Genomic DNA, 57671 nt, shown 5'->3' on the forward strand with positions numbered 1-57671 from the left:
TTTTTTTTACCTATTTTCTATCCATTTTCTGGCGTTTACAAAGGCTTCCATCCATGGAGAAACTTCGTCTTTTCTGCCTTTTGGGTAGTTTGCCCAGTGCCATTGGAACAATGAACGTTCGATGTGTGGCATCATCACTAAGTGGCGACCAGTTTCATCGCACATCATTGCAGTGTTGTAATCAGAACCGTTCGGACTTGCAGGATACTGCTCGTAAGCATATTTAGATACAATCTGATATTTATCTTCGCTATATGGTAAGCTGAATTTTCCTTCGCCATGCGATACCCAAACGCCTAAAGTTGCGCCTTCTAATGTAGAAAGCATTACCGATCTGTTTTTTGCAATTGTTAATGAAGTGAAAATACTTTCGTGTTTATGGCTATCGTTATGTAGCATTTTCGGTTTATCAGCATGGTCTTTATTAATCAAGCCAAGCTCAACAAACAGCTGACAACCATTACAAATACCAACAGATAATGTATCAGCCCTGCTGAAGAATTTTTCTAAAGCAATTCTGGCTTTATCGTTATACATGAATGCACCAGCCCAACCTTTTGCCGAACCTAAAACATCAGAGTTTGAAAAACCGCCAACAGCACCGATAAACTGAATATCTTCCAGGGTTTCACGTCCGGTAATTAAATCGGTCATGTGTACGTCCTTAACATCAAATCCGGCTAAATACATCGCGTTAGCTAATTCACGTTCAGAATTACTGCCTTTCTCACGGATAATAGCGGCTTTTGGTCGTGGTTTGGTATTGTCAATCTGAGGTTTTTTACCATCAAACTGTATAGGGAAATTATATTTTAATGGCTGATTTTTATAGTTTTCAAAACGTTCTTTTGCCTTAACATCGCCACTTTGCTTTTTATCTAAAAGATATGACGTTTTAAACCAGGTGTCGCGTAATTCGCTGATGTTAAAATTATAAGCAGTATCATCGTGGTTAATTTGTAAGGTATTTCCGCTCGTTACCGCTCCGATATTGTAAAACTCAACGCCATTAGCATTTAAAGTTTCTTCAACTGATGCGTCAGCCTGGAAAACAATACCAATATTCTCTGCAAATAAAAGTTTAACTAAGTCATTTTCATTTAGAGCAGATAGATTTATGTTTGCCGCTAAATCGTTATCAGCAAAACACATTTCTAACAAGGTCGTGATTAAACCACCGCTACCAATATCATGTCCGGCTTGTATTTTACCTGCTTTTATTAATGCCTGAATCGTATTAAAGGCCGTTTTAAATTTTGCAGCATCCTTTACATCAGGTGTTTCTGTTCCAACTTTATTTAAAATCTGAGCGAAAGATGAACCGCCCAATTTGTATTCATCATTAGAAAGGTTGATGTAGTAAATCGAACCGCCATCTTTTTGTAAAACGGGCTCAACAACTTTGGTAATGTCATCGCAATTACCGCCTGCCGAAATAATCACCGTACCAGGGGCAATTACATCACCATCTTTATATTTTTGTTTCATCGATAAAGAATCTTTTCCCGTTGGGATGTTGATTCCTAAATCAATAGCGAAATCAGAACAAGCTTTTACTGCATTATACAAACGGGCATCTTCACCTTCGTTCTTACAAGCCCACATCCAGTTTGCAGAAAGCGATACACTTTTTAAGCCATCCTTTAATGGTGCCCAAACAATGTTTGAAAGTGATTCTGCAATTGCATTTCTGCTTCCGGCGGCCGGGTCAATTAATGCAGAAATTGGTGCGTGACCAACTGAAGTCGCAATACCTTCTTTTCCAAGAAAATCTAAAGCCATTACGCCACAGTTATTTAAAGGCAATTGCAATGGTCCGGCTGTTTGCTGTTTAGCTACACGTCCACCAACGCAACGGTCTACCTTATTGGTTAACCAATCCTTAGAAGCTACTGCTTCTAGCTGAAGGACCTGACTTAAATAATCATTCAGTTTATCCGTTTGGTAACTTAATTCCTCGTATTTTCTATCGATGGTTTTATCTTCCATCACAACCTTCGGCGAGCTGCCAAACATATCCTTCAATTCAAAATCCATTGGTTTTGCACCAGTAGTTTCAGATTTGAAAGTAAAACGGTGGTCGCCTGTAACTTTACCAACCGTGTACATTGGAGAACGCTCTCTATCTGCAATTTTTTGCAAAGTTTCGATGTGCTCATTTCCAATAACCAATCCCATACGTTCCTGAGATTCGTTACCGATAATTTCCTTAGCAGAAAGGGTAGGGTCGCCAACCGGAAGTTTATCTAAATTAATTAAGCCGCCAGTTTCTTCTACCAATTCTGATAAACAGTTTAAGTGTCCACCAGCACCATGATCGTGAATGGAAACAATGGTATTGTGATCGCTTTCTACCATTCCGCGAACGGCATTTGCGGCTCTTTTTTGCATTTCAGGGTTGGAGCGTTGAATCGCATTTAATTCAATGCCACTACCAAAAGCACCGGTATCGGCAGATGAAACGGCAGCACCACCCATCCCAATTCTATAATTTTCACCACCTAAAACAACGATGTTATCGCCTTCTTGCGGTTTTTGTTTTTTAGCCTGACTCGCTTTTCCGTAGCCAACACCACCAGCAAGCATTATCACTTTGTCGAAACCTAACTTTCTACTTGTCATACTGAGCTTGTCGAAGTGTTCATGTTCGAAAGTTAAAACTGATCCTGTAATAAGTGGCTGTCCGAATTTATTGCCAAAATCAGTTGCACCGTTAGAAGCTTTAATTAAAATATCCATTGGTGTTTGATAGAGCCATGCCCTTTCTTCAACACCTTTTTCCCACTCGCGATTTTCTTCTAGACGAGAAAGAGCAGTCATGTAAACCGCTGTTCCAGCTAAAGGTAAAGAACCTTGTCCGCCCGCTAATCTATCTCTGATTTCACCACCAGAACCAGTAGCTGCACCATTAAATGGTTCTACGGTAGTTGGGAAATTATGCGTTTCTGCCTTTATTGAAATTACCGATTCAAAATCACTTGTTGTGTAATAATCAGGCTCATCAGCACGTTTTGGGGCAAATTGCTGTACAACCGGACCTTTAATAAAAGCTACGTTATCTTTGTATGCCGAAACAATATCGTTCGGGTTTTCTTCTGAAGTTTTACGGATAAGTTTAAAAAGCGATGTTGGTTTTTCTTCACCGTCAATAACGAAAGTGCCGTTAAATATTTTGTGACGGCAATGCTCTGAATTTACTTGCGAAAAGCCAAAAACTTCCGAATCCGTTAAAGGTCTTTCTAATCTATCAGCAAGCTTAATTAAGTAATCTACCTCGTCATCACTTAAAGATAAACCTTCCTGTTTGTTGAAGGCTGCAATATCTGCGATGTTTAAAATAGGTTCAGGTTGAATATTTATGGTGTAAACCTCTTGATTAAGGGCGTCATATTTTTGCGAAAGCATCGGGTCGAAGTCAGAAAAATCTGCAGCAACTTTTTTAAATTCTTCAATTCTTATAATCCCCTGTATATCCATGTTTTGGGTAATTTCTACCGCATTTGTGCTCCAAGGTGTTATCATTGCTGCCCGTGGACCAACAAAAAAACCGCTTAGCGCAGTCTCATTTTGTAGTTTGGCACCGCCAAATAACCATTCAAGTTTAGTAACATCAGTTGAAGATATGGGATGGTCTGTCTGTAAAACAAAAACCGTATCGGATTGATTTAAGAAGAAATGAATCATGCTTTTTTTTTGAAGATGCAAATTTAGCCTTTTTTAAGTGAAAAAGGTAGAGGTTTTTGGTTTATTTGTAGTGCTTTTTAGCTGTTGAAAATTGAGCGGTTGGAATGTTGGAAAGTTAGTGGATATTTGGGGCGTCTAATCGTAATTCGTAAACCAAGAATCGTAATTTAAAAGATGTTTAACAAAATTCACCATATCGCCATTATCTGTTCCAATTATGAAAAATCGAAGGATTTTTATGTAAATAAATTAGGGTTTAAGGTTTTGGGTGAGGTTTACAGGGCTGAGCGTAAATCTTATAAATTGGATTTAGCGATAAATGATAATTACCAGATTGAATTGTTTTCGTTTGAAAATCCTCCTGCAAGGCCATCTCGACCAGAAGCTTTAGGTTTAAGGCACCTGGCTTTTGAGGTAGATGATATTGAACTTGAAATCGAAAGATTGAACAAGTTTGATGTTACAACTGAAGCGATTAGGATTGATGAATTTACCAGCAAGCGGTTTACATTCTTTACCGATCCGGATGGATTGCCCTTAGAGCTTTATGAAAAGTAATTAATGCAAAATAGCCAACAATTTCGTTGTTGGCTACTTAGATACCGATCGAGTATTCTGTTGTTTTAACAACTCAAAGCCCGGTCGAAACTCGGTTCATTCAAATTGCTATTACAAACTTATGTGTTGCAAACCAACAAGTAAAACAAACGTTTGATATAGTTATTAACAGTTTAAGTGAATGCCGATTAAATGCTTTCTTTTAGTTGTTAAGCATCAGATTAATAGGTTTTTATTGGTTTGTTGCGTGTTGATAAAGTATAGCGTTGTTTTTGAAATAAAATTATTTTGAGCAGACAGAAATCACAAGTTTTTAAGTTTAAGGAGTTTGAAGTTGATCAAACAAATTGTGCCATGAAAATTAATACAGATGGTGTGTTAATTGCGGCGATGGTTCAGTTTGATAATCCTGGAAATATATTAGATATCGGAACCGGAACGGGAGTGATGTCTTTAATGTTAGCACAACGCTTTACGGAAGCGCAGGTCCATGCCCTAGAAATTGATGAACAGGCGGCACTTACGGCCAGGAAGAATTTTAATCATTCGAGGTTTAGCGACCGATTAACTTGTACGCATGTATCGATTGAAGATTTTGAAACGAGCGATAAATTTGATTTGATTGTTTCCAACCCTCCATTTTTTATTAACGATTTAAAAAACGAAGAGCAGCGAAAAGGCATAGCCAGGCATGCTAGTGTCGATTTTTTTGAAGCGCTTGTTCGGCAGTCAGCATTTTGTTTAAACCCAAAGGGGAAAATGTGTTTTGTTTTGCCTGTTAAACAAGCCAGCTTAGTCGAAGATTTGGCCAAGAAGCATGGGTTGAAAGTTTGTGAAAGAATCAATCTTCATTCTGATGAGACTAAAGAAACTTTCAGGGTAATCATTTGTCTTGCTTTCGAAGCGGAGAATTTCAGCACATCTGAATTTTATATTTACAAAGGATTAAACGAACATACCAATGAATACAAGGATTTATTGAAGCCATTTTTTCTGGCCTTTTAAATCATTTTGCCTGTATTTACTGATAAATCTATTCGGATTAAAAATAAATAATGAAAAAAATAGGACTAATTTCTGATACCCACGGCTATCTGGATGATGCGGTTTTTAAGCACTTTGATTCGGTGGATGAAATCTGGCATGCAGGTGATTTCGGGCCGAACGTTGCAGCACCACTCGAAGCATTTAAACCACTAAGGGGGGTGTTCGGAAATATTGATGATGCAGCAATCAGATCGCTGTATCCGGAGCAAAATCGATTTAGTTGCGAAGGAATAAACGTCCTAATGACGCATATTGGAGGTTACCCCGGTCGGTATTCATCTTATATAAAAGAAGAAATATACACTAACCCTCCTAAATTATTTATTGCCGGTCATTCGCATATTTTAAAAGTAATGTATGATGAAAAGCTGAAATGTTTGCATATAAACCCCGGTGCGGCGGGAAAACATGGCTGGCATAAAGTGCGAACTTTAATTCGTTTTTGCATTACTGATGAAAATATTCATACCTTAGAGGTTATAGAATTATCGGGTAGATAATGTAAAAAATACACTAAGTATGGTTTGTGGCGTTAAAACACTGGGGCAATTTATCATTGAAAAACAATCAGATTTTCCCTATGCCAAGGGCGAATTGTCGCGATTATTAAGAGACATTGGCATCGCGGCCAAAATCGTAAATCGGGAAGTTAATAAGGCTGGTCTTGTAGATATTTTAGGTGATATTGGAACCACAAATATTCAAGGTGAAGAGCAAAAGAAACTGGATGTTTACGCAAATGATCAATTTATTGCGGCCTTAACCAGTGGCGGTGAATGTTGTATCGTGGCTACCGAAGAGGAAGATGAAATTATACATATTGAATCGCCTGTTTCTCAAAATGCCAAGTACATTGTATGTATCGACCCCTTAGATGGTTCTTCAAACACTGATGTAAATGTTGCCGTTGGTACCATCTTTTCCATCTATCGCCGTAAAACGACCGATGGCAGAGCGGTTTTGGAAGATGTTTTACAGAAAGGAACTGAACAGGTAGCAGCGGGCTATATTATTTATGGTTCATCAACCATGTTGGTTTACACAACAGGCAAGGGCGTTAACGGCTTTACATTAGATCCTTCAATCGGTGAGTTTTGTTTATCGCATCCAAATATGCGTATTCCAGAATGTGGTTACATGTATTCTGTCAATGAAGGCAATTATGTTCACTTTCCGGATGGTGTGAAAAAATACATCAAGTATTGCCAGGTAGAAGATGATAGTACAAAAAGACCCTATACTTCCAGGTATATTGGCTCGATGGTGGGCGATATTCACAGAAATTTAATCAAAGGCGGAATATATATTTACCCCACAACTTCCCGCTCGCCTAATGGTAAGCTTAGGTTGCTTTACGAGTGCAATCCGATGGCATTTATCATTGAACAGGCAGGAGGGAAGGCAACCACAGGTTTTGATAGGATTCTTGATATCGTACCGACAGAACTGCACCAACGTGTACCTATCTTTATCGGCTCCAAAAACATGGTTGAAAAAGCCGAAGAAATGATGTTAATGTACACAGATACGCCTATTGAGAAGGATACAATAGAGGCGACATTAGAAAACTTAGGTGTTGTTGGTGGTATTGATTAATTCAATTTCAATACTCCTAAATCTAAAGTTATAATTTAAACCGTCCAAGGTATTGGCTGTCTGACTGCATGCTGCGGTCAGCAGCCACAAAACCTATATAAATATCCACTTCCATATTCAGAAGCCTCGGGTTAGGTGTCACTTTGATTTGACCATCCTTTCTGTAGGCGCCATTGAATATTCTGTGTGTAAAAATTTTCTGTTCTGAATTATAGACCAGCAGCAGGAGTTGATCGCTTTCATCAAAGCGATTAACGGTTGTGGTGTTCCACTGAATGCTAATCTCGCCATTGCCAGCAATTTCAACCAACGGATCGATGGCTGGTGTAAGGGCACCTCCACTGATTTTTACCAGATGCTGGTCGATGTAAAAACCATTTTCACCCTTTTTTAAAGCTTCCTTTCTGGTGTAAGATACTGCAGCTCTGAAACCGCCGGTTTTGGTGTAGTAATTATTGAAGCCTACTTTAAGCAAATCAATAAAAGGTGATAGATAGTTTTGTACCAATCTAAATTTATGCTGATTTTCGAGTTCCTTGGCCGTAAAGGGTTTGGTTCGTCGCGGCAGTGCCCGCATGACGTAGGTATCACCAAGCTGCAGGCCAACAACCGGACCAACCTTGCCGAAAAAACCACCCAGAATACCATTTTTAAAAGTTCCCATAAAAATTGTTATTTATCTAAATTTAACAACTTTTAGGAATAAATGCAAATCACTTAGTCGCTTTAAGCTGATTACACATTTTTTATTCGCTTAATACCTAGTATTTAGCTTGTGATTACCCTGTTTACACCGAGTTATCACCTTGTTAATTCAAATAATAAAACCTTTAAATTAGCCGGCTCTTGTAGTTGGTTAATCGCAATAAATTAGAAAAGAAATATTAGGCCATGCGGGCTTTTTCAGCTTCAAAGAAAGTGTCTATAGCCAAATTTGCTTTGTCTTGTGAGGCAAATACAGCCAAACGGTCGCAACGCTCATTTTCCGGATGGTCGTTGTGACCCTTTATCCAGATGAATTTTACTTTGTGTAGTTTATAAAGCTCGAGAAAGCGCAGCCAAAGGTCTTTATTTTTTTTATCCTTAAAATTCTTCGTTACCCAGCCAAATACCCATTTTTTCTCAACAGCATCTACCACATATTTAGAATCTGAATAGACGGTTACCTGTTGGTTCAGGCTTTTTAGTGCTTCTAATCCTTTTATAACAGCAAGTAATTCCATGCGGTTGTTAGTGGTCATTCGGAAACCACCACTTAGCTCCTTATAATGTTGCCCTGCCCTTAAAATGGTGCCCCAACCGCCAGGTCCGGGGTTTCCGCTTGCTGCTCCGTCTGTATAAATTTCAATCATAAACAGTATAAAGGTAGGTTTTTAGCTTTAAATATGCCGTTTAAACTATTGCTTTGCCCAATATTAAAATTAAATTAATTGATTATTAGTTATTTAATTGAAGCTTTGAAATCTTTCGAAAAAAATATTTGCAAAAATTATTTAAAGTCGTACTTTTGTGACACTAAAAAATACGGTGGCTGTAGCTCAGTTGGTTAGAGTATTGGTTTGTGGTGCCGAGGGTCGTGGGTTCGAGCCCCATCAGCCACCCCTGTTGGTCCAAGGTCTTTTTCGAAGACTTTGGACCATTTTTTTTGGCTTCTAATTCCTTGTTTTTCAGATAGATATGGCTTGCTAGTTCGTTCACAAATGTGGTTCGATGTCGGTCTCCATCGTATACTATTTTTTCTGGAAAAATGCAGCTAATAAGATATCTTTTGCCTTCAACATCAGCGTTGTCGAAAAATATATCCAAGCTTTTTAAATTAGTTAAGGCTTGCTCCGCAATGGACCTTATATCTAAAATGTCATTATTTTTGTTGTTTATCTCTCCCAATCTAGATTCTAATCTCACTATTTTCTCATTTGCTTCGATTTTTATAGTTCTAAAATCTACAGCATCTATTTCACTATTTAAAAGGAGTTCCCTCGCTTTATCAATTTTTTTATTTTGATCATTTATTTGATTAATATATAATTTCTTTTCATCCAGAATATTACCCACTTGATTGTGGTATGCATCCGCAATTGTTTGAACAAAAACTTCTTGGAATCCACTTTTAGGGAGATATTCCAAAAGATCCTGCATAAAGGCATCGTTTGCTTTGTCTGCTCTAAATCTTGTTCCGCATGATGACGTGCAATGGTAATAAGTTACCCGGCTGGACCTACCCTTTGAGGAGCTACCAGTCAATGCTCTATCACAGTTTGGACACTTTAAAAATCCCCTTAATAATAGTTCATCAGGCGTTGATAATGGAATCCCATATTTCTTTTTTCTACCATCAAGAATATCCTGGACATCAAAGAATAGTTTTTCACTGATTATTCCTTCATGCAAACCTTGGGCAAGGTAGGCGTCTTCATTTTTATATTTGGGAACAATTACTTTTCCGCAATAAATTGGATTTCTAACAATGTTATAAAAATTATTTTTGCTGCAATCGAAACCTTTTAGCCGTGCTGACTTTAAAATTTCTTCCCCAGAATACGTACCCTGAGCAAGCTGATTGAAAATCCATTTTATAATCTCACTCTCTTCTTCCTTGATCGAAATATATTTTTTGCCGGTTTCTGCAGTTCTATTTTGATAACCTTTTGGAGCAAGGGTTGTCCATCGACCTTCTTTTTTAGCTTGTCTAATTCCAGCTTTAGTATTTAATCCCCTTCTATCATTTTCAATTTCAGGAGTAGTTAAGTAGACTGCGAGCATCATCTTATTCTCTGGGACACTTAAATCTAATGGTTGCTCTATAGCTTGTGCTTCAATGCCAAGTTTTGAAAGTTGTGCTATTGTCTGGTAAGCATCACTTGTATTTCTGCTGAATCTATCCCATTTTGTAAAGAGTAAAAGATCACACTTTCCTTTTGTCTTTTTTGCATGAATAATAAGTTTTTTCCATTCAGGTCTGTTGAACGTTTTAGCTGAATAATCCTCAATGTATATATTCCTAATTTTGATAAGATTGAGCTCGCAATACTTTTCTAAAGTTCCTTGCTGACTCCTTAGTGAGTATCCTTTTTCAGCTTGTTCATCCGTGCTAACTCTAACATATATGTCTGCAATTTTCATGAATCCTCTAATATGTGTTTTGGAATTTGGTTCTTCTTAAGCAATAATTTTTGCCTGACGTGAGCGTTTCTAATTGTCTCTCCAACAGACAAATTACTTAATTTATAGACTAATTCCAAGACAATTCCAGCTTTTTCTTTACTAATAATTGTTCCATGTTTTCCAAGGATTTCAACCATCTTCTCTGGTGTCATTGTTCGTTTTTCCCGAAGTTTATAATAATCCATTTTAATTGGCTTAGATGTATGATATTAGGTATAACAGGTCTGTTGACCGCTGAGGTTAATAGATATTTACGATTTTAGCCAGCTTTATCCCTCAGATTGCATAAGGTATGCAGACTCGTGAATCAATGATATGTAATATGAAAAATCCGATTTCAGTAGATTTAGGTACTGACGAGATTTATTTAAAACTATTTTGGTGGACTAAATTTTAAAACCCGATAATTTTTTGGAAAGTAAATCCTTTTTAATGAATCACGAAGGCTGAAATCTATACAAGACTTAATACAAAATCTTACTCCTCTTCCCTAGAGTCAATCCGCGAAAAATCGAACTTTTATGAACATTGTGAAGCCATAGTAAATTTTGAGAAAGTGGTGAAGAACAAAATTGAGGGACAGTATAGGAAAAAGAAGTTTTCGTGAGTGTTTTTTAGTATCGGGTTGATGACAAGCTACAGTAGGACTTTACAAATTGAAAAGTAAGGTTTATTTTTTAACAAGCAAACGACATGCAAGCCCGATTGAATTCATGCTGTCGCAAAAGTGTCTGATACAGCACACTAACCATTCCCCTCACTTTGTGAACTGTGGTTTGCACCCATACAAGAGCATTGAGATTCGTGACCTTGTGCATTCCAACATGCAGGCGCAAATTTTTCTTGTTCTCTATATGGCTGTATAATGTACAGCTTCCCAAACCTTATGAGTGATCTACTGACAAGGTCATTAAACCAAGCCTGTGGAAATTCCCAACGTTTTTTAATGACAATCCCTTGCGGGTTGATACGCTCATAATGTTTTAGCCAAGAACCATTCCCCTCTTTATAAGGCAACCTCATTAGTAATGGATGCCCGGTGCCTCTGCGATAAATTACTGGTACACTAGTTTGATTCCAAACTTTTTTTATTTTTTCTTGGTTTTCTAAATTCATTTATTTCCAATCCACAGAATATTGTTAGTCTTCAAAATCAGCACCGTACTTTTCTATTATAAATTGCAACTTATCAACACTATATATTCCATATTGATTAGAGCTAATGTACCCATCACTTTCTGCCATGTGTAAAAAATCTCTTGCTTCTTCATAGTGAGGCATAGATAAACGCCTAGCTACCTCTGTAAATTCTCTTAAGTTTAATGCTCTAGGGCCAGTATAATTTGGCGCAACTATTTCTCCTTCATCGATAAAGCTCCATAAATTACCAGATCCCTCTGAACCAACATACTTTTCTAAACTCGTTGTCGATGTTCCATTTTCTGAGCAAACTACATTATTTGCTGGGTCATGGTGAACAATCTTAAAATTAGTTGCACGCAATTTTCCATTTTCATCTTTAACACTATTCCATTCAAGATAAGCTGTTTTCGGTGATTCGATTATATCTCCACACGTATCACAACGAAACTCTTCCAGCGGAACCAACATTCTTTTCATATTTTAAATTTTAGGTTTTTTAATTTTTTTGACTAAACTCTTTTGCTTGTTTTTGTTCTTCGAAAAGGCTTTCTTGAAATGCCACTAGGTATTAGGCATCTTCAGGTTTTTCAGGTGGCTTGTTGTTTTGAATATCGCCTAGCGGCCTTTACAATCTCCGTGCGAAACCTGGTTTGCACCTGCTCATCGGTTTTATCTATATATCTTTTAGCCTGCGCAAAGACATTCGCCTCAAGTCCATTCAAATACTTTCCAATATTTTCTGCAGTAAAAGGTATGTTAAGCTTGTCTTGAAAATTCGGAGGTAGATCTGTCCATACAATCGCATTGATATCTAGCTCAGCTGCCCAAGAACGCAATGCATCCAGAATAATCTCATTGGCAGCTAGGATGTGCTTTTCGCCGGTTAAAACATTGTAGTAACCAATTCTATCAGATGACGTCCCTTCTCGGGCTCGAAGATTATCCATAGCTTTATCAAGGTCTTCAAAAGCCGATAGGGCATAAAGCGTTCGAACCTCTGTCCAATTTTTGACCTCTTGGTCTATTTTACGAAACTTCTTTAGCGTAATCATCCCTATAGCCTTAGATTATTTGAAACAGGGATAAACGCCAACTGGCCTCCTAACTCGAAAGCTAGTTTTGTATTTATTGTTATCATTCGGAGCGTAATTATATCCTAAAGTAACCAATTTCTATTATATCTTGCCACCAAGACACTGATTTTCTCCGTCTATTCTTTATGATTGTTCAGTAAATTTAAGTGTTCATGTAACATGAACATTGACTTTTATTGAACATAATATAAGCTTATTTAGGAATTATCAATTATTGTTCATTATATTTGATTGTTCATGTATCTTGAACAAATTAAAATTTTGAACATGAAAGAGCAAGATATACTTTTGCCCGCCTTGGAAAGACTAACAGAAATTGCTGGAGTTACAGCAAAAATCTTGAGCTATCCATCAGGTCGCGGAAGAAATTCTGATGCCATAATAGAACTTACCAAAGGGCGACAGACATCCATTCTGGAAGCAGATGTCAAGACCGAGGTCAGGACTGCAACGCTGGACAACATTATCTCAAGGCAGCAGCAGACCGACGGCAAGAGAATCCTTATTACAAAATATATTCCCTCGCCCATGAAAGAGGAACTGCGCAAGCAAAATATCTGTTATATTGAAACATCAGGGAACTGCTATATCGAAACCCGTAGCATGTTCGTTCTAATAAGCGACCAAAAAAGCACACAGCCAAAACATAATGAAGATACCAAATTATGGGCACCAGCAGGGCTAAAGTTTTTATTTGCAGTTCTTCAGGAGCCGGACATACTTAATACTTCTTACCGTAACATGGCATACGCATCTAGCGTAGCCCTGGGTAATGTAGGCAACTTTATCTCAGAGATGAAGCGCGACGGTTACATCATCATGGGGACACGTCTGGAACAGCCAATTTTATTACTTGACAACAAGACTGCCCTAATAGATAAATGGGCCGACATGTATAGAACAGTCCTAAGGCCAAAGCAGCTGGTCGGGAAATTTCGCTTCGCTAAAAAGGAAGATAGGGCAAATTGGCACGAATATACAGCTCAAAGCGGCGACATCCGCTGGGGAGGCGAAACTGCAGGGGCTATCCTAACTGGACACTTGGTGCCAGAAGTTTATACCATATACTCTAACAGTGACCGATTTGAACTAATGAGAAGGTTAAGACTGGTTCCATCTGCAACTGGTGATGTAGAAATACTGAGGCCTTTTTGGAATGAGGATACCGCAGAGCCTGGTGATGGTACGGTTCCGCCGATGTTGGTCTATGCAGAACTGATCAGCAGCCTGGACAGCAGAAACAGGGAAGTCGCATTAAGAATAAAGGAAAAATATGTCGGATAACCCCATACTTTTGCCACTGGTATCAGAAATGCTAAGTGAGATGAGCACCGTATGCGCAAAATTTGATATCGATTTTTATCTCGTGGGTGCAATTGCAAGAGATATCCATTTATCTGCCAACGAAGAACTTCTTTCAAAAAGAGGTACCAAGGATGTTGACCTTGCCATCACCATTAGCGATGTGGGGCAGTACAACCAGATAAAAAAAGCGCTGATAGGAACTGGGCTATTTGAAGGGCATGAAACAGAGGCCATAAAGCTGATTTATAAAAAGGGCGTGGAACTCGATCTTCTGCCATTTGGAGAAATTGAGGAAGCAAACAGAAATGTAAAATTGACCGACCCAACCTTTGTATTGAATATGCCGGGCTTTGCAGAAATTTATCCCTTTGTTGAGGATTATGATGTCGGAAACGGCCAGATGGTAAAGGTCTGTACCATAGAAGGTATCATCCTGCTAAAGCTGATTGCTAACGACGACCGTCCGGAGCGGACAAAGGACATTGCCGATATCGAACATCTAATCCAGAGTTATTTCGAACTGAACAATGATGATATCTATATGTCCCATTTTGAGCTGATGGAATTATATGATACCACCAACAATGACTATATCCAGCTGGTATGCTCACGGTTGATAGGAAGAAAAATAAATGCCTTACTGGCAAACTCAGTTACGCTTGCCAACAGGGTTAAGGCAATATTATCAAAGCGTGAAACGGCAAGATGGCAGGCCATTCTAGACGGAATGAATGACAACTGGCTCTAAGATCAGAAAGATTTTTAAAGCCCTCAAATTTTGCCTATTTTCCGAAATATCCAAATATAGAAAAAATGACCTCTCAACCGTTACTATCCATGACCGTCTCCCTTCAGGAAAATTCCTGGAGCCCACTTTCGGGACAACTTAAGGTAGGAGAATGCCTTGAACTTATAAAAAAAGGAACTTACAAGTCGGAGGTTGAGAATCTCAGAAGACATCTCAGTGAGGGAAATACCGATTACTATGATAGAGAAAAAAAAAGGCTTCCTGCGGTTACCTTTTCTGCAAGTTTCGAAAAGCAAAGGAACCGCGCTTCCATATCTGAGTATAACCGGTTACTTGTGCTAGATTTTGATAAATTAACGGCTGATGGGATGATTGGCCTGAAATCCAGACTTCAAGCCGACCCTCATATTCTATCCTTTTGGGAATCACCATCTGGATCTGGATTGAAGGGGCTAATGTTTCTAGATTTTTCAGAAGACTTCCCCCTAGAGGATGCAAACTTCAGGCACACTTACGCCTTTAGGAAAGTCCATACATATTTTAAGGAAAAATACGATGTTGAATTGGATAAAAGCGGTAGTGACGTCACCCGTCTATGTTTTTTCTCCTTCGATCCCGACCTATTTATTCGGGAAGAAACAACACCTTTTTCCGTTTCTTATACCGATGGTGAAGCGGCGTTGGCCAGGCAGACACTAAGGACGGCGGTCTACTCTTATGCAGCCGAGCCAACAGCCAACCAGAAATTCAATCCATTGGGCAAGAACAGCCAGCTAAATAGGACTGAGGTGCAGGCGATCATCAGGTATCTCTCAAGAAGGGGACTTTCGATAACCTATAGTTTTCACAACTGGTACCAGGTATCTTATGCCATAGCCAACACATTCACCTACGAACTGGGGATGAAATATTTTCTCTCACTATCAAAACTTGATGGCAGGGCCTATAACGAACGGGGCAGCCGAAATATGATCGATTACTGCTATGCAAATTCGATGGGAAAGTTTACTTTTGCAACCGTAGTCTTTTTTGCTAAGCAAAATGGCTATAAGAAAGAGAAAGAGGTACCTAAGGTGGAGGAAATGTTATGAAAATAGCAAAGTACCCCGCAAGTATTAACAGCCATTCTGTGCACGACAAAGTTGGGAGGAGCTCTAATAGTTCAGTATTTTCTAGTCAGGGACCACTTTCTTTTTCTTTATGCTAAATCTCAGCGATTATTCATCTGAAAAAAGCATACTTGATATGCTCTGCCGCCTGAGGGTAAAACTAGCTCACCGCAGGAACAAGGACCACATTATTCATCTGCACACAAGCTCTAAAAAACATAATTACCATAGGACTTCCAGCACCAACAGTACCGAGCTGCTGACAAGCTTATTTCCTCCAAGAAAACAATGGAAATCGGTACTCCAGCGCAAAAGGATGAAAAACGGCATCCCGCGCAGCTCAACGGAAAAAACAATGCTCTCCTTGCAGGCGACTCTAAGGTTCTTTAGAGATACCCAGCCCGATGCTCCATTTCTGGGCAGGCTGGATGCCTTTATAAGAGAAGTTCAGGATGGTATTCATGGAGGCAACTATAAGATTGGCGCTCCAAAGATCATCCCAAAATTAAAAGAGGATAAGGCCAGTGATACAAAAATAAATATATGCAGGCCGATAGCCTCATTTGGACTGAAGGACAAATTAATTCTAAGTATCACCAACAGGTATCTAACGGGCGTTTTTGACCCCTTCTTTATCGAACATTCCTTTGCCTTTAGAGCTAAACGCTTGATAAACGGAAAACTGATGTGCCCAACGCACCATGAACCCGTACAGGAAATCCTGGATTACAGGAAAAGATTTGAAGAAGGCAGCCTGTATGTGGCCGAATGTGACATGAAGAAATTCTTTGATACCGTTAGCCATACATTGATCAAGAAGATTTTTGCGCAGTTTTTTAATCGAAAGGGAATGGAAGATTACCAGGCCCAAGACCTGGCCGATGCAAAACGTATCCTTTACGAATATCTGGATTCTTACACCTTCAATAAAACTGTTCTGCCACTGAACCAAAAACAAGCGCACTTCGACAGGTTCCAGATTCCCAAAGGTGAATATGGATGGGTTGGGAAGGAACTGATTGCCAAGGATTACTACAAGCGCCTATCGAGCGCGAAAATTGGTATTCCGCAGGGCGGTGCACTATCGGGCTTGATAGCGAATGCCGTACTGCACGGCATAGACAAGAAGGTAAATGCTCTGCAGGATGGGAAGCTTCTCTACCTAAGGTTTTGCGATGATATGCTTATCATCCACCCTGAGCGGAACAAGTGCGAGCAGGCCTTCCAACGATATCTCTTGGGGCTAAAATCCAAAAAGCTGGTGGTGCATGATCCGGTGGAAACCCCTTATGCCACTGCCAAGAAATTCTGGTCGGAAAAATCAAAAAGTTGCTATAGCTGGGGAAATGAAAGCAGAATGGGCTCACCTTGGATTGGCTTCGTGGGGTATGAAATGCATTACCAGGGGCATATTAGGGTAAGAAAAAGCTCACTATTAAAAGAGATGAAAAAGCAGTTCCGCGTGGTGGGCGACCTGAAGCAGATCTTAAAGGATCCTCAATGCCGCAGTGGCAAGGGCTCCATCTACGAATCCGTTGCCAGCCGATTAATAGGCATGTCCGTGGGAAGGGTATCTCTTTGGAACTATAAGCAGATTCCAAATGAAATGTGCTGGGTAAGCGGCTACAAACTTTTGACCGACAATAAATACTCTCGCATACAGCTTAAGCGCTTAGACTCCAGCCGCAACCGGCTACTGCTCAAATTAAGATTGATGGTAGGAAAAATGGGCGCTGATGACAAGGATGATACAGACTCGGAAGAGCGATCAAGGATATCCGAACCTATATATCACGGCTTTCCTTTTAGTTATTACTATCAAGCACTAAAAGATAAATAGGATCAGGATATCTGACCGTTTGTATTTACCAAAAAGTCTAGTGTTTAAAATTTAATGACATGAATATGGAAGACAATGACGAGGAAAAGTTATGTTATAAGTGTGTAACTGACGAATATCTCAGCGAGAAAATAAGGATAGGTGGCATAAGCTGCATCTGCTCATATTGTAAGAAGAAGAGGCGATCTTACACCCTCTCTAAAATGGCAGATCGCGTTGAGGAAGCTTTTGAACAGCATTTTGAGCCCACCAATGACCAGCCCACAGAGGAAGAGTATTACAGGCAGCACTCGGATCTGGAATCCTCATACTGGTGGTACCGCGAGGGGGAAAGCCTGCCATTCCTATTGGAAGATATGGGCGGCATTCCAGAGCAGGCGGCAGAAGACATCCAGGCAATACTTCAATCCAGGTATGACAACCATGATAACGATTTCGAGGAACAGCGCTTCAGCAGTGAAGCCCTATATGAAATGAGAGGTGTCTCTGACCACTTATGGCAGCAGGATTGGGATGAGTTCGAACGTGTCGTGCAATCTGAATCCCGCTTTTTTAGCAGAAAGGTATATGATTACCTAACCAGGGTCTTCACTGGGCTTGAGAAATTTACCTCTTACAAGGCTGCTCCACTTATCCGTAAGGCAGGCGCATCAAAGGGCATAAAGGGGCTCTACAGGGCGAGGGTTTTTCAGGACCGGGATGAGATATTGTCAGCGATCAAGAGCCCCGACCAGCAGATTGGAACCCCATCTTCGAAATTTGCAAGGGGCGGAAGGATGAACGCACAAGGGGTTGCCGTCTTTTATGGTGCGACTAGCCACGAACTTGCGCTTGCAGAAGTAAGGCCACCGGTGGGCAGTAAAGTAGTTATCGGATATTTTGAAATATTAAGGCCACTAAGACTTCTTGATCTTACCGCTCTTCGCAATGCACGGGCTGAGGGAAGCATCTTCGATCCCCAATATGCACCACTTCGTGAAAAGGCATTGTTCCTCAGTCGCCTGGTAGACCGCATAGCTCTCCCCGTAATGCCTTCGCAGGAATCAAAGGATTACCTTTCCACCCAGATCATTGCCGACTTTTTAGCCGAGGCCAATGACCCTCCTTATGATGGGATTATCTTTTCTTCCACGCAGTCAAAAAAGGAAGGTGCCAATGTTGTGCTATTCCACCGCGCCGCAAGGGTTCAGCAGATAGACCTAGTGGAGGGCGCAAAGATCACAGCACATTCAAGCGTATATGAACCTGCAGAGGGAGAATATGAAAGCTATAATGTCGTTGTTCAGCAGCCCGGGAAGCTGAAAAAAAAGGAGCCGATTAAAGATCACGTCTATCATCCAGCAACAGGATTTCTTCCCTCTCCTCGATGGCCAATTGTGGAGGATACCAGGGAAATTACGCTGAAGATCAGGGAAAATGATCTGCAGATATTTGAAATCAGCTCTCTGGAGGTCATAACGAAGGAAATACCTTACCAGCGAGCTACCGTAAAGGAGGAGTGTAAGATAAAAAAGCCTGAAATTTTGGATTTTTGATTTATTGTGGCGGCAATTTGTATAAACCTAGCTTGCACTAGAGTGCCTTTTTGCCGTATATTGGGCAAATCACTAAAAATAAACTAACGCTAAATGTCCGCAACTAAATTAAACTCCTCGGCTGCCAAACATTTCCCAATGTGGGATGTGATGTTAGATGAGCATTTCGACTGCCAGTACAACGGGCTTGACTGGGATGAAAAGGAACGTGAAAGGGTTTTCTTTCAGAGCAATGAACTTCTGATGTCGATTGCCGAGCATTTTTTCAGCCTTGGCAAATTCAAGGATAGCTGGGATAACTCAAAATGCTACATAAATGTCTATGGGCAAAACCTTCTATTGAAGTCGGAAAAGCTGGATACCATTTTCCACTGGGGACTGGATGAGCATTATTTTTATCTGGAGTGCCACATCATTTATGCGGAGAACCTGCGCTATATGAATGATGAATTTTATGAGCTTATATTAGCGCTTAAGGCTCTTGGGGATTTTGAGTTTTTTGAGGTGGGGCGCATAACTAAAGATGAACGGCCTTATTATGAAAACAAGACAAGTACTGTGTTTCAGCTGATCAGAAACTTTATGCTCTATCAGACCGAAAAGATGAACGGGAGCAATTATCAGCAGCCTCCATCTTTGGATCTCGGACAGTTCTGCCTGAAGTGGGATGCCCAGCGCATAGACTGGGAGGAATTGATAGAAAAGGCAAGCGCGGCCTTCAAGATAATGTACAACATAAATTACAAGCTCTGGAAGGTAAGCAATACCCCTAAAGCCAAATCCAGCATAGCAAGGTGACACGAGTAAATTATCGTCCATTCGATTGCATCCTGCTACCTGAATTTTTTATGGCGTTTCAATACCCTGCCCTTGCTGTTAAATTCCTCAGTTTCCTCCAAAGGCCTCTTCCTTAATATAAACTTATAGATAAGTGTAAGCGCAATACCGACATTAGCAGATCCGCCGATGATGGCAACTATTTTGATGATTTGGTTATAGTCCATAGCTATCGCAATTTTTTATTGCGCTCCCTTTTATGGGCGTTGGACCGCCCTATTATACAAATAATCTTTGATATTGCAAAGGACAGGCAAATCTGGCCTTTGCAATGGCCATATCTGCATGTACCGGACTTGTGCAGCGGTTGGGTTTCTGCCTCGCAATCTTTGTACATCATCCCTTTTCTATTTAATATTTCCATTTGATATTCATAAAAGACAAATTGGGCCGGCAACTACTGCAGGGCCAATTGTTAAAGGTAAAACACCCATTCCAATCGATAAACGACAAGTGGTTTTCGGCTCTTGCTCTATGCAAAAATACATTCGATATCATCTGTTCTTTAGCCGGAGTATAGCCGTTTCACATCCTTTAAAAGAGCCGTCAGAAAAAAAAGCACCAAATGGTTTACGGCATGGAAACTAAAATATTCAATGGCTATCAGTCTATCTTTTTGCGCAAAAAACGATTGTTTGCCATTGACTGCAAAGCTTGAAAAGATTACCTTGTGGCCTCTGAAGTTCAATTTAAAAGCACGATGAAAGCCATTAGCCTCTCAGATCTATTCGGTCAAAAAATTTACAGGATTCCAGACTACCAGCGCGGCTACGCCTGGGGACATAAACAGCTTCGGGAGCTTTGGGAGGATATACTGGAGATTCCTGAAATTAATGGAGGCTTGCGACCGCATTATACCGGGACCATTTATGTAGAGGCTGCTCAACCAGAGGAAACCGAGCGATGGCTTACGGGCTTCACTTTCTATAACGTGGTAGATGGACAGCAACGGTTGACCACCATCAGCATTTTGCTTCAGGTACTGTTAAAATATGCGGGGGAAGGATATTGTAATGAGACAAGGGAGGACCTGGAGAAAGCATACATATTCAGATCCAACCGAAGTGGTGCCAGTAGGATTTACCGTTTCTGTTATTTCCAGTCAGATAAGAACTATGCCTATCTTCTAAATAAAATATTTGAGTATTCAGGTACTGTGTTTGATGATAGCCAATTTAACCTATACAGCAAAAATCTATCCCAGGCCAAGGATTTTTTTGAGCAGCGAATAAAGCCACTTAGCAATCAAGACCGGGAAATTATCTTTTTGAAGGTAACTACAGCCTTAAAATTTGATTTCCGTGAAATTGAGCAGGATCTTGACGTTCAGGCCGTTTTCGAAACGATGAACAATAGAGGAAAACCTCTATCCACGCTCGAAAAGTTAAAGAACCGCCTAATGCACTTGACCGAAAAACTGGGATTGGTGGATGAAGACCGCAAGTCGCTAAGGAATGACGTGAACATATCCTGGAGCATCATATACAACTGGCTGGCCAAAAATCCAGAACAGATCCTAGATGAGGACATCTTTCTATCTGCTCACCTATCGTTGATCCGGACACCTAAAGATGCTGTTTTTTCTGAAAAACTTGCCGAGGAAAAGGTCTTTGAAATATTCTCCAACCGTGCCGAACAATATGACTCGGGAGAGGAAAATACCAAGGAAAGCCCGGTCAGTTATGAAAAAATTCAAGATTATATTTTGAAGCTTTCTGCATTTGCTCCAAAATGGTACGAAATACATAACTCTAGGCATCCGATGATAAATAAGGTCCTACTTTTAAATGGTGGAAAGGAAATGAAGATTTTCCTCACTCAACTAAAATCATTTGAATGGGAACCGGGAAATCTGGATCTGGCATTGGACAGGCTCGAGCGCATCATGTTCCGTAATCGGATTCAAGGGCTTGGGGTAATTGATGAGCGTTCCTTCGCTACCTGGGCAAGGGATATCTATAATGGCAACCTATCAGCAGAGCTTGTCATGGCCCGTTTGAACGAGCACTTGGACATTCCAGTTTTGACGGCAAATATGGTGAACTACTTTAATGGGTTATATGGCTACGAGCGCGGACCAAAGGGTTTCCACCGCTGGGGTGCACTAAAATATTTTTTGTTCGAATATGAGGAACACCTTAAATATCATTATAAAGAAACTAATGATAAGGTAAATCTTTCGGATTTTGATTCTACGACCATTGAACATATTATTCCCCAGGAATATGAAGCCAACTGGCAACAGCAGGTAAGCTCTGTTTTTGAAAACCTGACCGAAGAGCATGCCTATCATGGAACAAAGGTATTGTTGCATACCCTAGGTAATCTTACTATCCTTAAAAACGGGAAAAACTCATCTCTTGGTAACAGGAGTTGGTCAGATAAAAGGGGACGTTTCCAAACTGGATCCTATAATGAAATTGATGTAGCCATAAATGAAGGCTGGGATAGGGAAAACATTAGTAAAAGGGGAAAGGATATGTTAACATTTATGACCACAAAGATCAAGGGCCTTATCCTTCAAAGCTCCGATATCGAAAACATCCTATTCTCGAACCCTTCAATTTGCAGCGCAATCAGGGATGGCAAAAAGTATGAGCCGCCAGATAGAAGAGAAAATGCCATCATCCAAGATTAAACCTATGCCAAACCGCTTCATTAAGTTAATGGCGACTATAAATGTTATTTGGAAAGTATTCGAATTAAGTATAAACGATGGCAGCTTATGTGTTTACATGACTCAATTTCAAATTCCCAATGCTCTCCATACGCCCTTTGTCTCCAAATCAAAGCATTTTTCTATCTCGGCTACAGTCGTTTTGTATGGACTTGGAAAGTTTTTTTTCATTTCCATATAGCCAAAAAGTGACCTTTTGGAAAGAAGGTAAGTTATTGGCCCTCCTTTCTCATCATAAAGCTTTTCAAGTCCCTTTTTGCTGCGATGATAACCGCTCAACCATTCAGCGAATAGCGCAGGGTTACGCCTGAGTGACCCAAAATATTTGATAAGGAAATCGATATGGATTACCGTGAGCGGTTTGATGGATTGGAAGCTGCCTTTCAGGTGCTTGCTTTTTTGCTGGAAACCTTCATTTAGATAGTGGTTCACCCCTGCGATATTCATATGGTGCTCTGAACATATTATCACGGGATAGATGTTCATTTTTTCTGAGCGCTTGATGCCGAGCTTTTTTCTGAGTTCACTATTGGGTTCTGAAAGATAGCCGAGCTGTCTTATGATCTGACTTACCCCTTTGTCCTTTGCCCCGGTTCCCTTGTCCGAAAGGAACCGCTTGTCCAAAAATTCACTGGTAAATGCTTTGTAGTCCAAATTTTCGAAGGTATTGGGGTGCAGATCGTTCATCTTTACCTCAAAAACGAAAACATCGCAGCTCGAGGCTCTGACAATAAAATCCTGATACTTTTCTGTGGAGATAAGCTGATGGCTCTTTTTGTGGAAGATTTTATCAAGCAGGTTTCCTACGAGATATTTTTCAAAGAATTCAAGTGCGATGTAGGCTTTAAAGTTTTCATAAGTTTTAAACTTTGCTTTTAGTTTCTTAGAGCTATGGCGAAATAAAGAGTACAGGAAACCATTTTCTAGTGCGTACTGGAAAAAATTGTAATCCAGAACAAGGATTTTCTCAGGCTTTAGGAACAGGAAAGGCTTGGTGACCACATCCATATTGAGCGAAAGCTTTTCCTTACCAGCTAATTCCATCGGGTCTGCCCCAAATTCCCTCATCAACTTTTCCGGCCAAAGATGTGCAAGATCCAACATATGGTTACCCCAGTTTTGGGGATGTACGGCAGAAGCCAGCACAGCAAGGAAGAATTTGGCAAATGTCCAAGGGTTTTCAATTTTCATGTTCTCGCAGTACATATCTGCTTCTTCCCGTAGCAATCCGTCACTATCAATAAATTTGCTTAGAAAGAGGAACCTGCCAAAAGTATCAACTTTCATTACCCCTTTTGCCCTTAGGTATCCCTGCTGCATGGCCTCCATCATGAAAATGCCTTCCAGTGATTCCAAAACAATTCCTCTGGGCCGCCCATAATAGAGATCGTTATAGACCAATATAGTCTTGAACAGGTTACGGGCAAACTCCAAAGGCTCGATCGGAGCCAGCGTGTCGATTATCCTAAAGTTCTTGAGCAGGTCCATGATAAGCAAACCAATCGGACCTTCGGCAAACCATCTTTTATCATCTGTAAATAGGGGACGAAATTCCGTGACCTGTTTGAAACCCGGGACATCACAGAAAACCGCTTCCCTTAGAATCTCTGGATCGATCATCCGGTTGTCTATTTGCTGGAACAGCATGGCATTGATCTTGGAGAGCCTCAGCAGCAATGTATCCGTTGAGTAGCCCGCTACAAAGGAAAGGGTGTATTTGGGGGCAGGCTCATGATATGCTTCGGCATAGCCTGTTACATGGAGAAATTGCATAAAGTTCGGTCTTGCTGGTATCCCAAATTTCTTTTTTAGATGTGAACATTCCAAATGTTTGGAGTTCGATATTGCTTTCTTAGAATTGGTCAAGAGTACGTAAACAAGGCTTGTAAATTCTAATAATCTAGTTTTTTTATTTCTTAACGATCTTTTAGCCGATATATAGTTGAAACAAATGTCCTAACATTATGAAATCAGTTTATCTATATGTGCGTGTCAGCACCGACGAGCAAAGAAGAAAGGGTTATTCTTTACCCGAACAAGAAGATAGATTGTTAAAGTATTGTGCGGCGAATGATATTATCGTTGAAGATATTTACCGAAAAGATTATTCTGCTAAAAACTTTAATCGTCCAGAATGGAAAAAACTTATTACAGTTATAAAAAGAAAGCCTAAGAAAGAAGAAAAGAATATTCTATTTATTAAATGGGATAGATTTAGTCGAAACATACATAATGCCTATGAGATGATTGGCATTCTTCGGAAGAATAATGCATATGCCATCGCAATAGATCAGCCAATTGATCTTGATGTGCCTGAAAGTGTAATTATGTTAGCCGTTTACCTTTCTGTGCCTGAAGCTGAAAATACCCGTCGGGCTCTGAATACGGCAAATGGTATGCGCCGTGCAAGACAGATGGGCAGGCATCCAAATAAGGCACCGATTGGCTTTGCGAATTTAACTGATTCGGATGGTAAAAAAAGTATAGTGCCAAAGCAACCAGAAGCGCGCGTCATAAAGTGGATATTTCATCAGCTAGCTAAAAATATTTATCGGATGTCAGATGTTTGGAGAATGGCGTTGGACAAGGGTTTACTATGTTCAAAATCGAACTTTTCAAAGCTCATCCGTAACCCAGTTTATTGTGGTTTAATTCCGGTGAAGCTTAATTCTTCTGATTGGCAGGTAGTAAAAGGCAGCCATAATGCATTAGTCTCTCCGTCTATTTTTTACGAAGTGCAAAATATTATTAATACAAAGAGAAAGGTTTCAACCAAGAGAGAGTTGCTTAGAACCACATTCTTTCTCAGAGGTTTTTTAAAATGTCCCTTATGTGATAAAAAGCTTACAGGCAGTTTTTCACGCGGCTCAAAAAGTAAGTACCCATATTATCATTGCTACAAGGGGTGTAATAATCGAATAAGTGCAGTGTTGTTGAACTTTAATTATGAGAGAGAATTACAAAAGCTTTTACTTTCTCCTGGAGCGATAGAACTTTTTGATCTTGTTTTGGACGATTCTAATTTAAGGACAAATAAAGCGGAATATATAATAGAGAGAAGAGAGTTGTTAAGGCAGTTGGCTCATCATCAGAATACACTCTCTAAAGCCCGAAGTTTGTTTGTAGAGGATAGGCTTAAGTTTGATGATTACAGCGAGTTTAAAAATGAGTTCCTGATAAGGACTTCTTGCCTTAAAAAAGAATTGGGGGATAATATTGACAAATTGAATAATATTGACTTTCAAAGGAAGTTGGATCATGGAGAAAATGTAAGGGTTTTCAGAAAGTATGAAACTTTTGATATAGCGGATAGGAGGCACTTGCTAAATTTTCTGCCATTAAATACTGTTAACTTCCAAACTGGTGATGTTTCTCTTACAGTGGAAAGTGTATTATCAAAAATATTAATTTCTGAACTCAAAAGCTGATTGTAATGAATTTCACCGAGCGTAAAATCTCCGTTAAACGGGCTATTGCTGTTTTATCCAAGAATGGCATCAATGTGGATGACAGTGAGGCTGGTATTATTTTGGATTTCTTATATCTAATTTCTAAGAATTATTCCGAAAATCATGCCGGAGGAACTTGTAAAATCCCGAAGGAGACTTCAAACAAGTCAAAGTCAGCATAGAAATCTTTCAATGATGTTTTTTAGACTATTCTTGTTCTAAGTCTAAGGACTTAAAAAGTAATGTTCGAACTGATATTAGTTAAGCGTAAAGTTTTGACTATTAGATTTTTATTGTCAAAAAATAAGGAAACAGCCATAATATGGTGTTTCCTTATGTAGGTCGAGCGGCAACTTGTCGAACTTTTATGATGATTGCGAGAATGTGTTAAATGTTGAAAAGACTTAAGGAGTGGTAAAATAATTTCAATTGAGGTTTAGTACTCAAAGTGGATAAACCAGAGTTGATTGACGCCATGTCACCAGAAATAGATCTAAAATAAAATATTGCTGTTCTTTCATTTAGTGTTTTGGCTAGGAGGTGTCAGTTAGTTTGGTTTTTCCAGTAAATAATAGTTTAAAGATTTTTGATCATGCGAAAATTGGCACATTCTAAATTTTTCATAATGCACTTCGCATGTCGATCGATATAAATTGAATATGGTTTTTTAAACCATTCCCGTTATCTGTTAGTCATAGAGGCAAAAATATACTTGGATGATCACACTTCAGCAAAAAAAACAACACCTTCTTTGGCGGGCTGGTTTTGGACCGTCTACAGATGACATGACCGGTTTAGATAAGAAAACACTCGAAGAGGTTTATGCCTCACTTGTTAAGTCTTCTTCTTCAAAACCAAATGAGATTAACGTAGCCCAAAGGCTTTTCCAGTTTGTCGGAACGGGTGCTGGTCAGACCGATATGGCCCAGATGCGGCAGAAGATGATGGAGCCAAAAAGCCGTCGCCAATTTTTAAGCCTCAGCAGACAGGTACTTAAGAATTTGAACCATGCATGGATGGACCAGATGGTTAGTTCCCCTGGGCAACTCCGCGAGAAAATGTCGCTTTTTTGGCATGGACATTTTGCTTCCCGCGATCTTAATGGGATCTTTCAGCAAAAGTTGCTCCAGGATATTCGCTCCAATGCCCTTGGTAGTTTCAGGGATCTGCTGTTTGAAGTCAGTAAAAGCTCATCTATGCTGTCGTTCTTGAACAATGTACAGAATCGGAAGATGCATCCCAATGAGAACTTTGCTCGAGAGGTAATGGAACTGTTTACTATGGGACGTGGAAATTATACAGAGCAGGACATCAAGGAAGCAGCTAGGGCATTTACCGGCTGGAGCTTTCAGCCAAATGGCGATTTTGCATTTCGCAGGGACCAGCATGATACAGGTTCAAAAACCATACTGGGAAAGAAAGGAAACTTTACGGGAGAAGATGTTTTGGATATCCTATTGGACCAGCAGCAAACTGCCAATTATATCACCGAAAAGATATACCGTTTTTTTGTGAACGAGCAGCCTGACCAGGCAAAGATCAGTTGGCTCGCCGGAAGGTTTTACAAGAACAAGTATAACATACAGAAGCTTCTTGACGATATCTTCACCAGTGATTGGTTCTATAGTGAAAAGAACATTGGCAGCAACATCAAATCACCCGTTCAATTATTGGTCGGCATCAGGCGCTTGGTGCCAATGGACCTTAAAAATACAGGCGCACAGTTCTTGGTGCAAAGTGCATTGGGCCAGATACTTTTCATGCCTCCGAATGTTGCGGGATGGGCTGGGGGAAAAAATTGGATAGATGGCTCAACGTTGATGTTGCGTTTGAAACTTCCCCAACTGATCATGAACAATGAAATGATTGTGGTCAATACCAAGTCCGATGATGATATCAATATGGGCATGGCAAGTAATGCCCAGGCAAATGCAGATGAGCTTTCCATGAATGCGGCCGTTGATTGGGCCAGATATGTCAAACAGTTTGAAAAGATGCCACAGGAAATTCTCGTGCAGTTTTTGCGGGCAGGTATACATCAGGCACTAGGCACCGAGGATAGCGCAAGCATAGAAAAGGTTGCCGATAAGAGCAACCGGGAACATTATATCAGATCGGTTACCGTGGCATTGATGAGTACCCCAGAATACCAGATGTGCTAGCACACATTATCAGTAATTATTTAGTATTTATTAATACGCCCAATTCGTTGAGGCGGACCAAATAAGAAATTATGTTGATCAACCGCAGAAAATTTATACAGGCCAGCTCGCTGGCAACGGCATCGCTAATGCTTCCAAAATTTCTCCATGCCTTTAATGGTGGCATCGTACCCCAGGGCAATAAAGTTGTTGTTGTACTGCAGCTAAGCGGGGGCAATGATGGGCTCAATACGGTAATTTCGGTAAGGAACGATATTTATTACCGAGAACGTCCGACCTTGAGCATACAACGGGACAGGGCTCTTGGCCTAACAGATGAAGTGGGATTACATCCTGCCCTGACCAGTTTTAAAGATCTTTATGATGACGGCAACTTGGGCATCATGAACGGTGTGGGCTATGCAAACCCCGATCGCAGCCATTTTAGGAGCATGGATATCTGGCAGACAGGAAGTGGTAGCAGTGAATATCTTTCGACAGGTTGGCTGGGACGCTATCTCGATTTACAGTGCAAGGACTGCAAAACGCCTACCCAGATACTAGAGATGGACGATGTGTTAAGTCTGGCGCTTAAGGGCAACGACATGAAGGGGCTTGCCCTTAAGGATCCAAGACGTCTTTATGGCTCCAGCCAGGACCAGTTCTTCAGGGACATTGCAAAAAAACATCAGGCCGAACATGAGCAGCCAGTCGATTACCTTTACAAGACCATGGCCGAAACGGTAAACAGTGCAGAATACATCTTTAACCAGAGTCAGCTAAGGCCTACTTCGGCCGCCTATCCCAAAACTGAGATCGGGAATAACATGAAGAACATCGCATCACTTATCTTCTCGGACATCAATACCAAAGTGTATTACGTGAGCCTGGGCAGCTTTGACACGCACGTAAACCAGCAATGGACACAGCAGCGCCTTTTTGCAGAAATGAACGACGCGGTTTCAGCATTTGTAAAAGACCTTAAGCAGAACAATCGTTTTGATGACGTGCTATTGTTTTCGTTCAGTGAGTTCGGTAGAAGGGTAGCACAGAATGCAAGTGTGGGCACCGACCATGGTACGGCAAACAATATGTTTATGGTTAGCGGTGGACTTAAGGAAAAAGGCATCCTCAACGCCCTTCCAGATTTGGTTAACCTAAAGGATGGGGATATGCAACATAACGTCGATTTCAAGCAGGTCTATGCGACTGTTCTGGACAAATGGCTGGGGGTTAATCATAAGGAGATTCTCGGAGAGAAATATCAGACCTTGAATTTTATTTAAGTTACCAAAATTTATCGGGCGATGGCTGAAAAGCCATCGCTCTTGGTAATTGCTCAGTAACCATTTACCAATGGGATCACTCTTTTCCCGATCAGTTGTATTGCACTGGTCAACTGCTGATGGGTCAATCCAGCATTGTCCATCTGGAAGGTAAACCTGTCGATTCCACCCAGCGCTTCGCTGTGTTTTAGTAACTTATTGGCAACCTGCTCTGGTGAACCAACAACAAGCGAACCGTTGATACCAATAGCATGATTGAAACCGACCCTGGTAACGGGTGGCCAACCACGTTGCTTTCCAGCTTCGGTCCACAGCTTGGCATAGCCTGGATAATATTCTTCAACCGCCTGACTAGTAGTTTCTGAAACATAACCTGGGGAGTGGAGTCCTACTTTCATTTCTTCAGGTTTGAAACCAGCCTCTGCACCTGCTTTTCGATATATATCAATCAAGGGTCGAAAGCGTGCAGTTTCCCCACCAATCACAGCGACCATTAGGGGCAGTCCAAGGGTACCCGCTCTTACGAATGATTCTGAGGTGCCGCCCACACCCAGCCAGATAGGTAGGTGTTGTTGTAATGCCCTTGGATAAACGGGCATATTGTTAAGTGCAGGTCTGAACCTTCCAGACCAGGTTACAAATTCCTCATTGCGGATTTTTAGGAGAAGATCGAGCTTCTCCCTGAAAAGGGCATCGTAATCCTGCAGATTGTATCCAAAAAGTGGATACGCATCGACAGCCGATCCTCTTCCAACAACAATTTCAGTCCGACCTTTTGATATAAGGTCTAGCGTTGCAAACGATTGGTACACGCGTACCGGATCGGATGTACTGAGTACTGTTACCGCACTGGTAAGACGTATACGACTGGTCATTGCCGCAGCGGCTGCAAGTATCACCGCTGGGGCAGAATCGAGGAATTCCTTTTTATGGTGCTCCCCAATCCCAAAAATATCCAGCCCGTGCTGATCGGCAACGCTAATTCTTTCCAGCAATTGTTCCATTGCATCAACACTGCTGAGCGTATTACTGCCGTACATTGCCGAGGCAAAACTATCAATTCCTATTTCCATAATGTGCAATTGTTTATAATCATCTATCTTCCGATTGATCCTCTCTGTCGTTTTTAGTGAGTGAAGCTACAACGAGGTCATATGATTTTCTTATTAATTCCCTGATGAGCTTATCTGGGACATTTTTATTCAGGTCAATACTGATCCAGTGTTTTTTGTTCATGTGATAACCTGGCTTGATCTCCGCAAATTTTTCCCGAAGGTTTTTCGACTCCTCTGGCTCACATTTCAGGGTACAACAATCCAACTCGTCCACATTGAAAAAACAGAACCATTTATCCTTCACATAAAAAGCAAGTAGGCCCCTGTCATATTCGGAGGTAGCCTTCGTAAAGGCCATTTTATCGACTGCACCCTTAAAGGACAGACAATATTCCCTTAAATTTTCCGCATTCATAATTCTTTCAGTAAAAATAGCCAAAAGAAATATTTTATCAGTTTTCTAGAGATGGGTAATCGCTATATCCATGTTCACCACCGCCATACATGGTTGCCTGGTCGGCTACATTATACTCAGCGTCCCGTTCAAATCTTTTAACAAGGTCAGGGTTGGCAAGGAATAATGAACCATAAGAAATGATCTTGGCAATACCTTTTTCCAGTTCCTGCTCTCCGCTTGTTCTGTCGTATCCTGCATTGGCAATAAGCAGATGGTCGGTAAGCTTGCCAAATGTCTCTATGACATTCTTAGGATAGTGGGGAAGATGATCTAATGGAAACATGGCATTCATTAGATGTACGTAAGCTAATGGCAGGTCATTCAATGCTTCAATCAAAGGTTTGAACTGTGCCTCCGGATCGCTATTCTCAATATTATTATAATAAATAGTCGGTGAAAGTTTGATTCCCACTTTGTCGCTGCCGGCAACATCCACCAATTCCTGCATTACTTCAAGCACAAAACGGTTTCTGTTCTCTATATTTCCACCGTACTCATCTGTACGCAGATTGGCACTCTCTGATAAAAACTGATTAGGCAGATATCCGAACGCAGCGTGTAGCTCAACACCGTCAAAGCCTGCTTCAATTGCGTTTTTCGTAGCCTGTCCATAATCCTTGATGATCTGCTTTATCTCTTCAACGGTCAGTTCATGCGGTACCTCATACTCCTTTGGGCCTTGAGATGTAAAGTGTTGTTGTCCTTTGATTCCGACCGCTGAAGGCGCAACAGGCAATTGCCCATTTTTGTCTACTGAATGACCAACACGGCCTGTATGCCATAACTGGGCATAGATTACCCCGCCATTGTCGTGTACCGCTTTTGTCACCTTTATCCAGGCTTCAATCTGCTCTTGAGTATACAGTCCCGGAGTTAGGGGACTTCCAAGAGCCTGTTCTGATATGTTGATTGCCTCTGTGATCAATAGACCAGCCGTTGCCCGCTGTGCATAGTATAATGCTGTAATATCTGGTACCACACCTTTAAAATTGGCACGACTGCGTGTCATGGGTGCCATTGCCACTGCATTTTGTAAGGTTTGTTTACCTAAGGTTACTTTTTCTAATAATTTCATAATGTCGTTTCTTAATAATGTTAACGGTTAAATAAATTGTTTTTTTGATCCGGATTGACTGATGTTTAGATCAGTCCCCTGTCAGTACAATATGCCTTGACACTTTCTTCCACACTAGGCAATTCTCCGAAAAGCGTTTTTTGCCTGATTGGATCTTTACTTATGTAGATACCCGTTTCAATCCATCCGATCATCTGGTACATGTCGTGAATATTCTCACTAAACTTCGCGACTATTGGAAGAATATATTTGAGTACAAATGCAGGAAATACAGGCTTGATCTCAAGGTCCTTTTTAAGAATTTTTGAAAAGGCATCGGACAGTATCTTCCCGTTGACAGGTGTTTCCCAGCCAACGTCGATAGAGGTATTGAGTTCACTGTCGGGAAGCGTTACTGCCGCCAGGGCTGTATATTTTGCAAGTTGGGGCGTATAAATGATTCCATAGGTTCCCTTTAAGAACGTTGGAAATATACCTTTCTTGATCTTGTCGAGTATAAAATCTGGTGTCTGGTCAAGAAATGCTCCAGGTCTTAGTGCGATATAAGGCTGTTCTTTTTCCTGAAGATATTGCTCAATGAGATACTTATTGTAGAAATGTGGCACTGATTGGGCCTTATCCGATTCAAGAATAGAGATCAGTACAAACCTTGGTATGCCTGCCTGTTTTGTGGCATCAACCAAATTTTTATAACCTATCGTATCGGTTTTGGCGTTATCACCTTTTTTACGGCGTGTGTATCCTGCCGCACTGGCCACAATGACATCAAATCCAGGTTCAGAAGAAAGCACATTTTTTAGAGAGGCCGCATCCATCATATCACCCACAACAAAATTTTTCACGCCCAGTTCCCTAAGCTGGTCTCGATTGCTGCTTTCCCTAACCATGGCAGTAACTTCTGCTCCCTGACTAATTAGTTCACTTACGATCTGGCTGCCGAGCATTCCTGTGGCCCCCACAACGATAACTTTTTTATTTTTCATCTTTATTACTATTTTATTTGACAATGAGTACAATCTTACCGTTAAGACCTCCAGCTGAAACAGCATCCTGTGCGGTTGCAGCCTCTTCAAGCCTGAACGTTTTTGCTACAATGATTTTGAACTGTTCCGAGTTTATAAGTCCGATGCCTCTTTCCAAGTTTTTAGCTGAATTATCAGAGGCAACAAAGCCTGCTTTCACATTATATTGTTGGGCCAGTTCCTGAGATGGCGGTACCACGATACTTAATAGCGTGCCTCCTGGCTTCAGAACTTCAAAAAGTCTTGACTGTGATTCTCCGCCAGCAGTATCTGCTACAAGGTCTACATTCGTAACCACTTTGGAAACATCATGTAGTTTATAATCTATCACTTCGTCCGCACCAAGCTCTTTTGCCAATGAGACGCCGTTCCCTGATGCTGTGGCGATAACATAGGCGCCGATAGATTTGGCCACTTGTACCAAGGTACCACCCACAGCACCACCACCACCCTGGATCAATACTGTCTGGCCTTTCTCCAGCTTCCCGTTTTGGAAAAGAACTGCTTCTGCGGTTCCCAGATTAACGGTTATTGCCGCGGCCTCTTCAAAAGAAAGGCTTTTGGGCTTTAAAGAAACATAGTCTTCGTTAGCGATGGCATACTCTGCATACGCATGATTTCTGGTCAGGGCAATAACCTCGTCACCTACCTTGAATCCCGCTACCTTGCCACCCACGGCAACCACGATACCCGATGCTTCCCCACCAGGAATAAAAGGCATCGTTATGGGGCGGGTAGCCTTCATAAGTCCCGTTCTTATCTTGATATCAATAGGATTGACACCTGAGGCTTTTACCTGTATTAATACTTCGTTCTCATTTTTAATCACTGGTTTTGGAACTTCAACGTTTTCGATAACGCCTGAGTCTCCATAGTCTTTATATTGAATTGCTTTCATGATATTTATATGTTTAATAGACATCTTTTTATTTATTACTTATTTAATGTTAGCAAAGGTATATTCAATTATGCGATTGAAATAACCTTAAAAGACATAAAAATAGTTCAATCCGACAATTGTGATTTATTCTTAAAGTGTTATAGTTTTTGGAGGAGCAATAATGACTTAAACATAACCTCCCGAAAGAATCTGGTGTAAAGTACAATTACCAATAAGCCTTCTAAAGATTTTGATTTATCGTTGCAGAACTTCCGTGATCAATGTAGTCACCATGCTTTAATCTATGGGTAATTTTGGCTAAAAGGGCATTTTAAATTCTATGCTTCAATACGGCTAAATAGTGAAGGCAATGGTATTGAATGTTTCGGAAGAGTAGAAAGATTTGAGAATATGGTCATCCAATTGGACATTCTGATAACAAACTTTTTCATTTAAGCTAAAGTTGGGGATAGGAACTGCCACATCGCTAAAATTTAAATTAGTTTATAGGATCACAACAAAGACAATATTTGCCTATTATGATAAAATATTTTGATCCCATATTTTTGCATTAATTTAGTATCCTAAATCTATTTGAATTAAATGATTTTCGAATTTACAACAGCTCCAGGTTTTGATTTTATCACCTTGTTTGCAAAACAGATTAATGCACCAGTAAGGGATAATTTTTTGGAAATCCCAAAAGCACTGGGAGTTGGTTATGTGCGTAAGGTTGGCTTTGGAAATGATTTCAAATTAACAATTCATCGCTACACGCTAAATGAAGATTTGATCATTAAGCGCAATCCTTCGCCAGAGACCGGTAGTGTCCGCACTTTTTTCTTTTATAACAACAGGGAAAGTCTTGAAGTTAGATACGAAAATGAGGAAAACGCAAAGCTTTCCCCACAGCATGACGCCTCTATATTATTGTCTACAAACGACCTGCAAACAGAGATCCGTTTTCCAGCCAAAAGTGATATCCAGTATATGGTAGTTGCAATCGCAGCAGAAAGACTGCGGGCTATTCTTTCCATCGAAAGTCCAAATTCCACGATAAAAACGATTACGGCAGAAAACGCATCCTTTCTTTTCTTCGAAAGTCTTGATATTGAAATGCAACAGTTATTTAAAAACATTGTAGTTGTGGATATGAATGGCTCCATGAGTAATTTTTATGTACAGATCAAGGTCCAGGAATTGATGTACCTTCTTTTTACCAAACTGTTGCAGAGGGAAAACTCAACCTTCAAGAGCCTGAATAGCAGCGATGCAGGAAAACTGCTGATTATTCGCAATGAAATCCTGAGTAACCTCAGTACACCACCAGTTTTAAGAGAATTGGCTGCAATCGCTTCGATGAGCGAAACAAAACTCAAACAGCTCTACAAGCAGACATTTGGCGATACCATTTATGATTATTACCAAAAGGCAAGAATGGAAAAAGCTGCCTTCCTGCTAAAACAAGCCAGGCATTCTGTTTCTGAGGTCGGCTATGAAATAGGATTTTCAAACCTCAGCCATTTCAGCAGATTATTTGAGAAGCATTATGGTACCACGCCAAAAAAATATTCCAATAATAAATGATGTTTTTGTTATCTATTTGTCTGCAATAGAAATTAAATACCAAAGGCGATGATTTTCAACTCCTTTGGTATTTTGGAAGTTAAGCATTTGTTGATATTCTTTCCGTAAGGTAAACACCTCCTAAAATCAATAGCAATCCGACTATTGAAAAGGCAGTAATGTTTTCATTGAGTAAAAAATAGCCGATAAGAAGGGTAGCGAATGGCTGTAAATACATAAAGTTGGCCGTCTTGGTAGGATCTAATTCTTTAATGGCCAATCCCCAAATCAAATAACAGACCAGAGAACTGATAAGACCTAAGTAAATCAGATTACCAATTACCGTCATGTCGCTCAACATATCGATTGCGATATTTAGCGGATGAAACACTGAATATACCAAAAGCCCAATCAATCCGTAAAAAAACACCTTTCTTATCGTAAAAGGTGTTGAATATTTCTGACCTAATATTTTAAGGAGAATGCTATAAATAGCCCAAGATAACGCTGCGGATATACTTAAAACATTGCCGGTTAAATCAACATCTAATTCAAATTTTCCGTTGAACACAACCAAAACTGCGCCTGAAAGCGCAATGACAGATCCGATGAGCATTTGTTTGCTAAATTTCTCTTTAAAAATAAAATATGCGAGTATAGCCGTAAGTATCGGGGCCGCTGTAACAATAATCGAGACATTGGTTGTTAGCGTGTATTTGAGCGCTTCTACCTGAGTTAAGTAATATCCGGCCCCGCCAATCAGACCACATAAACAATGAATTATCTCGTCTTTTAAATTATCAGACCACAACTTCTTACGTGAAACTGTTAAGGCCGATAAATATGCGATAAAAAATGAAACAAATAGTATATCTATCGTATCCATTCCTTTATCCATTAACACTTTTGATGATGCGAAGGTTGTTCCCCAAACAATTACCACTCCAACAGTTAAAACTGTAAATAATATCTTCTTAAATTTCCCTTTCATCTTACAAAATTCTAGTTTTAATCAATTCTATAAGTGCGTGAGCATGCTTAACAGCTTTTAATTCAACTTTTTTCAACTTCTCAGCCTCAAAAGCACCTTCAACATAAGTCATGTCAGCAGAGTAGACAAGACCAGCATAATCCATATTGCAATAAGGTATACTTGCTATTTGCGGTAACATAAATTCTTCAACAGTATGCTTATAGGTGCTATCCGTTGCATATTCATGTTCTTCCCCTCCAACAGTAACCGATAGGATAACTTTCTTATCTTTTAAATATTTACCGGTAGAGCCGTATGCAAATCCATAGACCAGTACATCATCCTGCCATTTTTTAAAGATTGCTGGAGCAGTAAACCATTGCACAGGAAATTGCCATACTATAACATCTGCTTCTACTAGTGCATCTTGCTCGGCTTGTATATCTATCATAAAATCTGGATATAAGGAACCTAGATCACGGATTTTAAAATCAGGAGCTAATTTTTCAACTTCGTTAAGCACAGCTCTGTTTGCAAAAGACTGATTTAGATTTGGATGACCGCTTATTATTAATACATTATTTTTCATTGTAATTATCTTTTATTGCTGATTAGTGAGCTCTACCAATTCATATTTATACCGCAAAATTAGATCAATAGTCATATTTTTGCATGCTATCAACAAATTGTATGGTACTATAAAAAATGTAAGTAATGGAAAGAATAAAGACAACTTCAACCAATTATCTAAATAAACAGGCCATCTATGAGGAGTGTAACGAAATGTACGCCATATCACTTATCGGTGGCCAATGGACATTAGGTATTCTTTCAACTTTGATTACCGGCAGGATGAGGTTTGGAGAGATCAGAAATACAATTCCTCAGATTACTGAAAGAATGCTCACATTGGAACTGAGAAAATTGGAGCAGAATAAGATCATTACCCGTACTGTATATGCCGAAGTTCCCCCTAGAGTCGAATACGAACTAACTCCAATCGGGTATAAGCTCAGGTCGATCATTCAGGAATTAGATTCTTGGGGTAAGGATTACAAGGATAATATTTGCAATTTGTAGCTACCATAGTCAATTGCTGATAATTGTGCTGGCCTTTTAATTCTGTATTTACTGGCAAACTCAAATTAAATAAAATTGTTTTGTTGATTTCCTAGAACTACGATGGCGTGATTGCACTTGTAAAGGGTAAGAAAACTTCAAAGCCCTTATGGATTGATTAATACCGTGAGAACTTCAATTATCATATTAAATTATATGAAAGTATTCCTCCAGCAAGCGACGGTTCAATGATAAACGCTTGTGGCAAATAAACCAATTGGTATCTTTAGATAATGGTTTATGAGCAAACATTATTCCGGTAGGCACTTTCTCAAGAACAAGGTCGCCATCTTTCTATTCGACAGTTTCTCTTTTTAAGATGAGCCTCAATATATTAGTTAGTGGATGATGATCATTGACACTCCAATTAAGAAATAGGTCAGTTGGGAACAGTAGGGCAATGAATCTGATACCGGAATTTTCATTGTGCATGTAGGAGCTGGGCAATACGGCTATACCTAAACCCTGTTTGACCAAGGCAATAATTGCTGAACCAAACTCTGAATCTAAGAAAGCCTCGGGCACAAAATCATAAGTTCGAATAGCTGTTGAACAATATAACTAAAGCTGCTTTCCTTATCCTGTATGGGCAGTATAATTTTATTTGTGAGGAGACTTTCTTTATTAATATCTGGGGATTATTCCAAAAGTGGCCACTGGTTTCTACACAAAGTGCTCGCTTTTTTCCAGTCCAGAATGTGCACTCATTACCCCATAAAGTGTGTATTCGGATGATTTTTAGAGGTTTTAAGCTTGCGGCTCAACTATCGTTGCGGTATTTTAAAGTATCCTGAAGGGCTTAAAACAGGATTAAAAAAGAAATACTTTTCTGGTTGATACTTCCCTTTTTGTTTTTTGTTTTATGGGATGCCATAAATGCGGTAGTGGCTTTGCAGGACTGCTTGTAATGAAATTTAAGCATGGAGGAGATGGGGAAAGACCAGGCCCGCTGTTTTTGATGGATTAAGATAAACGGAATTATTTACCCTTGATGGTCTTCCATGCTTACCAGATCCATATGCCGTGGACAAAACCTGGCTGCCCACTTTGGAATGAAATGAAGCGGCTACTATCCCTGAAATCCCCACCCCTGCTTACAGAAAAGAAGAGGCATGTTATTTAGGAGGGTTTTCGCCAGATACTTTACCCGTGTGGGATTGCACTTGGACAAACTGCAATAGGTTGACCCCATCTTACCAGAAATAAAATTCTTGTAAAGTTCTGTTTTCCTGAGTGTTATTAAATTGGTTGGAAGGGGTCAGACGAATTTGTTTGTCCAGACAAGGACTAATACTGCCATAAGTTCATTTTCTAGGAAAACGTTAAGGTCACATTATCCCTTATGTTATGGGATATAAAAAAAACATGAGCATTACACTCACCATTTATTGACAAGATTTCAAAGAACAGGGTGATAACAGTCTCGAATTTCTTGGATCAAAACAGTACCGTCGAAGGTACTAGCAAGATGTCTTTTTGTATACAAAAAAAATCTTGTCGCCTTTACAGTCGAGGCCCAATACTCGGAACTCGGTTGGGCTAAAGTCAACTTTTAGAAATCTAAATGAATTCAATTTATTGATAGTTTTTTAATTCGTTTCACCCTTTTACATATCGTTTGATAATTATCAAATAAATCCTCAAGTTTTATCAATCCAGAATTATTGTTCTTGGGTAAGGAGCAACCTTTATTTGATTTCAATTTTTCACAAACTATTAATCTACCACTATAAATTTCGGTAGTGCTGATAATTTACCAATAAAAAAACTCGCCATTGATTTAATTAGTATCATTAATTAATAACATGACGAATTCATTGAAGTTACTTCAGGATCGTTGTTCGTGCATTTGATTGTGAATTGTAATTATTTTAATGAATAGATTGGCTCGTTAATTATATTACAAATGATTTCAAGTCAATAAGAAACAGATGGGAAGAAAAAAGGCTACCGACCAAATTGACTTGCTGGTTCATCCATTGATCATAAGAGTGGATAACAAGACTTTCAAGAAGCTCGAGAGGTTGATGAAGGAGAGTGGATGCAGAAGCCTTGGCGAAGTGGCGCGGAAAATATTGTCAAATGAAAGAATCAATTGCTTTTATCGTGATGATTCACTGTCTGCACCAATGGAAGAATTCGCACTAATTAGAAAAGAAATTAAGGCTATTGGTGTAAACATTAATCAGCAGACCAGATACTTTAACGCATGCAAATCCAGTTCTGAAAAGACATTTTACGCTATGAAGACATCAGGGTTATATAAGGGAATTGACCTTAAAATTGAAGCATTACTCAATCTTATTTCAGAATTAGCAATTAAATGGTTGCCAAAATCGTGAGTGGAAAATCAATCAGGGGCATGCTCGTGTATAATGAGCAGAAGATTAAGTCTGGCGAGGCTGCAATATTATTGGCTAGTGGATTCGCTACAGATATTGATAAACTAAACCTACATCAAAAGACCTTCCGTTTTCAGGAGTTGACTAAATTAAATTCAAGATCAAAAACCAATGCGATGCACATTTCTTTAAGTTTTCACAAAGATGATAATTTAGATAATTTCAAACTTCAACTGATTGCATCTGAATACATGGAACGTATTGGCATGGGCGACCAGCCTTTTATTGTTTATAGTCATTTTGATACTGCCCATCCCCATATTCACATTGCAACAACCTTAATTCAAACAAATGGTGACCGGATTAAAACGGAAGCGATTGGCAGAAATAAATCTGAGCCAGCAAGGATTTATCTCGAAAAGAAATATCAGTTAATTGAGGCAAAAGGTAGGAAGCTGGAAGGAACACATTACTTGCGGGTAGCCGAGTATGGTTCAAGTTCGACTAAGAGGCAGATTGCGAATATCACAAAGTCTGTGATGCAAGATTATGCCTATACTTCTTTTGAAGAATTTAAGGCTATTCTTTCTACTTATCGAATTCATGCCGATAGGGGTGAGAAGGATAGCCCGATGTTTCATAATAAAGGATTAATTTACTCAATTCAGGATAATGATGGTTCGTCAGTTGGGATTCCGTTCAAAGCTAGCGAGTTTTTCCAAGGAGCGACAATGAAGTCACTCGAAAAGCGTTACCAGTCAAATGATGAAAAACGCAAATCGTTCAGAGCGGATTTAAAACGTAGGATTGATACAGTGAAGGATAAATATATTTCCATAACTAAACTAACATTCCAGAAAGAACTTGCTGGTAATCAAATTGGATTGATATATCGTGAAAATACTTCTGGAATGGTCTACGGATTAACTTTTATCGATCATAAAAACCGTACTGTTTTCAATGGTAGTGATTTGGGAAAAGAATACAGTGCCAAAGCACTTACAGAAATACTGGGCGACAAAGTTCAATTAAAGATTTATTTAAAGAATAGCTTGCCTGAAAAATTCCCCGCACAATCAAAGGTGGACCAAACGTCTGTAACCCAAAGTTTATTACAGGGTTTGTCCATTGAAGATGAATCTGAACCAATAGGTCTACTTGGCAGGAGAAAGAAGAAGAAAAAAGGCAAACAACAATTTAATGATTTAGGATTATGAATACTGGGGAAGATGTTCAAGGATTACGCAAGGTTATCGATTTTACGAGACTACTGAGTCTATTTATTTTAACAATACATTTTTATTTAACTTGCTACCAAACCTTTTTTGCTTTGGGATTAACCTCAGAGATTAGTGACAATGTCTTAAAACACCTCTTAAAAACAGTGCTCTTTAATGGAATTCATTTACCAAAAGTTATCGCCTGCATTTTGTTGTTGATATCGCTCATCGGAGCTAAGGGGAGAAAGGATGAAAAATTGGTTTTGGCACCAATGCTTTACTCTATTGGAGTCGGTCTTTTAATTTACTTTCTAAGCGTAATGGTGATTTACTTGCCTTTCGTAGGCAATTATCTTGCGCTTATATATATAGGGATTACCAGTATTGGATATTTACTTATTTTGACAGGTGGCGTAAGGTTGTCCAGGCTCATAAAGAATGCGCTCAAAAAAGATATTTTCAACGAGGAAAATGAGACATTTCCGCAGGAAGAAAGGTTATTGGAAAATGAGTATTCAATTAACCTGAAAGCAAAATACAGGATTGGAAACGATGTTAGGAATAGTTTTGTCAACATTATAAACCCCTTTCGCGGGCTACTTGTGGCAGGAACTCCCGGCGCAGGTAAATCATACTTTGTGATTCGTCACATTATTGATCAGCATATTAGAAAAGGTTTTTCGATGTTCATTTATGATTTTAAGTATGATGATTTAAGTAAGATCGCTTACAATAAACTCCTGCTACATACTTCAGGTTATAAAATTAAACCGAAGTTTTTTGTGATAAATTTTGATGATTTAAACCATACGCATCGCTGTAATCCATTAGACCCAATGGCTATGGAAGATATAACAGATGCCACTGAAGCTTCGCGAACGATAATGATGGGTTTAAACAGGGACTGGATTAAAAAGCAAGGTGATTTTTTTGTTGAGTCGCCGATAAATTTTTTGACAGCATGCATCTGGTACTTGAGAAAGTATGAGGAGGGAAGATTTTGCACTTTGCCACACGTAATTGAGTTGATGCAAAGTGATTATGATCGTTTATTTGCTGTGCTCAAAACGCAAGAAGAAATCCTGGTTTTGATTAATCCTTTTATTTCAGCGTATCAAAATAATGCTATGGCACAGCTTGAGGGGCAAATCGCCTCAGCAAAAATTGGCTTGGCCAGACTTTCTTCTCCACAGTTATATTATGTACTTAGTGGAAATGATTTTACATTAGATATAAATGATAAAGATGAGCCAAAAATTGTATGTGTAGGAAATAACCCGCAGAAATTACAAGTGTATGGTGCGGTATTATCATTGTATATTTCAAGGATGATCAAGTTGGTTAATACCAAAGGAAAGCTTAAGAGTAGTTTAATCTTTGATGAATTTCCGACAATATATTTTAATAATATGGATTCTCTTATTGCTACGGCAAGAAGCAATAAGGTGGCAACTTGTCTCGCCGTCCAGGATTTCAGTCAGTTAAAGAAGGATTATGGTGCAGAACAGGCGGATGTAATTACGGGAATTGTGGGTAACGTAATATCTGGTCAGGTTACGGGATCAACAGCCAAAACACTTTCTGAGAATTTTGGGAAAATATCCCAAAACAAGGATTCACTAAGTATCAACTCATCTGACACGTCGGTCACGAAGGCTACTCAAATGGATTATGCAATTCCTGCTAGTAAAATTGCTACTTTGAGTTCCGGAGAATTTGTTGGCGTTGTTGCAGATAATCCTGAGCAGAAAATCAAGCTTAAGATGTTTCATTCGGAATTCCAAAATGACCATAAGGCAATTGGAGAGGAAGAACAGTTATATCAAGATATTCCAGTGATAGAAAAAGTCAGTGCTGTTGATGTGGAGGAGAATTATCTTCGCATAAAAAGAGAAATTTCTGATTTGTTGAGGAGTGAACTTGCTAAGCAAGATGTAATTGAAGTTCGACACAAGTCTCCTGATGAAGACAAATCCAGGTTATCAGATGATAAGCAACAGCAACGAACGGTTTCTTATTAAATGACTTCTAGGGCCACTTGTTTTCTTTACAAAACGCGAAAAATAAAATTTAATGTTATTTATCAGCGGCTTATAGCTTTGCGATTGTCTTTTTTAAATATACTGCTATTTTTGCGGTATGACCGTTACCGTATTGGCCATTTTAGAAACTGATTTCATTTTCCAGAAAAATCTGGCCAATGTGATGAATGACAGGCTTCAAAAAGCCGCAACTGAACTCAAAGAAGTTCATTTGAAAACCTTGTCAGGCAAGGGATTTTCATCTGAAGATTTAATCATTTACATCAGTTACACCATGAAGTTTAAAATACGCTATTGTATCGTAAATGATGTACCAGCTGATATCGAGTACTTCGTAGCTTCCCTATGTGGAAGACTTGGCTATCTCTTGTGGAGGAAAGTGTCTGTGGAAGTTATTGAAAGGGACTTGTACGTATAGCAATATTTTTAGATAAAATTTATCGTTCTGATGAGATTTTGCTTGGATTAAGGGTTAAATGTTAGATTTCTATGATTTCGCTTAACCATAACACAATAGAATTACAAATATAAATTTTTTCTCGTTTAACCACTGATTATGAGATGATCACCTAAAGATTGAAAGCGAAATCGTCTTAAATTGTATTATTTATAATACAATTATATTATTTTAATTATGATTTTATGTAAAATTAAGTTGTCAAATTAGTGTTACGTTGTTGTGGTTTGTTTTTGTAAACTATAATTTTAGGACATATAATTTAACACTTTAAAACATTGAGAAATGAAAAAAAACAATTTAAAATTCGCGCTGGTACTGGCATTGACAGTTTCTGTTTTGACAGTTTTTTCTAAAAGCAATAAGCAGGCTCATGTCGGTTATTTGGCTTCTGAAGGTTCCTCAGGTGGTGTTCAGGCTGTATCCGGAGCATTATGGGGTGGATTAGGTGCCTGGGCAGGAGCAGAATATGGCGCGACACTTGGAGTAGCATTTGGCGGTCCTGTTGGTGGAATCATTGGTGGTGCAGCCGGAGCACTGTAAGTTTTTTTGACAACGAAAGTCCCGGCTAGTTCCGGGACATTCGGTGATTTCTTATAACATTTGAATTTTATGATTGGCAGTTTGATAACAGCTTTTTTAACTTCGTTGGCTTTTCTGCTAACCACATTTCTGATTCCATTTTTAATAAGTTTATTTACGAACTTTTCGTTAAAAAAGGCGATTAATACCACTAAAAATTTACTCTATATCACAGGTACAAAGGTGCTTTTTATCACACTAGTGTTTAACGCTACCGTCTTTTTCGCAATTACCTGGAGCTATGAAAAATTCCACATCGCCGACTTTCCGGTCCTGAATGTCGCAATTTCAATTTTCGTGGTATTTTTTATAATGAGTTATTCGTTTATCCTAAGCCCGATCTTATCAATAAGATTTAATTCAAACTTTGTTAGGGAGCCAAAGTATACTGAATTTTTGGCGACAAGATTTGATGCCGATATGGTGGTAAGAGTGGTGGACTGTGATCTAAAAAATGCATATGCAACTGGTATTCTTCCATTTTATAAAATTATTCTTTTGGGACGGCCTTTAGTTGAACAAATGACAGAAGTTGAGCTTAAAGGCGTAATTGCGCATGAATACGCCCATAATAAATTTAACCATGTTCTGAAAATTTATTTGGTGTCCTTGTTTGGTATTTTGCTCAATTTTGGCCTGTTTTATGCATTTCTTAAGGTCAATTTTCACCTCCCTGAAGCGTTCAAGTTTGCGATACTTGGAGGGGTTGGTGGATTCATTAATTTTACGCTTTTGCCAGGTATTTTCAGAAAGCGTTTCGAATTTCAGGCCGATTCTTTTGCGGCCGAAACAATTGGTGCGGAGGACTATGAACGTGCATTGAAACGTCTTGACAGAATGACCGATGGAGCATTGACCAGAGGAAGTTCAACACACCCAAATCTGGAACAGAGAATAAAGAATATCTACAAAAACCATGAATAAAAAGGTTTCCATGCTATTTCTCCTTGGATTTCTTTTATGGGTTATAGGAGCAGCTTTCTCTTACTTCTTATATACACCGAATCCTGTATTAAAATTACCACCCCTGTCCAAAAACGTCAATCTTGTTTTTGATTTTAAATTTCATTTATTCGCCAAAATATTTTTCAATAATGCATTAGTTGGTTTGCTGGTTTCGATTATCGGATTTGCGACTGGGGGAATCCTAACCGCTATCCTGTTTGTGTACAATGGATTTATGTTAGGATTTATTATCCAAAATGCCTTATATCTGAAAATGTCAAAACTCAGCCTGGCCCATTCTTTATTGCTACATGGACCTTTGGAGGTTGTATCCCTATTGTACCTTGGGGCAATTGGTTTCCAGGGTTGGACATTTTATAAAATGCTGCTGAAAAATGAAATGAAATTCGAATTTGCACAATTACCACATTTGAAAACTTTTATACTTCCTTTTTCCGGACTGCTCTTGGCAGCCATAATTGAAGCCTCGATTTAACATGAATAAGCCGTTCTCTAATACCTTAAAATATATACTTTTGTATGCTTTTTGTATTGCTCTTATAAGCATCTTCCAGTCTGAACTGATCATCATGAAAATGGACGAATCTGTTCGTGGTTTAGCCCGTTTTAGTGCTTACCTCTCTTTAATATTATCTGCCAGTGTTACCGCTTTATTGATAGGCATCATATTCCTTCTCTGTAGCTATCTGATAAAAGGCAATAATCTACATATTGAAAAAGACATCTATTTCAAGTCTCTAAATTCAATTGTTGTGATTTTAATGGCTGGTGAAATCTTTAAGTTTGGATGGTTATGCATAAATTTCAGAGAGGAGATAGAGTTTTTGAAGGTAAGTGCCTCCTTACAGTCGGATATCCTTGCGCTGCCTTCCATCAGGGCAACAATGATTATTCAGATTGTTTTTACAGTTTGCTCTGGTTTGGCTATGTATCTTACCCTTAAATATCATAAAATAAGTTATAAGGACAGGCTCCTGGTTTCCATTACCATGACTGTTTTGCTTATACTTTATTCTTCTCTGTATTTATTAAAGTAATGATGTTAGTGATAAAGATATGCATATATATGCTGTTAATATTTTTCACAACATTCTACTATCGAAAGTATATTAATATAGAAAATTTATAATACTATTTATGATAATAATATTTATCCGAACCTATGGGCCCACGCTCGTTTGCGACTTACCGCAGGTGTACTTCCAATTCCTCAGATAATGACCTGATGCGCTATGAGCCGTCTTTCCACCAAAGCCTATACAGCATGGTTGCTTTGCAATTCAGCGAAGGAGCTTCTTGCAGGTTAGGCATTTTTGAGGTCAGTACTTTTTTTTGAAAAAGGAGCGAGCGGAAGTTGAGCAAAAACCTACTATATTTATTCCTCTAATATTTTGTTGGTTTGTGTAATTTTAACTTCAATTATTAACTCGAAAAGAGTGTCATCGGACTTAATTCCAAACTTTGAATTGTCCGGGTATATCAGTAAAATTCGTTGACGGATATTTTCTAATCCCTTACCAAAACCATTATTTTGCTTATTTCGATTTATTAAATTACTTGATTTTATTAATAATACGCCTTCTGATAGCGATAGACTAATGATTGCTGAATGATTTTCGTCTGTATAAATTCCATGTTTAAATAGATTTTCCGCAAGAGTTAATAAAACCAAAGGCAAGAATTTTAAACTTCTTATTTCACTATCGTATCTGAAGCTAATATTCACATTATAGTCGAACCTGGTCTGATGTAACTTGATTAAATTTTCAACCTGTATGATTTCTTCTCCTAATAATATCAAGTCATCAGTAGTTTCGCAATTAACACTAAACCTCATGACGTCTGAAAGTGTCATAACTGCCTCTGCAGTTCGAGGAGCAATGGTATGAATATCGGTATAAATTGCACTTAAAGTATTGAAAAGTAAATGTGGATTGATTTGAGCTTTTAGGTAAGCGTTAGTTGCAAGACTGAGCTTAACTTCCATTTCCTTTTGCTTCAACATATAATTAAGCCTTGTTTCTTCCAATTGTGATCTTGTTAAAATAGACTTATTGTACTCTTTGAAAAGATAGTAGAAGGCCGAGAAGCCCATAAATTGCAAAGCTCTCCATAGCACTCCAAATGCATACCTACTATTAAAAATAACTTCATCGAAAAGCAACCAAGATGTGTGCTTATTGACATAATAGTCTACAAAGTAATTGATGACTAGATAACATGCGTAAATAACCAATAATGAAAGAGGGAGTTTCCAAAACCAAACAAATTTCTTTTTAAAAACCAACGGATAGACCCGGTCTCCACATAAGTAAAAAAGCAAGATATTCAGCAAATAGTGTATAGAATAAATCCCTGGGCTTCCAAATGCTCCCGAGGCTAATCCTACAACTAAAATCTCGACTGGTATAAAGATCAGCCAGCTTCGAATGTGGATTTTATATGTGTCCAGCTTATCTAAAATTTTCTTCATGTAGGCTAAAATTGCATATGTGTAATCACCGCTATCTGCGGTGTAATAACATTTAACAGGCATAAAATACAGGCTAGTTTCAAGAAAAAAAACATGAAACAAAGCCCTAAAAAGTTGGTCAAAAAAACAGTATTCGTTTACAGATCAGCCCCACAACAAGAGCGTCTGAGTACAGACCCTACAGCGACAAGCATAATTATTCTTTCGACTGGTACGCATGTCGTTAACAATAAGTAAGAGTAATTAAAATTTATGTTCGGCCGGACATTAAGGTTTTTTCTTCCAGAAACTTTGTTAAACCTTCCTTATAAAAATTACCCATTTGCACTTGGTAACCATTACCTAAATTTATAGTGTTACCTACGATTTTTTCGATTTTTCGAGCATTAATTACATGTGAACGGTGTACTCTGTAAAATAAGTCTACACAGAATACCTCTTCCACTTCTTTCAAAGTTAAATAAATAAGCTGCTCACATTTGGTTGTGACCATATTTACATAATTTTTCGCACCTTCAAAATATATAATATCCTGTTTGTTAATTCGGGTAAGTTTACCTTTTTCACCAGTTTTTATGAATACAATATTTTTGCCTGGTTTTTCCTTACTCGCAAAATCCACTTCGACTACATTGGTTAGAACTTGGGTGAATTTTGAGAGTTTTATAGGTTTCAATAAAAATTGTGTAGCTCTTAAATCGAATGCATCTAAAGTATATTGCTGATATGCACTTGTAAAAACGATTGCTTTGGTTTTAGACTTTAAGCTGGCCGCCAGTTCGATGCCGTTTATGTGGGGCATTTCAATATCCAGAAAAATGATGTCTATTCTATCTTCCGAAAAAATGTTGGAGAGGGCTTCTACTGGATTTGTGAAGGATTTCACAAGTTCAAGAACTGGCATTGTTGCAATATAACCAGTAAGAAGTCTGATTGCATGTTTTTCATCATCGATGATAACACATCTTAACTTATTTTTCATAAGCATAGGAATGAGAGTTAGGTTAATGGATATTTATTTTACATCATAGAAAATAATTAGTTTTTAAAGAAAATGATTAATAGAGAGTGGTAAGTGTGATTTTATTATAAAATCACACCTAAAAAATGATTACGAAATAGATTATAAATAGGCTATTTAATATATAACTTATAAGCTTCCTCCCCGAGATCGGTCGTAACATCACAAAATGTGATATCTAAGCCACTACATATTTCAAGAAGAGTAGAAAACATAAAGTCTTCTTTCGCATTTTCAATATCACTAATCTTCGCTCGGTCGATTTTATCGCACTTATTTGCAAGCGATTGTTGAGATAATTCTTTTGACAGGCGATAATATTTTATGTTTTTTCCAATAAGTTCATAAAGATTTCTGTCTTGAATTCTCATCAATTGAAAGTCGACCTTTTAGTGAAATTATATCGTGGCAATATTGCCACGCTCAGAACTTTTGTTTATATTTACATCATTATTAGAAGTTTAGCCTTTGCTAAATAATTGACGTGGTATTATTCAAGAGTCTCGATTGCAAATTCTGACAGTTGCCAATTGAAAGAGACAATAGATTAATGCCCATGACTATATTTTGCGTACTTTCGTACACACTATAGAGTTGTGGGCTCTATTGTATATCGTTTCATGGGTCGTCAGAAACCTGCAATCCGGTATTTAGAGCCCTGCTATAGTGCCCTTTATACAAGACTCGTATAACCAATACGGGTATGAATCGACAACATTGCTTTCTGAATTCTTTTGAACTACTATATTTTAGAGGTTGGAATGGTGATGCAATAGATTTTCCGAATTTTCTCAGTTTCCATCCATTGGCTCCGCGGACTTGTCCATTCGACAGGTTGTATGCCTTAAAGCCTAAAAATCCCGTCTAGCATTACTTCATTGATTACGGAACAGTAATATCTGAATTTTAAGTTTAGTATTGGTTCGACTGTTCCGTAATTTCTCCTTTGCCATTTAAACCGAATGGCTCTAAATTTTTTAAATCAACTAACTTAAAATTTTATGAAAAAATCGATGATTTTGATCGTCATGGCCACGCTTTGCCTTTTTCTAGATGTTTCCGCGCAAGGTCTTAAACCATTAACAAAAAGTATAGATGAACTTAAACCACTCAACATAGGAGAAAAGGTTCCTGATTTGGAATTTGATCAGGCACTCAATATGCCGGGTGGTAAACTCAGGTTTTCCGATTATAAAGGAAAATCATTAATCCTGGATTTTTGGGGGACCTGGTGCAGTGCGTGTATCAAGGGGTTTCCACATTTGCAAGAGATACAGGATAAGTACGGCAAAAATCTGCAGATCTTATTGATCAATGATTCTGTTACCGATTCACTGCATATAGTTAAAGAATTTTTAGAGAAAAGGAAAATAGACAACGAGGAAATCAAATTACCGGTCGTCTTTACACACCCTAAAATTACAAAGAAACTATTCCCGCATAGGCATTTTCCTCATTACGTCTGGATATCTGCTGATGGTCGCATTAAAGCAATTACCAGGGCAGAACAACTTGAGGAGGAAAGCATAGAACGATTGATTGCAGGTCTAGATATACACATACCAGTTAAGCAGCCATAGTATGAGATATACAAGTCTAATGGAAAAGGGCAGGAGGCTCCTGATCCTTGTTTTTGCGAGTATTCTGATTCTTATTTTGTCAACACTAACCGCTTTCAGTCAGTTCACGGGAGATAAACCTGCGCTGGGGAAACTTAAAGGAATTATCCTCTTAGCTGATTATGGAGACTTAAGGCTTTCAGAAGTGCGGGCAAGTGGCGGTATGACTGGTACGGATACCGCAGGCCGCTTCGTTGTAAACATTAAAAAATTTCCGGACACTGTTCGGATTAGCTCTGCAGGTTATGTGCCAACGACCAGAATTATTAAAAGTCTCGCAGACCTGGACAGGGAGTTTTCAGTGAAACTTGTTCCGGTGTTATATGATCTGGGTATTGTTGATATCAATACTGGGTACCAGAGGGTTAAAGCTAATGAAATAAATGGTACGGTATCGGTAATTGATAAAAAAATGCTCAACGAGCGGACAGGAACAAATATCCTCGACAGGATACTGGGCCAGAGTTCAGGGGTTCTTTTAAATGTTGGCAGGACCAGTGGTAATCCCCAGAATAATACGGGCATTTCCATCAGGGGACTGGGTACAATTAATGGTCCCCTTGACCCGCTAATTGTACTTGATGGTTTTATATATGAAGGTGATATCAATAACATAAACCCGTTTGATATCGAAAGTGTCTCCATTCTTAAGGATGCAGCTGCATCCTCTATTTATGGGGCGAGGGCTGGCAATGGTGTTATCGTATTAACCTCGACCAAAGGGAAGAATAACCAAAAACTTATCATGTCTTTTAATGCAAATTCAACGATCCGCGCTTTGCCTGACTTATATAGCTATAACCAGATGGCCTCCTCAGACTATGTCGAGGTGGAACAGTTTTTGTTTGGTAGGGGATTTTTTGATAACAGGATTAATACGCCATATCTGGCCCTAAGTCCTGCAGTTGAGGTGCTGCTCGCACAACGAAAGGGTAGCATTACCCCTAGCCAGGCCAATGAACGGCTCAATGCACTGAAGCTGGTGGATGCAAGAAAGAGTTACCTCGACGAGTTTTATCGTCATGCCCTGACGCAGCAATACGGTCTGAATCTAAAGGGAGGGGGAGAGATACATAACTATTATCTTTCCGGGACTTATGATGATGTCAAGGGAGAAACGAAAAATACCTCACAGAGGCTCAACCTGATCTTAAACCAGGATTACCGGATTTCGAAGAAATTAAAGGCGGTTACCAGTTTACGTTTATCCTCTTTGTCAACTAAGTCTGGTGCCCCAGCCTATAATTCTATAACCAGTGGGGGTCGTCTGCCTACATATCTTTCTTTTAGAAATGCCGAGGGGAATCCGCTGCCCGTTGCTTTTGGCTACCGCAATGAATATACCGACACCGCAGGCATGGGAAAGCTACTGGATTGGAAATATTATCCGGCGGAGGATTATAAACATACAACGGTATCGAGGCAACAGAAAGAGATATTTGGCGCGCTGGCTTTAAATTATAAAATCCTTCCGTTTTTAAGCGCAGATTTAAGCTACCAGTATCAATACCAGAATGGCGCTACCAAAACACACGCAGATGCGCACGGTTACCAGGCCAGAAATCTCATTAATAGCTTCAGCCAGGTGAACAGGTCAACAGGGGCAGTCCGTTATGTAGTGCCTAATGGAGGAACACTTAGTACTTCCCAGGATGAGGTGAACTCACAGACTGCCCGATTGCAATTTGATTTGAATAAGAATATAGGCGTACATTCCATCAACGCGATAGCAGGTTTTGAGGGGCGGCAGGTAGCAACCTTAGGAAGCGGCAACATTGTTTATGGTTATCAGCCCGACCCATTGACTTTTGGTAATGTGGATTTCACGACAGGCTATCCCAATTTTTTAACCGGTAGTACCTCGTTGATTCCTTCTTCCGCAAATTCATTAACCAATACCAAATACCGTTTCCTAAGCTTTTATGGAAATGCATCCTACACATTTAAGGGAAAATACAGGCTCTCAGGAAGCCTGCGCAGGGATGGTTCCAATATTTTTGGTGCAAATACAAATGACAAATGGAACCCCCTTTGGTCAGCAGGGCTTGGTTGGTCCCTTTCAGATGAAAACTTTTACCACATTGACTGGCTTCCGGTACTGAATCTGACAGGAACCTTTGGGTATAGTGGCAACGTGGATCTTTCAAAGACTGCATCAGCTGTTGCATTATATAGTACCAATACAGTTACAGGGCTTCCGTATGCCAGGGTAAGGACGATTAATAACCCGGAACTAAAGTGGGAGCAGCTTGCCCAACTCAACATCAAGGTTGATTTCGCATTAAGGGAAAACCGCTTACGCGGAACAATCGGCTATTTTCGTAAACATGGTACGGATCTATATGGTCCTTCCGAATATGATTACACAGCATGGGGCGGAACCGCAACGATTGTAAAAAACGTTGCTGATATGGAAGGTTACGGCATCGATGCCGAGTTGCATGCGGTTAATCTTAAAGGCCGAAAACTCGGGTGGAATACAGATTTTTATTTTAATTTTAATAAGAACAAAACACTAAAATATTTTTCGCAATCATCCACAGCTGCCATATATAACCTGGTTAACAGTGGTACAGGTATAACACCGATAGTCGGTATACCCCTATATGCGGTCGCTGCATTCAAATTTGCAGGATTGGACGCCAGTGGGAATCCGCAGGGTTACCTTAATGGAAATCCAAGTACTAACTATGCTGCGATCTTTGCCGAAGCGAGCAGTTCTGGAAATAACATCGAGTTTGTGGGACCAACCGTTCCGGTTTACTTCGGCTCCCTGGTCAATTCATTTCAATACAGGAATTTCAGCCTTTCCTTTAACATAAGCTATAAGCTTGGCTATTATACGACCAAAGCTTCGATAAGTTATAATTCTCTCGTCAATTCGGGAATAGGACATGGGGATTATGCCTTTCGTTGGCAGAAATCAGGTGACGAACTCACCACAAACATCCCTTCTTTCATTTATCCGTTAAATAGTTCACGTGACGACTTTTTCACAAGGTCGAGGGAAAATGTTATTAGCGCTGACCAGGTCAGGCTTGACTACGTAAACCTTACTTATCGACTCAATGCTTCGCAATGGAAATTTCCTTTCAGGAGCCTGGATGTGTTTTTGAATGCCTCTGACTTAGGCATACTCTGGAGGGCAAATAAGTTTGGTCTTGACCCTGATTACCCGAGGACATGGAGTATAAGCAAAGGTTATACTATTGGAGTTCGGGGCAGTTTATAATTTAAATGATATTAATTATGAGAACAAAAATTTTAACATTGATTGCCTGCCTGGCCGTATTGCTTATGGGTAATATATCCTGTAAAAAATATCTGGATTTGAAATCTGATGCCAGACTGGTCGTTCCACAAACTTTGAATGACTTGCAAGGCCTTTTGGATGACGCCGCTCTAATGAATTTTATGCGCAGCCCATCATTCGGTGAGACGTCGGCTGATGATTATTTTTGGCCGGAAGCCACCATAAATGCTGCATCAAATCTCACCAGGGATATATATTTCTGGCGTAAAATTGATTATCGGTATCAGAATGACTGGTCTGAGGCTTATCTGGCAATTTACAACACGAACGTGTGCCTGGAAGGTTTAGGGGGCGTGGAGCGGATACCAGCCAATGCGAAATCCTGGGATAATATTAAGGGTTCGGCACTATTTTACCGCAGTTTTTACTTCTTTGCGCTGACCATGCAATTTGGCAAGGCCTATGATTTGAGTACCTCAGGCCAGGATTTAGGGATTGCTCTGCGCCTTCAGAGCAACTTTAACATCCCATCGACACGCTCCAATGTACAGGCTTGCCTTGAAAGGGTGATAAGTGATGCCGCGGATGCAGTACAATATCTCCCGGAATTACCCTTGAGTACAACAAGACCTTCAAAAGCTGCAGCATATGCACTACTTTCCCGGGTGTATTTATATATGCGGGATTATCCAAATGCGCTTAAATTTTCAAATGAATCTCTAAAATTGCAATCCTCACTGATGGATTTCAACAGTGACCCCGATGTTTTAGGGCTGGACATCACCGTTCCTTTCCGGAGGTTTAATAAGGAGACTATATTTTACGCTGAACTTTTTCCGGGAATGGGCCTACATTCGCCAAGTTCAGCCAGGATTGATTCAACGCTGTATTCAAGCTACAGCACTAACGACTTAAGAAAACGTGCATATTTCAGGGTTAATGGTGGTAACCAGGTTTTCAAAGGTAGTTATGCGTCAAATGCATTTACATTGTTCAGTGGATTGGCCGTAGATGAAATGTTCCTTACCCGCGCCGAATCCCGGGCATGGACCGGAGATATTGTAGGGGCTATGGCAGATCTCAATTTATTGCTCAAAACGCGATGGAGGAAGGAAGTTGTTTATGTCCCCGTGGTAGCAAGCGGCAGGGAAGAAGCATTAGGGAAAATAAGGCTGGAAAGAAGGAAGGAACTGCTAATGCGTAACCTCCGATGGCCCGATATCAAAAGACTTAATAAGGAAGGCGCGAATATTATTCCCACACGTTTATACAAAGGTCAGCTATACAGGCTTGAAGTCGATGCCCCATATTACGCTTTGCCATTACCAATAGATATTGTTGAGCAGAGCGGCATACCGCAGAACTAAATGCAATTGAAATAGGTTTTTTGAGGCAAGAAGGCAAGGCTGGATAGCCTTGCCCTTGTTACAGATAGCCTCCGGCAACTATCTTGTTTTGTTTTCTTTAGTCATATTAACATCGGCAGATCCGTTAATATATGCTGAAGATGTCGGGGTATTGTAAACTGCGCTAAGGTTTGCAATTGATTTTAAAGTTGGAGTCGAGGAAGATGGGTTATCGACATAATTCACATCAATATCAATTCTACATGCCGCCTGAAGTTGCTGATCACACAATTCTTCCGGAGGGGTGGTGTTCCAGTTCGCCTCATCTTCTACTTCGGCTACAGAATAGGTTGAAGGACCATGGTAATAAAATGTTCTGGTGTCAAAACTTTTTCCATTTTGTTTATCTGCATACTTAAATGCCGATTGAGAGAAAACAATTGCCAATCCGAATACAAAAGCCAATAGGCCTGATTTAATTTTTAAATTTTTCATATTAGTGAATGCTTTTTACATTGAAAAAACAAGCGAAAAAGTTTAGTTTAAGGTATTATTTTATTTATCCGTATCTGGCAGGTACTATTCTTCGCTGCTCATAATTTATTCTTTTCTATTCTCCGCTTCCTCCTTTCTTTAATTGGGTTTTATAGAGCGCAAGAAGGTTGATGCTTAGATACACGATATTGAAAATTAAGTGGTTTTTCCAGCTTAACGACTTTAAAACACCGCCACAGCTGCAAGGTACTTTGGTGAAATATCCTGTCAAAACCAGCAGCACATAAACAGTAAATGCGCAAAGCAGCAAGGCCGATACCCATAATCCGGGCAACTTCGTTTTTTTTATCACAAGTAATATTCCTGCCAGTATTTCTACTCCCGGAAGCAGGATGGACAGCGCTGAATTGATAGGCTTTCCAAATGGCTGCAGTGCAAGCTGGCGCTGAAATTCATCAAAATCCATCAGCTTTGAGCCGGCAGTATATATCCAAAGAATTATCAATGCATTAATACTCATTTGTATCCAGAATTCTGAGTGGTTATTTTTTCTGATGATAGCTTCCATACCTCAAATTTGGAAATTTGGATATTCCTGGGCTGCTTACCTGTAGGAGAAAATATGCACTGCCACTCCGAAAATTTCTCTGCTGGAAGATATTCTTCGAGGAATCTTATCTACGGTAGGTACTCAGCGTATGCGGATGGACACCAATAGCTGCTGAAATATCACTGACTGAGGCTATCTGAAACAATCTGGGCTGAATTTTCAGGAGATTTGCTAATCTTTCGTTTCCTTCCTCGAATCTTAACTCAAATATGAAAGACATCAAATCTGTAAGCTGATTTCTGTGCAATCCGGTAATCAATTGATGGTATTCCGGAAAAAGCTTAAAAAGATTGTATTCATGTTTCAAAGGTAGTGCCTTAATCAGACTGGCTTCGATTGAGGTTGTCGTCTTGGAGTAGTCTTCTGAATCCATTTTGCCAAAATCCGGAATCACGGAATTCGAAAACGTAAAGCGGACCAAGTGTTGGCCAGGTTCCTTTAATCCATTAACCTGGGTTTTAATCGTTCCTTGCGATAGGAAGCATAAAGGATTATCCACAAAAAAATCATCAGGGATGATTTGATTTTTTTCAAACCGAAATTCCTTTAACGCTACATCAAGATAAGCCGCTAAACCAGAACTAACCGGAAAAGTCTTTTCAAGATAGTCGTAAATTTGACTGTTGTTCATTGTTTTTGCTCAAAGAACGGTTTTACCGGGTTTCTGTCAAGTGGCTAAACTTGCCACCTGGAACCACCAAACCCATTTGATTAATTTTTAGCTTACTACTTAAATATCAGGGTACTAAGCTATCCTTAAACCCATTTTCTGCCTAGGCATGTTTTTAGGCTTGATGGGAAATTTGTTTCTCAATTGCTAGTAGCGTTCGCGGGCAATGGCGAGCATTTTGGAAATTTTTTCAATCACTTTCCGGATATCTTCAGCATGGTGGAGATAATAGGCGTTCTTAAAGCTTTTTTCTGAAATCCCACTTTTTTCATGGCTATCGATGTGGGAAATAACATACTGGTGGATTTTTTTCGCCCGTTGCTCAGTGATGATGCCACACTCCACATTTAGGTATACATAAAAAGCCAGTTGCTTGACGGTTAACGAAACTTTGTAATTTGCATCAAGCACACCCGAATTGACCCATTCAGTATTTGCCAGATCCAGTTCTTTTAAAAATAACCGTTCAAACTCCAGGTGTCCAATAATAAGCTGCGAAAGCGATGGGTGATCCAATGAATATTGTCCATTGGATTCTTGGATGGTTTGTTCCGTTTCTTTCTTATAAATCAGCAAGACTTTGTATTTCTCAGAAATTTCAAGTGCACGCTCAAATTCTGCATTCATGAGGTTTTTGAGATAGCCAAAAAAATGCAGGTTATTAAAGTTTAGGGTGGTAAGTAAATCCGAAACACTTTTATCTGAGGTAAGGGATTCCAGGTTTTCAAGAAATACTTTTGTAAATGAATGGATATATCTGATGTCTTCATAAATGAATTTTTCCCTGTCCGATAAGGTTAAGGCAGAAATAATTATATCCCGCAATTCATCATCAATGTTTTCATCGGCTAATTTATCATGGATAATTTTAGCGTTTTGTTCTTGCGTGGCTGTTTCGTTACTTAAACAGGTTGCAGAAATTGTTGCGCTGAAATCAAATTCAGACGGATAATTTATCTTTAGGAATTCAAGCAATCCATCCAGAACAATTAATAACGCGGAATCAATTGAGGTCGTTATCCTGGTTTGATTAGACCATTTATTTCCGGATTCAACTGCAGATATCAGCCTGGATATACTATGTTGATTAAACTGGATAAAATCTTTGATCGATACACCCTGGTAGGGTGAAAAAAATAAAAATACCCTTTTTAAACGGTCTGCTTCACCGGCTATTTCCTTTTCCAGGCTTTGAACTTTTTTGCCGGTTGGCT

General features: G+C 39.4%; 50 protein-coding genes, 1 tRNA gene and 1 pseudogene (1 of these 52 running past the window's edge). 28 read left to right on the top strand and 24 right to left on the bottom strand.

Going from position 1 to position 57671, the window contains the following annotated elements:
* Window positions 1-6 precede the first annotated feature (6 nt).
* Window positions 7-3684: a phosphoribosylformylglycinamidine synthase gene (gene purL / locus R2Q16_RS09645; protein WP_316736696.1), complete on the bottom strand. Its 3678-nt coding sequence runs from the start codon at window positions 3682-3684 to the stop codon at window positions 7-9.
* 174 nt (window positions 3685-3858) lie between these two features.
* Here purL and R2Q16_RS09650 point away from each other — a divergent pair, with 174 nt between their 5' ends.
* The 4 genes from R2Q16_RS09650 to fbp all read left to right on the top strand — a co-directional run bounded on the left by R2Q16_RS09650 (window position 3859) and on the right by fbp (window position 6885).
* Window positions 3859-4242: a VOC family protein gene (locus tag R2Q16_RS09650; RefSeq protein WP_316736697.1), complete on the top strand. Its 384-nt coding sequence runs from the start codon at window positions 3859-3861 to the stop codon at window positions 4240-4242.
* Window positions 4243-4596: 354 nt separating this feature from the next.
* Window positions 4597-5247, top strand: a complete 651-nt coding sequence (locus R2Q16_RS09655) for a tRNA1(Val) (adenine(37)-N6)-methyltransferase (RefSeq protein ID WP_316736698.1) — start codon at window positions 4597-4599, stop codon at window positions 5245-5247.
* A gap of 50 nt (window positions 5248-5297) precedes the next feature.
* A complete protein-coding gene (locus R2Q16_RS09660; protein WP_316736700.1) occupies window positions 5298-5789 on the top strand; it encodes a metallophosphoesterase family protein in 492 nt (163 codons plus the stop codon).
* Between the two features lie 19 nt (window positions 5790-5808).
* Window positions 5809-6885 carry a class 1 fructose-bisphosphatase gene (fbp, locus tag R2Q16_RS09665; protein ID WP_316736702.1) on the top strand — a complete coding sequence of 359 codons (1077 nt, stop codon included), beginning with the start codon at window positions 5809-5811 and terminating at the stop codon, window positions 6883-6885.
* Window positions 6886-6913: 28 nt separating this feature from the next.
* On the opposite strand, the gene R2Q16_RS09670 is transcribed toward fbp, so the two are convergent.
* Entirely contained in the window at window positions 6914-7549 is a 636-nt protein-coding gene (locus R2Q16_RS09670) for a DUF6266 family protein (protein ID WP_316736704.1), read from the bottom strand.
* Window positions 7550-7769: 220 nt separating this feature from the next.
* Window positions 7770-8237, bottom strand: a complete 468-nt coding sequence (rnhA, locus tag R2Q16_RS09675) for a ribonuclease HI (RefSeq protein WP_316736705.1) — start codon at window positions 8235-8237, stop codon at window positions 7770-7772.
* A gap of 175 nt (window positions 8238-8412) precedes the next feature.
* Here rnhA and R2Q16_RS09680 point away from each other — a divergent pair.
* Window positions 8413-8486, top strand: a tRNA-His gene (locus tag R2Q16_RS09680).
* Between the two features lie 538 nt (window positions 8487-9024).
* On the opposite strand, the pseudogene R2Q16_RS09685 reads toward R2Q16_RS09680, so the two are convergent.
* From R2Q16_RS09685 to R2Q16_RS09705, 5 genes and pseudogenes are all read right to left on the bottom strand, one after another.
* A pseudogene (locus tag R2Q16_RS09685) lies at window positions 9025-10008 on the bottom strand (recombinase family protein); the annotation flags it as partial.
* Window positions 10005-10235: a hypothetical protein gene (locus tag R2Q16_RS09690; RefSeq protein ID WP_316736706.1), complete on the bottom strand. Its 231-nt coding sequence runs from the start codon at window positions 10233-10235 to the stop codon at window positions 10005-10007. The gene R2Q16_RS09690 and the pseudogene R2Q16_RS09685, both read right to left, overlap by 4 nt.
* Window positions 10236-10794: 559 nt before the next feature.
* On the bottom strand, window positions 10795-11166 hold the full coding sequence (locus R2Q16_RS09695) for a hypothetical protein (RefSeq protein ID WP_316736707.1): 372 nt from the start codon (window positions 11164-11166) through the stop codon (window positions 10795-10797).
* A 24-nt stretch (window positions 11167-11190) separates the two neighbouring features.
* The gene (locus R2Q16_RS09700) at window positions 11191-11670 is read right to left on the bottom strand and encodes a hypothetical protein (RefSeq protein ID WP_316736708.1); all 480 of its coding nucleotides are present in this window, start codon (window positions 11668-11670) and stop codon (window positions 11191-11193) included.
* Between the two features lie 110 nt (window positions 11671-11780).
* Window positions 11781-12245, bottom strand: a complete 465-nt coding sequence (locus R2Q16_RS09705; RefSeq protein ID WP_316736709.1) for a hypothetical protein — start codon at window positions 12243-12245, stop codon at window positions 11781-11783.
* A gap of 309 nt (window positions 12246-12554) precedes the next feature.
* Here R2Q16_RS09705 and R2Q16_RS09710 point away from each other — a divergent pair, with 309 nt between their 5' ends.
* The 6 genes from R2Q16_RS09710 (at window position 12555) to R2Q16_RS09735 (ending at window position 19622) form a co-directional block, all read left to right on the top strand.
* On the top strand, window positions 12555-13571 hold the full coding sequence (locus R2Q16_RS09710; protein WP_316736710.1) for a type IV toxin-antitoxin system AbiEi family antitoxin: 1017 nt from the start codon (window positions 12555-12557) through the stop codon (window positions 13569-13571).
* Window positions 13561-14340, top strand: a complete 780-nt coding sequence (locus R2Q16_RS09715; RefSeq protein ID WP_316736711.1) for a nucleotidyl transferase AbiEii/AbiGii toxin family protein — start codon at window positions 13561-13563, stop codon at window positions 14338-14340. Before R2Q16_RS09710 ends, R2Q16_RS09715 begins: the two co-directional genes overlap by 11 nt.
* 65 nt (window positions 14341-14405) lie before the next feature.
* Window positions 14406-15431, top strand: a complete 1026-nt coding sequence (locus tag R2Q16_RS09720; protein WP_316736712.1) for a BT4734/BF3469 family protein — start codon at window positions 14406-14408, stop codon at window positions 15429-15431.
* 334 nt (window positions 15432-15765) lie between these two features.
* On the top strand, window positions 15766-17289 hold the full coding sequence (locus R2Q16_RS09725; protein ID WP_316736713.1) for a reverse transcriptase domain-containing protein: 1524 nt from the start codon (window positions 15766-15768) through the stop codon (window positions 17287-17289).
* A gap of 59 nt (window positions 17290-17348) precedes the next feature.
* Entirely contained in the window at window positions 17349-18824 is a 1476-nt protein-coding gene (locus R2Q16_RS09730; RefSeq protein WP_316736714.1) for an RES domain-containing protein, read from the top strand.
* Window positions 18825-18917: 93 nt separating this feature from the next.
* Window positions 18918-19622: a hypothetical protein gene (locus tag R2Q16_RS09735; RefSeq protein WP_316736715.1), complete on the top strand. Its 705-nt coding sequence runs from the start codon at window positions 18918-18920 to the stop codon at window positions 19620-19622.
* 35 nt (window positions 19623-19657) lie between these two features.
* Here the strand turns inward: R2Q16_RS09735 and R2Q16_RS09740 are convergent, their stop codons facing one another.
* Window positions 19658-19828, bottom strand: coding sequence for a hypothetical protein (locus R2Q16_RS09740; RefSeq protein WP_316736717.1), 171 nt, complete (start codon window positions 19826-19828; stop codon window positions 19658-19660).
* Window positions 19829-20361: 533 nt separating this feature from the next.
* On the opposite strand from R2Q16_RS09740, the gene R2Q16_RS09745 reads away from it, so the two are divergent.
* Complete coding sequence (locus R2Q16_RS09745) at window positions 20362-22299, top strand: DUF262 domain-containing HNH endonuclease family protein (protein ID WP_316736718.1); 1938 nt, start codon at window positions 20362-20364, stop codon at window positions 22297-22299.
* A 108-nt stretch (window positions 22300-22407) separates the two neighbouring features.
* Here the strand turns inward: R2Q16_RS09745 and R2Q16_RS09750 are convergent, their stop codons facing one another.
* On the bottom strand, window positions 22408-24111 hold the full coding sequence (locus R2Q16_RS09750; RefSeq protein WP_316736719.1) for a hypothetical protein: 1704 nt from the start codon (window positions 24109-24111) through the stop codon (window positions 22408-22410).
* Between the two features lie 191 nt (window positions 24112-24302).
* Here R2Q16_RS09750 and R2Q16_RS09755 point away from each other — a divergent pair, with 191 nt between their 5' ends.
* The 3 genes from R2Q16_RS09755 (at window position 24303) to R2Q16_RS09765 (ending at window position 29214) form a co-directional block, all read left to right on the top strand.
* Window positions 24303-25766 carry a recombinase family protein gene (locus tag R2Q16_RS09755; RefSeq protein WP_316736720.1) on the top strand — a complete coding sequence of 488 codons (1464 nt, stop codon included), beginning with the start codon at window positions 24303-24305 and terminating at the stop codon, window positions 25764-25766.
* A gap of 737 nt (window positions 25767-26503) precedes the next feature.
* A complete protein-coding gene (locus tag R2Q16_RS09760) occupies window positions 26504-27949 on the top strand; it encodes a DUF1800 domain-containing protein (protein ID WP_316736721.1) in 1446 nt (481 codons plus the stop codon).
* Between the two features lie 71 nt (window positions 27950-28020).
* On the top strand, window positions 28021-29214 hold the full coding sequence (locus tag R2Q16_RS09765; RefSeq protein ID WP_316736723.1) for a DUF1501 domain-containing protein: 1194 nt from the start codon (window positions 28021-28023) through the stop codon (window positions 29212-29214).
* Between the two features lie 53 nt (window positions 29215-29267).
* Here the strand turns inward: R2Q16_RS09765 and R2Q16_RS09770 are convergent, their stop codons facing one another.
* The 5 genes from R2Q16_RS09770 to R2Q16_RS09790 form a co-directional block, all read right to left on the bottom strand.
* Window positions 29268-30287, bottom strand: coding sequence for an Atu2307/SP_0267 family LLM class monooxygenase (locus R2Q16_RS09770; RefSeq protein ID WP_316736724.1), 1020 nt, complete (start codon window positions 30285-30287; stop codon window positions 29268-29270).
* A gap of 19 nt (window positions 30288-30306) precedes the next feature.
* Window positions 30307-30708 (bottom strand): MmcQ/YjbR family DNA-binding protein, encoded by a 402-nt coding sequence (locus tag R2Q16_RS09775; protein WP_316736725.1) that lies wholly within the window; start codon window positions 30706-30708, stop codon window positions 30307-30309.
* Window positions 30709-30721: 13 nt separating this feature from the next.
* Window positions 30722-31801, bottom strand: coding sequence for an alkene reductase (locus R2Q16_RS09780; RefSeq protein WP_316736726.1), 1080 nt, complete (start codon window positions 31799-31801; stop codon window positions 30722-30724).
* Window positions 31802-31866: 65 nt separating this feature from the next.
* Window positions 31867-32784 (bottom strand): NAD(P)H-binding protein, encoded by a 918-nt coding sequence (locus R2Q16_RS09785; RefSeq protein ID WP_316736727.1) that lies wholly within the window; start codon window positions 32782-32784, stop codon window positions 31867-31869.
* Window positions 32785-32797: 13 nt separating this feature from the next.
* Entirely contained in the window at window positions 32798-33721 is a 924-nt protein-coding gene (locus R2Q16_RS09790) for an NADP-dependent oxidoreductase (protein WP_316736728.1), read from the bottom strand.
* A gap of 585 nt (window positions 33722-34306) precedes the next feature.
* Between R2Q16_RS09790 and R2Q16_RS09795 the strand changes: the two genes are divergently transcribed.
* The gene (locus R2Q16_RS09795; RefSeq protein ID WP_316736729.1) at window positions 34307-35290 is read left to right on the top strand and encodes an AraC family transcriptional regulator; all 984 of its coding nucleotides are present in this window, start codon (window positions 34307-34309) and stop codon (window positions 35288-35290) included.
* Between the two features lie 79 nt (window positions 35291-35369).
* Here the strand turns inward: R2Q16_RS09795 and R2Q16_RS09800 are convergent, their stop codons facing one another.
* Window positions 35370-36260, bottom strand: coding sequence for a DMT family transporter (locus tag R2Q16_RS09800; protein WP_316736730.1), 891 nt, complete (start codon window positions 36258-36260; stop codon window positions 35370-35372).
* Window position 36261: 1 nt separating this feature from the next.
* Window positions 36262-36831: an NAD(P)H-dependent oxidoreductase gene (locus tag R2Q16_RS09805; RefSeq protein ID WP_316736731.1), complete on the bottom strand. Its 570-nt coding sequence runs from the start codon at window positions 36829-36831 to the stop codon at window positions 36262-36264.
* A gap of 125 nt (window positions 36832-36956) precedes the next feature.
* Between R2Q16_RS09805 and R2Q16_RS09810 the strand changes: the two genes are divergently transcribed.
* From R2Q16_RS09810 to R2Q16_RS09850, 9 genes are all read left to right on the top strand, one after another.
* Entirely contained in the window at window positions 36957-37322 is a 366-nt protein-coding gene (locus R2Q16_RS09810; RefSeq protein ID WP_316736732.1) for a helix-turn-helix domain-containing protein, read from the top strand.
* Between the two features lie 1970 nt (window positions 37323-39292).
* Window positions 39293-39703, top strand: a complete 411-nt coding sequence (locus R2Q16_RS09815; RefSeq protein WP_316736733.1) for a mobilization protein — start codon at window positions 39293-39295, stop codon at window positions 39701-39703.
* Entirely contained in the window at window positions 39700-40920 is a 1221-nt protein-coding gene (locus tag R2Q16_RS09820; protein ID WP_316736734.1) for a relaxase/mobilization nuclease domain-containing protein, read from the top strand. Before R2Q16_RS09815 ends, R2Q16_RS09820 begins: the two co-directional genes overlap by 4 nt.
* Window positions 40917-42944 (top strand): conjugal transfer protein MobC, encoded by a 2028-nt coding sequence (mobC, locus tag R2Q16_RS09825; RefSeq protein ID WP_316736735.1) that lies wholly within the window; start codon window positions 40917-40919, stop codon window positions 42942-42944. Before R2Q16_RS09820 ends, mobC begins: the two co-directional genes overlap by 4 nt.
* A 118-nt stretch (window positions 42945-43062) precedes the next feature.
* Window positions 43063-43383: a hypothetical protein gene (locus R2Q16_RS09830; protein ID WP_316736736.1), complete on the top strand. Its 321-nt coding sequence runs from the start codon at window positions 43063-43065 to the stop codon at window positions 43381-43383.
* 324 nt (window positions 43384-43707) lie between these two features.
* Window positions 43708-43965, top strand: a complete 258-nt coding sequence (locus tag R2Q16_RS09835; protein WP_316736737.1) for a hypothetical protein — start codon at window positions 43708-43710, stop codon at window positions 43963-43965.
* Window positions 43966-44034: 69 nt separating this feature from the next.
* Window positions 44035-44928, top strand: coding sequence for a M48 family metallopeptidase (locus R2Q16_RS09840; RefSeq protein WP_316736738.1), 894 nt, complete (start codon window positions 44035-44037; stop codon window positions 44926-44928).
* Entirely contained in the window at window positions 44921-45445 is a 525-nt protein-coding gene (locus R2Q16_RS09845) for a stage II sporulation protein M (protein ID WP_316736739.1), read from the top strand. The genes R2Q16_RS09840 and R2Q16_RS09845 overlap by 8 nt, the downstream gene beginning before the upstream one ends.
* 94 nt (window positions 45446-45539) lie before the next feature.
* Window positions 45540-46007: a hypothetical protein gene (locus tag R2Q16_RS09850; RefSeq protein WP_316736740.1), complete on the top strand. Its 468-nt coding sequence runs from the start codon at window positions 45540-45542 to the stop codon at window positions 46005-46007.
* Between the two features lie 338 nt (window positions 46008-46345).
* Here the strand turns inward: R2Q16_RS09850 and R2Q16_RS09855 are convergent, their stop codons facing one another.
* The 3 genes from R2Q16_RS09855 to R2Q16_RS09865 form a co-directional block, all read right to left on the bottom strand.
* Window positions 46346-47443, bottom strand: a complete 1098-nt coding sequence (locus tag R2Q16_RS09855; protein ID WP_316736741.1) for a sensor histidine kinase — start codon at window positions 47441-47443, stop codon at window positions 46346-46348.
* Window positions 47444-47693: 250 nt separating this feature from the next.
* Window positions 47694-48425: a LytTR family DNA-binding domain-containing protein gene (locus R2Q16_RS09860; protein WP_316736742.1), complete on the bottom strand. Its 732-nt coding sequence runs from the start codon at window positions 48423-48425 to the stop codon at window positions 47694-47696.
* 152 nt (window positions 48426-48577) lie between these two features.
* Window positions 48578-48835, bottom strand: a complete 258-nt coding sequence (locus R2Q16_RS09865) for a helix-turn-helix transcriptional regulator (RefSeq protein WP_316736743.1) — start codon at window positions 48833-48835, stop codon at window positions 48578-48580.
* A 630-nt stretch (window positions 48836-49465) separates the two neighbouring features.
* Here R2Q16_RS09865 and R2Q16_RS09870 point away from each other — a divergent pair.
* Genes R2Q16_RS09870 through R2Q16_RS09880 form a run of 3 tightly spaced genes read left to right on the top strand, consistent with a single transcriptional unit; the run spans window position 49466 to window position 54703 of the window.
* Window positions 49466-50044 carry a TlpA family protein disulfide reductase gene (locus tag R2Q16_RS09870; protein WP_316736744.1) on the top strand — a complete coding sequence of 193 codons (579 nt, stop codon included), beginning with the start codon at window positions 49466-49468 and terminating at the stop codon, window positions 50042-50044.
* Window positions 50045-50063: 19 nt separating this feature from the next.
* Window positions 50064-53315, top strand: coding sequence for a SusC/RagA family TonB-linked outer membrane protein (locus R2Q16_RS09875; protein ID WP_316736745.1), 3252 nt, complete (start codon window positions 50064-50066; stop codon window positions 53313-53315).
* A gap of 17 nt (window positions 53316-53332) precedes the next feature.
* Window positions 53333-54703 carry a RagB/SusD family nutrient uptake outer membrane protein gene (locus R2Q16_RS09880; RefSeq protein ID WP_316736746.1) on the top strand — a complete coding sequence of 457 codons (1371 nt, stop codon included), beginning with the start codon at window positions 53333-53335 and terminating at the stop codon, window positions 54701-54703.
* Between the two features lie 78 nt (window positions 54704-54781).
* Here R2Q16_RS09880 and R2Q16_RS09885 read toward each other — a convergent pair whose 3' ends face one another.
* The 4 genes from R2Q16_RS09885 to R2Q16_RS09900 form a co-directional block, all read right to left on the bottom strand.
* The gene (locus R2Q16_RS09885; protein ID WP_316736747.1) at window positions 54782-55177 is read right to left on the bottom strand and encodes a hypothetical protein; all 396 of its coding nucleotides are present in this window, start codon (window positions 55175-55177) and stop codon (window positions 54782-54784) included.
* Between the two features lie 115 nt (window positions 55178-55292).
* Window positions 55293-55745 (bottom strand): MauE/DoxX family redox-associated membrane protein, encoded by a 453-nt coding sequence (locus R2Q16_RS09890; protein WP_316736748.1) that lies wholly within the window; start codon window positions 55743-55745, stop codon window positions 55293-55295.
* Window positions 55746-55851: 106 nt separating this feature from the next.
* Window positions 55852-56418, bottom strand: coding sequence for a hypothetical protein (locus R2Q16_RS09895; RefSeq protein ID WP_316736749.1), 567 nt, complete (start codon window positions 56416-56418; stop codon window positions 55852-55854).
* A 186-nt stretch (window positions 56419-56604) separates the two neighbouring features.
* On the bottom strand, window positions 56605-57671 hold the 3' portion of the coding sequence (locus R2Q16_RS09900; RefSeq protein ID WP_316736750.1) for a hypothetical protein. It continues 160 nt past the right edge of the window; only the last 1067 of its 1227 coding nucleotides appear in the window; its start codon lies off the right edge, out of view; it ends in the stop codon at window positions 56605-56607.

Source organism: Pedobacter aquatilis, assembly GCF_032678425.1.
Classification (GTDB): domain Bacteria; phylum Bacteroidota; class Bacteroidia; order Sphingobacteriales; family Sphingobacteriaceae; genus Pedobacter; species Pedobacter aquatilis_B.

Bases quoted from the DNA above. Each gene is read 5' to 3' on its own strand.
- R2Q16_RS09785 (WP_316736727.1), bottom strand. From the start codon at position 32,784: ATGAAAAATAAAAAAGTTATCGTTGTGGGGGCCACAGGAATGCTCGGC.
- R2Q16_RS09655 (WP_316736698.1), top strand. From the start codon at position 4,597: ATGAAAATTAATACAGATGGTGTGTTAATTGCGGCGATGGTTCAGTTT.
- R2Q16_RS09710 (WP_316736710.1), top strand. From the start codon at position 12,555: ATGAAAGAGCAAGATATACTTTTGCCCGCCTTGGAAAGACTAACAGAA.
- R2Q16_RS09760 (WP_316736721.1), top strand. From the start codon at position 26,504: ATGATCACACTTCAGCAAAAAAAACAACACCTTCTTTGGCGGGCTGGT.
- rnhA (WP_316736705.1), bottom strand. From the start codon at position 8,237: ATGATTGAAATTTATACAGACGGAGCAGCAAGCGGAAACCCCGGACCT.
- R2Q16_RS09885 (WP_316736747.1), bottom strand. From the start codon at position 55,177: ATGAAAAATTTAAAAATTAAATCAGGCCTATTGGCTTTTGTATTCGGA.
- R2Q16_RS09850 (WP_316736740.1), top strand. From the start codon at position 45,540: ATGAAAATGGACGAATCTGTTCGTGGTTTAGCCCGTTTTAGTGCTTAC.
- R2Q16_RS09835 (WP_316736737.1), top strand. From the start codon at position 43,708: ATGAAAAAAAACAATTTAAAATTCGCGCTGGTACTGGCATTGACAGTT.
- R2Q16_RS09865 (WP_316736743.1), bottom strand. From the start codon at position 48,835: ATGAGAATTCAAGACAGAAATCTTTATGAACTTATTGGAAAAAACATA.
- R2Q16_RS09875 (WP_316736745.1), top strand. From the start codon at position 50,064: ATGGAAAAGGGCAGGAGGCTCCTGATCCTTGTTTTTGCGAGTATTCTG.
- R2Q16_RS09830 (WP_316736736.1), top strand. From the start codon at position 43,063: ATGACCGTTACCGTATTGGCCATTTTAGAAACTGATTTCATTTTCCAG.
- R2Q16_RS09660 (WP_316736700.1), top strand. From the start codon at position 5,298: ATGAAAAAAATAGGACTAATTTCTGATACCCACGGCTATCTGGATGAT.
- R2Q16_RS09740 (WP_316736717.1), bottom strand. From the start codon at position 19,828: ATGGACTATAACCAAATCATCAAAATAGTTGCCATCATCGGCGGATCT.
- R2Q16_RS09720 (WP_316736712.1), top strand. From the start codon at position 14,406: ATGACCTCTCAACCGTTACTATCCATGACCGTCTCCCTTCAGGAAAAT.
- R2Q16_RS09810 (WP_316736732.1), top strand. From the start codon at position 36,957: ATGGAAAGAATAAAGACAACTTCAACCAATTATCTAAATAAACAGGCC.
- R2Q16_RS09755 (WP_316736720.1), top strand. From the start codon at position 24,303: ATGAAATCAGTTTATCTATATGTGCGTGTCAGCACCGACGAGCAAAGA.
- R2Q16_RS09695 (WP_316736707.1), bottom strand. From the start codon at position 11,166: ATGAATTTAGAAAACCAAGAAAAAATAAAAAAAGTTTGGAATCAAACT.
- R2Q16_RS09730 (WP_316736714.1), top strand. From the start codon at position 17,349: ATGAATATGGAAGACAATGACGAGGAAAAGTTATGTTATAAGTGTGTA.
- fbp (WP_316736702.1), top strand. From the start codon at position 5,809: ATGGTTTGTGGCGTTAAAACACTGGGGCAATTTATCATTGAAAAACAA.
- purL (WP_316736696.1), bottom strand. From the start codon at position 3,684: ATGATTCATTTCTTCTTAAATCAATCCGATACGGTTTTTGTTTTACAG.
- R2Q16_RS09725 (WP_316736713.1), top strand. From the start codon at position 15,766: ATGAAAAACGGCATCCCGCGCAGCTCAACGGAAAAAACAATGCTCTCC.
- R2Q16_RS09855 (WP_316736741.1), bottom strand. From the start codon at position 47,443: ATGAAGAAAATTTTAGATAAGCTGGACACATATAAAATCCACATTCGA.
- R2Q16_RS09840 (WP_316736738.1), top strand. From the start codon at position 44,035: ATGATTGGCAGTTTGATAACAGCTTTTTTAACTTCGTTGGCTTTTCTG.
- R2Q16_RS09735 (WP_316736715.1), top strand. From the start codon at position 18,918: ATGTCCGCAACTAAATTAAACTCCTCGGCTGCCAAACATTTCCCAATG.
- R2Q16_RS09805 (WP_316736731.1), bottom strand. From the start codon at position 36,831: ATGAAAAATAATGTATTAATAATAAGCGGTCATCCAAATCTAAATCAG.
- R2Q16_RS09890 (WP_316736748.1), bottom strand. From the start codon at position 55,745: ATGGAAGCTATCATCAGAAAAAATAACCACTCAGAATTCTGGATACAA.
- R2Q16_RS09700 (WP_316736708.1), bottom strand. From the start codon at position 11,670: ATGAAAAGAATGTTGGTTCCGCTGGAAGAGTTTCGTTGTGATACGTGT.
- R2Q16_RS09860 (WP_316736742.1), bottom strand. From the start codon at position 48,425: ATGAAAAATAAGTTAAGATGTGTTATCATCGATGATGAAAAACATGCA.
- R2Q16_RS09795 (WP_316736729.1), top strand. From the start codon at position 34,307: ATGATTTTCGAATTTACAACAGCTCCAGGTTTTGATTTTATCACCTTG.
- R2Q16_RS09765 (WP_316736723.1), top strand. From the start codon at position 28,021: ATGTTGATCAACCGCAGAAAATTTATACAGGCCAGCTCGCTGGCAACG.
- R2Q16_RS09715 (WP_316736711.1), top strand. From the start codon at position 13,561: ATGTCGGATAACCCCATACTTTTGCCACTGGTATCAGAAATGCTAAGT.
- R2Q16_RS09750 (WP_316736719.1), bottom strand. From the start codon at position 24,111: ATGCAATTTCTCCATGTAACAGGCTATGCCGAAGCATATCATGAGCCT.
- R2Q16_RS09845 (WP_316736739.1), top strand. From the start codon at position 44,921: ATGAATAAAAAGGTTTCCATGCTATTTCTCCTTGGATTTCTTTTATGG.
- R2Q16_RS09895 (WP_316736749.1), bottom strand. From the start codon at position 56,418: ATGAACAACAGTCAAATTTACGACTATCTTGAAAAGACTTTTCCGGTT.
- R2Q16_RS09745 (WP_316736718.1), top strand. From the start codon at position 20,362: ATGAAAGCCATTAGCCTCTCAGATCTATTCGGTCAAAAAATTTACAGG.
- R2Q16_RS09880 (WP_316736746.1), top strand. From the start codon at position 53,333: ATGAGAACAAAAATTTTAACATTGATTGCCTGCCTGGCCGTATTGCTT.
- R2Q16_RS09815 (WP_316736733.1), top strand. From the start codon at position 39,293: ATGGGAAGAAAAAAGGCTACCGACCAAATTGACTTGCTGGTTCATCCA.
- R2Q16_RS09790 (WP_316736728.1), bottom strand. From the start codon at position 33,721: ATGAAAGCAATTCAATATAAAGACTATGGAGACTCAGGCGTTATCGAA.
- R2Q16_RS09650 (WP_316736697.1), top strand. From the start codon at position 3,859: ATGTTTAACAAAATTCACCATATCGCCATTATCTGTTCCAATTATGAA.
- mobC (WP_316736735.1), top strand. From the start codon at position 40,917: ATGAATACTGGGGAAGATGTTCAAGGATTACGCAAGGTTATCGATTTT.
- R2Q16_RS09770 (WP_316736724.1), bottom strand. From the start codon at position 30,287: ATGGAAATAGGAATTGATAGTTTTGCCTCGGCAATGTACGGCAGTAAT.
- R2Q16_RS09690 (WP_316736706.1), bottom strand. From the start codon at position 10,235: ATGGATTATTATAAACTTCGGGAAAAACGAACAATGACACCAGAGAAG.
- R2Q16_RS09705 (WP_316736709.1), bottom strand. From the start codon at position 12,245: ATGATTACGCTAAAGAAGTTTCGTAAAATAGACCAAGAGGTCAAAAAT.
- R2Q16_RS09670 (WP_316736704.1), bottom strand. From the start codon at position 7,549: ATGGGAACTTTTAAAAATGGTATTCTGGGTGGTTTTTTCGGCAAGGTT.
- R2Q16_RS09780 (WP_316736726.1), bottom strand. From the start codon at position 31,801: ATGAAATTATTAGAAAAAGTAACCTTAGGTAAACAAACCTTACAAAAT.
- R2Q16_RS09800 (WP_316736730.1), bottom strand. From the start codon at position 36,260: ATGAAAGGGAAATTTAAGAAGATATTATTTACAGTTTTAACTGTTGGA.
- R2Q16_RS09870 (WP_316736744.1), top strand. From the start codon at position 49,466: ATGAAAAAATCGATGATTTTGATCGTCATGGCCACGCTTTGCCTTTTT.